66 protein-coding genes and 1 riboswitch (3 of these 67 running past the window's edge) are annotated in these 57,671 nt (G+C 40.9%); of the genes, 4 read left to right on the plus strand and 62 right to left on the minus strand.

Translation table 11 applies throughout. From position 1 onward, the window contains the following. The 5 genes in view from bshA to NSQ52_RS10395 are tightly spaced (at most 17 nt apart) and all read right to left on the minus strand, a layout consistent with a single transcriptional unit that may run on beyond the window. On the minus strand, positions 1-974 hold the 5' portion of the coding sequence (bshA, locus tag NSQ52_RS10375; protein WP_024718520.1) for an N-acetyl-alpha-D-glucosaminyl L-malate synthase BshA. The gene continues 172 nt to the left of window position 1, outside the view; only the first 974 of its 1,146 coding nucleotides appear in the window; it begins with the start codon at positions 972-974; its stop codon lies beyond the left edge, outside the window. 2 nt (positions 975-976) lie between these two features. After that, on the minus strand, positions 977-1,681 hold the full coding sequence (gene bshB1 / locus NSQ52_RS10380; RefSeq protein ID WP_024718519.1) for a bacillithiol biosynthesis deacetylase BshB1: 705 nt from the start codon (positions 1,679-1,681) through the stop codon (positions 977-979). Then, positions 1,668-2,087: a methylglyoxal synthase gene (mgsA, locus tag NSQ52_RS10385; protein ID WP_035702930.1), complete on the minus strand. Its 420-nt coding sequence runs from the start codon at positions 2,085-2,087 to the stop codon at positions 1,668-1,670. Before mgsA ends, bshB1 begins: the two co-directional genes overlap by 14 nt. Positions 2,088-2,104: 17 nt before the next feature. Continuing rightward, the gene (dapB, locus tag NSQ52_RS10390) at positions 2,105-2,908 is read right to left on the minus strand and encodes a 4-hydroxy-tetrahydrodipicolinate reductase (RefSeq protein WP_017359745.1); all 804 of its coding nucleotides are present in this window, start codon (positions 2,906-2,908) and stop codon (positions 2,105-2,107) included. 5 nt (positions 2,909-2,913) lie between these two features. After that, a complete protein-coding gene (locus NSQ52_RS10395; protein ID WP_008344575.1) occupies positions 2,914-3,249 on the minus strand; it encodes a nucleotide pyrophosphohydrolase in 336 nt (111 codons plus the stop codon). Between the two features lie 137 nt (positions 3,250-3,386). Between NSQ52_RS10395 and NSQ52_RS10400 the strand changes: the two genes are divergently transcribed. After that, a complete protein-coding gene (locus tag NSQ52_RS10400) occupies positions 3,387-4,259 on the plus strand; it encodes a YitT family protein (RefSeq protein WP_003215598.1) in 873 nt (290 codons plus the stop codon). Between the two features lie 31 nt (positions 4,260-4,290). Here NSQ52_RS10400 and ypjB read toward each other — a convergent pair whose 3' ends face one another. The 36 genes from ypjB to NSQ52_RS10580 all read right to left on the minus strand — a co-directional run bounded on the left by ypjB (position 4,291) and on the right by NSQ52_RS10580 (position 35,989). Continuing rightward, positions 4,291-5,097 (minus strand): sporulation protein YpjB, encoded by an 807-nt coding sequence (ypjB, locus tag NSQ52_RS10405; protein WP_342473311.1) that lies wholly within the window; start codon positions 5,095-5,097, stop codon positions 4,291-4,293. A gap of 65 nt (positions 5,098-5,162) precedes the next feature. After that, complete coding sequence (locus NSQ52_RS10410) at positions 5,163-5,756, minus strand: DUF1405 domain-containing protein (protein WP_342473312.1); 594 nt, start codon at positions 5,754-5,756, stop codon at positions 5,163-5,165. Positions 5,757-5,858: 102 nt separating this feature from the next. Continuing rightward, positions 5,859-6,626: a menaquinol-cytochrome c reductase cytochrome b/c subunit gene (locus NSQ52_RS10415; RefSeq protein WP_008344567.1), complete on the minus strand. Its 768-nt coding sequence runs from the start codon at positions 6,624-6,626 to the stop codon at positions 5,859-5,861. 41 nt (positions 6,627-6,667) lie between these two features. Next, positions 6,668-7,342, minus strand: a complete 675-nt coding sequence (qcrB, locus tag NSQ52_RS10420; protein WP_003215804.1) for a menaquinol-cytochrome c reductase cytochrome b subunit — start codon at positions 7,340-7,342, stop codon at positions 6,668-6,670. A gap of 2 nt (positions 7,343-7,344) precedes the next feature. Further along, positions 7,345-7,851 (minus strand): ubiquinol-cytochrome c reductase iron-sulfur subunit, encoded by a 507-nt coding sequence (locus NSQ52_RS10425; protein ID WP_007500911.1) that lies wholly within the window; start codon positions 7,849-7,851, stop codon positions 7,345-7,347. A 144-nt stretch (positions 7,852-7,995) separates the two neighbouring features. Beyond that, positions 7,996-8,442, minus strand: a complete 447-nt coding sequence (locus tag NSQ52_RS10430) for a YpiF family protein (RefSeq protein WP_024718515.1) — start codon at positions 8,440-8,442, stop codon at positions 7,996-7,998. Between the two features lie 61 nt (positions 8,443-8,503). Next, positions 8,504-9,043, minus strand: a complete 540-nt coding sequence (locus NSQ52_RS10435; protein ID WP_008344562.1) for a ReoY family proteolytic degradation factor — start codon at positions 9,041-9,043, stop codon at positions 8,504-8,506. 75 nt (positions 9,044-9,118) lie between these two features. Further along, on the minus strand, positions 9,119-10,390 hold the full coding sequence (locus tag NSQ52_RS10440; RefSeq protein WP_268373056.1) for a tetratricopeptide repeat protein: 1,272 nt from the start codon (positions 10,388-10,390) through the stop codon (positions 9,119-9,121). A gap of 289 nt (positions 10,391-10,679) precedes the next feature. Next, entirely contained in the window at positions 10,680-11,966 is a 1,287-nt protein-coding gene (gene aroA / locus NSQ52_RS10445) for a 3-phosphoshikimate 1-carboxyvinyltransferase (protein WP_342473314.1), read from the minus strand. A gap of 10 nt (positions 11,967-11,976) precedes the next feature. Beyond that, entirely contained in the window at positions 11,977-13,092 is a 1,116-nt protein-coding gene (locus tag NSQ52_RS10450; RefSeq protein ID WP_282745211.1) for a prephenate dehydrogenase, read from the minus strand. A 117-nt stretch (positions 13,093-13,209) separates the two neighbouring features. Further along, positions 13,210-14,307 carry a histidinol-phosphate transaminase gene (gene hisC / locus NSQ52_RS10455; RefSeq protein ID WP_342467417.1) on the minus strand — a complete coding sequence of 366 codons (1,098 nt, stop codon included), beginning with the start codon at positions 14,305-14,307 and terminating at the stop codon, positions 13,210-13,212. Positions 14,308-14,318: 11 nt separating this feature from the next. Then, positions 14,319-15,122: a tryptophan synthase subunit alpha gene (gene trpA / locus NSQ52_RS10460; protein ID WP_017359752.1), complete on the minus strand. Its 804-nt coding sequence runs from the start codon at positions 15,120-15,122 to the stop codon at positions 14,319-14,321. Next, entirely contained in the window at positions 15,119-16,318 is a 1,200-nt protein-coding gene (gene trpB / locus NSQ52_RS10465) for a tryptophan synthase subunit beta (protein WP_142155373.1), read from the minus strand. The genes trpA and trpB overlap by 4 nt, the downstream gene beginning before the upstream one ends. Next, positions 16,299-16,967 (minus strand): phosphoribosylanthranilate isomerase, encoded by a 669-nt coding sequence (locus NSQ52_RS10470; protein ID WP_249855681.1) that lies wholly within the window; start codon positions 16,965-16,967, stop codon positions 16,299-16,301. Before NSQ52_RS10470 ends, trpB begins: the two co-directional genes overlap by 20 nt. Continuing rightward, positions 16,964-17,716: an indole-3-glycerol phosphate synthase TrpC gene (trpC, locus tag NSQ52_RS10475; RefSeq protein ID WP_024718509.1), complete on the minus strand. Its 753-nt coding sequence runs from the start codon at positions 17,714-17,716 to the stop codon at positions 16,964-16,966. Before trpC ends, NSQ52_RS10470 begins: the two co-directional genes overlap by 4 nt. Next, the gene (trpD, locus tag NSQ52_RS10480) at positions 17,709-18,731 is read right to left on the minus strand and encodes an anthranilate phosphoribosyltransferase (RefSeq protein WP_061419494.1); all 1,023 of its coding nucleotides are present in this window, start codon (positions 18,729-18,731) and stop codon (positions 17,709-17,711) included. Before trpD ends, trpC begins: the two co-directional genes overlap by 8 nt. Further along, positions 18,703-20,250 carry an anthranilate synthase component I gene (gene trpE, locus NSQ52_RS10485; protein ID WP_138278682.1) on the minus strand — a complete coding sequence of 516 codons (1,548 nt, stop codon included), beginning with the start codon at positions 20,248-20,250 and terminating at the stop codon, positions 18,703-18,705. Before trpE ends, trpD begins: the two co-directional genes overlap by 29 nt. A 232-nt stretch (positions 20,251-20,482) precedes the next feature. Next, on the minus strand, positions 20,483-20,866 hold the full coding sequence (aroH, locus tag NSQ52_RS10490) for a chorismate mutase (RefSeq protein ID WP_008344549.1): 384 nt from the start codon (positions 20,864-20,866) through the stop codon (positions 20,483-20,485). Next, entirely contained in the window at positions 20,863-21,954 is a 1,092-nt protein-coding gene (gene aroB, locus NSQ52_RS10495) for a 3-dehydroquinate synthase (RefSeq protein WP_144665713.1), read from the minus strand. Before aroB ends, aroH begins: the two co-directional genes overlap by 4 nt. Further along, positions 21,954-23,126, minus strand: coding sequence for a chorismate synthase (gene aroC, locus NSQ52_RS10500; protein WP_007500947.1), 1,173 nt, complete (start codon positions 23,124-23,126; stop codon positions 21,954-21,956). Before aroC ends, aroB begins: the two co-directional genes overlap by 1 nt. 76 nt (positions 23,127-23,202) lie before the next feature. Then, a complete protein-coding gene (locus NSQ52_RS10505) occupies positions 23,203-23,979 on the minus strand; it encodes a protein-glutamate O-methyltransferase CheR (RefSeq protein WP_008344547.1) in 777 nt (258 codons plus the stop codon). Positions 23,980-24,123: 144 nt separating this feature from the next. Then, positions 24,124-24,570 (minus strand): nucleoside-diphosphate kinase, encoded by a 447-nt coding sequence (gene ndk, locus NSQ52_RS10510; RefSeq protein WP_057079346.1) that lies wholly within the window; start codon positions 24,568-24,570, stop codon positions 24,124-24,126. Positions 24,571-24,699: 129 nt separating this feature from the next. Beyond that, a complete protein-coding gene (hepT, locus tag NSQ52_RS10515; RefSeq protein ID WP_024718506.1) occupies positions 24,700-25,662 on the minus strand; it encodes a heptaprenyl diphosphate synthase component II in 963 nt (320 codons plus the stop codon). A gap of 24 nt (positions 25,663-25,686) precedes the next feature. Then, a complete protein-coding gene (locus tag NSQ52_RS10520) occupies positions 25,687-26,391 on the minus strand; it encodes a demethylmenaquinone methyltransferase (RefSeq protein ID WP_007500957.1) in 705 nt (234 codons plus the stop codon). 3 nt (positions 26,392-26,394) lie between these two features. Next, positions 26,395-27,162, minus strand: a complete 768-nt coding sequence (locus tag NSQ52_RS10525) for a heptaprenyl diphosphate synthase component 1 (RefSeq protein ID WP_024718505.1) — start codon at positions 27,160-27,162, stop codon at positions 26,395-26,397. A 115-nt stretch (positions 27,163-27,277) separates the two neighbouring features. Beyond that, the gene (gene mtrB / locus NSQ52_RS10530) at positions 27,278-27,508 is read right to left on the minus strand and encodes a trp RNA-binding attenuation protein MtrB (protein WP_008344541.1); all 231 of its coding nucleotides are present in this window, start codon (positions 27,506-27,508) and stop codon (positions 27,278-27,280) included. 23 nt (positions 27,509-27,531) lie between these two features. After that, entirely contained in the window at positions 27,532-28,101 is a 570-nt protein-coding gene (gene folE, locus NSQ52_RS10535) for a GTP cyclohydrolase I FolE (RefSeq protein ID WP_003215789.1), read from the minus strand. A gap of 190 nt (positions 28,102-28,291) precedes the next feature. Beyond that, positions 28,292-28,570, minus strand: a complete 279-nt coding sequence (gene hbs / locus NSQ52_RS10540; protein ID WP_003215863.1) for a non-specific DNA-binding protein Hbs — start codon at positions 28,568-28,570, stop codon at positions 28,292-28,294. 374 nt (positions 28,571-28,944) lie between these two features. Beyond that, positions 28,945-30,423, minus strand: a complete 1,479-nt coding sequence (spoIVA, locus tag NSQ52_RS10545; RefSeq protein ID WP_008344534.1) for a stage IV sporulation protein A — start codon at positions 30,421-30,423, stop codon at positions 28,945-28,947. Between the two features lie 205 nt (positions 30,424-30,628). Next, the gene (locus tag NSQ52_RS10550; RefSeq protein WP_007500961.1) at positions 30,629-31,354 is read right to left on the minus strand and encodes a hypothetical protein; all 726 of its coding nucleotides are present in this window, start codon (positions 31,352-31,354) and stop codon (positions 30,629-30,631) included. Between the two features lie 18 nt (positions 31,355-31,372). Further along, entirely contained in the window at positions 31,373-31,576 is a 204-nt protein-coding gene (locus NSQ52_RS10555; RefSeq protein ID WP_342473316.1) for a DUF2768 domain-containing protein, read from the minus strand. 266 nt (positions 31,577-31,842) lie between these two features. Beyond that, entirely contained in the window at positions 31,843-32,880 is a 1,038-nt protein-coding gene (locus tag NSQ52_RS10560) for an NAD(P)H-dependent glycerol-3-phosphate dehydrogenase (protein WP_039165750.1), read from the minus strand. 14 nt (positions 32,881-32,894) lie between these two features. Continuing rightward, positions 32,895-34,205, minus strand: coding sequence for a ribosome biogenesis GTPase Der (gene der / locus NSQ52_RS10565; protein WP_008344528.1), 1,311 nt, complete (start codon positions 34,203-34,205; stop codon positions 32,895-32,897). A gap of 159 nt (positions 34,206-34,364) precedes the next feature. Continuing rightward, positions 34,365-34,559: a hypothetical protein gene (locus NSQ52_RS10570; protein WP_008344527.1), complete on the minus strand. Its 195-nt coding sequence runs from the start codon at positions 34,557-34,559 to the stop codon at positions 34,365-34,367. Between the two features lie 6 nt (positions 34,560-34,565). After that, positions 34,566-35,450, minus strand: a complete 885-nt coding sequence (locus tag NSQ52_RS10575; RefSeq protein ID WP_007500964.1) for a YIEGIA family protein — start codon at positions 35,448-35,450, stop codon at positions 34,566-34,568. Continuing rightward, the gene (locus tag NSQ52_RS10580; RefSeq protein WP_017359763.1) at positions 35,447-35,989 is read right to left on the minus strand and encodes a hypothetical protein; all 543 of its coding nucleotides are present in this window, start codon (positions 35,987-35,989) and stop codon (positions 35,447-35,449) included. Before NSQ52_RS10580 ends, NSQ52_RS10575 begins: the two co-directional genes overlap by 4 nt. 178 nt (positions 35,990-36,167) lie before the next feature. On the opposite strand from NSQ52_RS10580, the gene NSQ52_RS10585 reads away from it, so the two are divergent. After that, positions 36,168-36,299, plus strand: a complete 132-nt coding sequence (locus NSQ52_RS10585) for a YpzI family protein (protein ID WP_008344525.1) — start codon at positions 36,168-36,170, stop codon at positions 36,297-36,299. 176 nt (positions 36,300-36,475) lie between these two features. Here NSQ52_RS10585 and fni read toward each other — a convergent pair whose 3' ends face one another. From fni to NSQ52_RS10670, 17 genes are all read right to left on the minus strand, one after another. Further along, positions 36,476-37,543, minus strand: coding sequence for a type 2 isopentenyl-diphosphate Delta-isomerase (gene fni / locus NSQ52_RS10590; RefSeq protein ID WP_342473317.1), 1,068 nt, complete (start codon positions 37,541-37,543; stop codon positions 36,476-36,478). A 14-nt stretch (positions 37,544-37,557) separates the two neighbouring features. Then, positions 37,558-38,709: a 30S ribosomal protein S1 gene (gene rpsA, locus NSQ52_RS10595; protein ID WP_008344519.1), complete on the minus strand. Its 1,152-nt coding sequence runs from the start codon at positions 38,707-38,709 to the stop codon at positions 37,558-37,560. Between the two features lie 223 nt (positions 38,710-38,932). After that, positions 38,933-39,610, minus strand: a complete 678-nt coding sequence (gene cmk, locus NSQ52_RS10600) for a (d)CMP kinase (RefSeq protein ID WP_017359766.1) — start codon at positions 39,608-39,610, stop codon at positions 38,933-38,935. Between the two features lie 71 nt (positions 39,611-39,681). Further along, positions 39,682-39,864, minus strand: a complete 183-nt coding sequence (locus tag NSQ52_RS10605) for a YpfB family protein (protein WP_008344514.1) — start codon at positions 39,862-39,864, stop codon at positions 39,682-39,684. Positions 39,865-39,927: 63 nt separating this feature from the next. Further along, positions 39,928-40,575 carry a flagellar brake domain-containing protein gene (locus NSQ52_RS10610; protein WP_007500975.1) on the minus strand — a complete coding sequence of 216 codons (648 nt, stop codon included), beginning with the start codon at positions 40,573-40,575 and terminating at the stop codon, positions 39,928-39,930. Positions 40,576-40,677: 102 nt separating this feature from the next. Next, the gene (ypeB, locus tag NSQ52_RS10615; protein WP_008344510.1) at positions 40,678-42,027 is read right to left on the minus strand and encodes a germination protein YpeB; all 1,350 of its coding nucleotides are present in this window, start codon (positions 42,025-42,027) and stop codon (positions 40,678-40,680) included. Positions 42,028-42,043: 16 nt separating this feature from the next. Beyond that, positions 42,044-42,964 carry a spore cortex-lytic enzyme gene (gene sleB, locus NSQ52_RS10620; RefSeq protein ID WP_138278688.1) on the minus strand — a complete coding sequence of 307 codons (921 nt, stop codon included), beginning with the start codon at positions 42,962-42,964 and terminating at the stop codon, positions 42,044-42,046. A 132-nt stretch (positions 42,965-43,096) separates the two neighbouring features. Then, the gene (gene prsW / locus NSQ52_RS10625; protein ID WP_008344507.1) at positions 43,097-43,753 is read right to left on the minus strand and encodes a glutamic-type intramembrane protease PrsW; all 657 of its coding nucleotides are present in this window, start codon (positions 43,751-43,753) and stop codon (positions 43,097-43,099) included. Positions 43,754-43,908: 155 nt separating this feature from the next. Further along, complete coding sequence (locus tag NSQ52_RS10630; RefSeq protein WP_039165767.1) at positions 43,909-44,880, minus strand: YpdA family putative bacillithiol disulfide reductase; 972 nt, start codon at positions 44,878-44,880, stop codon at positions 43,909-43,911. A gap of 124 nt (positions 44,881-45,004) precedes the next feature. After that, positions 45,005-46,279, minus strand: coding sequence for a Glu/Leu/Phe/Val dehydrogenase (locus NSQ52_RS10635; RefSeq protein ID WP_007500982.1), 1,275 nt, complete (start codon positions 46,277-46,279; stop codon positions 45,005-45,007). Positions 46,280-46,475: 196 nt separating this feature from the next. Continuing rightward, positions 46,476-47,054, minus strand: a complete 579-nt coding sequence (locus NSQ52_RS10640; protein ID WP_007500984.1) for a genetic competence negative regulator — start codon at positions 47,052-47,054, stop codon at positions 46,476-46,478. A 164-nt stretch (positions 47,055-47,218) separates the two neighbouring features. Then, positions 47,219-48,007: a metallophosphoesterase gene (locus tag NSQ52_RS10645; RefSeq protein ID WP_217967025.1), complete on the minus strand. Its 789-nt coding sequence runs from the start codon at positions 48,005-48,007 to the stop codon at positions 47,219-47,221. Between the two features lie 87 nt (positions 48,008-48,094). After that, entirely contained in the window at positions 48,095-48,547 is a 453-nt protein-coding gene (locus tag NSQ52_RS10650) for a DUF2663 family protein (protein WP_007500988.1), read from the minus strand. A gap of 64 nt (positions 48,548-48,611) precedes the next feature. Further along, positions 48,612-49,373, minus strand: coding sequence for a LysM peptidoglycan-binding domain-containing protein (locus tag NSQ52_RS10655; protein ID WP_342473319.1), 762 nt, complete (start codon positions 49,371-49,373; stop codon positions 48,612-48,614). Beyond that, entirely contained in the window at positions 49,318-49,959 is a 642-nt protein-coding gene (locus NSQ52_RS10660; RefSeq protein WP_342473320.1) for a CPBP family intramembrane glutamic endopeptidase, read from the minus strand. The genes NSQ52_RS10655 and NSQ52_RS10660 overlap by 56 nt, the downstream gene beginning before the upstream one ends. After that, the gene (locus NSQ52_RS10665) at positions 49,956-51,464 is read right to left on the minus strand and encodes an ATP-dependent DNA helicase RecQ (RefSeq protein ID WP_268412376.1); all 1,509 of its coding nucleotides are present in this window, start codon (positions 51,462-51,464) and stop codon (positions 49,956-49,958) included. The genes NSQ52_RS10660 and NSQ52_RS10665 overlap by 4 nt, the downstream gene beginning before the upstream one ends. Next, complete coding sequence (locus NSQ52_RS10670; protein ID WP_277518673.1) at positions 51,457-52,509, minus strand: helix-turn-helix domain-containing protein; 1,053 nt, start codon at positions 52,507-52,509, stop codon at positions 51,457-51,459. The genes NSQ52_RS10665 and NSQ52_RS10670 overlap by 8 nt, the downstream gene beginning before the upstream one ends. Before the next feature lie 268 nt (positions 52,510-52,777). On the opposite strand from NSQ52_RS10670, the gene NSQ52_RS10675 reads away from it, so the two are divergent. Beyond that, on the plus strand, positions 52,778-53,026 hold the full coding sequence (locus NSQ52_RS10675; RefSeq protein WP_008344492.1) for a ferredoxin: 249 nt from the start codon (positions 52,778-52,780) through the stop codon (positions 53,024-53,026). Between the two features lie 34 nt (positions 53,027-53,060). Here the strand turns inward: NSQ52_RS10675 and NSQ52_RS10680 are convergent, their stop codons facing one another. Beyond that, positions 53,061-53,642 carry an ECF transporter S component gene (locus NSQ52_RS10680; protein WP_008344490.1) on the minus strand — a complete coding sequence of 194 codons (582 nt, stop codon included), beginning with the start codon at positions 53,640-53,642 and terminating at the stop codon, positions 53,061-53,063. 149 nt (positions 53,643-53,791) lie between these two features. Next, a riboswitch (FMN riboswitch) is annotated at positions 53,792-53,924 on the minus strand. Positions 53,925-54,211: 287 nt separating this feature from the next. Here NSQ52_RS10680 and serA point away from each other — a divergent pair. Beyond that, positions 54,212-55,786 carry a phosphoglycerate dehydrogenase gene (gene serA, locus NSQ52_RS10685; protein WP_017359773.1) on the plus strand — a complete coding sequence of 525 codons (1,575 nt, stop codon included), beginning with the start codon at positions 54,212-54,214 and terminating at the stop codon, positions 55,784-55,786. 32 nt (positions 55,787-55,818) lie between these two features. Here serA and NSQ52_RS10690 read toward each other — a convergent pair whose 3' ends face one another. Beyond that, the gene (locus NSQ52_RS10690; RefSeq protein WP_217967021.1) at positions 55,819-56,466 is read right to left on the minus strand and encodes a M23 family metallopeptidase; all 648 of its coding nucleotides are present in this window, start codon (positions 56,464-56,466) and stop codon (positions 55,819-55,821) included. 100 nt (positions 56,467-56,566) lie between these two features. After that, positions 56,567-57,671 carry the 3' portion of a hypothetical protein gene (locus NSQ52_RS10695; RefSeq protein WP_041507008.1) on the minus strand. 2 nt of this gene lie beyond the right edge of the window, so the window shows 1,105 of its 1,107 coding nt (coding positions 3-1,107); the start codon is cut by the window's right edge — 1 of its three bases falls inside, at position 57,671; the stop codon is at positions 56,567-56,569. Further along, on the minus strand, positions 57,633-57,671 hold the end of the coding sequence (gene sigX, locus NSQ52_RS10700) for an RNA polymerase sigma factor SigX (protein WP_007501006.1). It continues 522 nt past the right edge of the window; 39 of the gene's 561 nt are visible here — the last part of the coding sequence; its start codon lies beyond the right edge, outside the window; its stop codon occupies positions 57,633-57,635. Before sigX ends, NSQ52_RS10695 begins: the two co-directional genes overlap by 41 nt.

Genomic DNA, 57,671 nt, shown 5'->3' on the forward strand with positions numbered 1-57,671 from the left:
ACATCACCAAGCGGAACAAGGAATCCTGTCTCTCCATGTGCAATCACCTCTGGAATTCCTCCAACGTCTGTTCCTATACAAGGTACTCCGCATGCCATTGCTTCAAGTAGTACAAGACCAAAACTCTCTTTCTCAGAAAGCAGCAGCTTCAAATCACTAATCGAATAGAGCTCCTCCACCTTCTCTTGCTTTCCTAAAAATAACACGCGGTCCGTTAATCCAAGCTTTTTCACAAGCTCGCAAACAACCGATTTTTCAGGTCCGTCCCCAATCAGTAGCAGTTTTGCATTCACCTGTTCAGAAATCTGTTTAAACACATGGATTACGTCATGCACCCGCTTCACTTTACGGAAATTTGATACATGGATGACGACCTTCTCATCCTGCAGAAGACCATAATGCGTCTTCAGCACTTCGTGATCTTCACGCAAATATACGCGCTCATCGACGAAATTATGGATCGTATCAATTTTTTTATTCGGTTTAATCAGATCGTATGTCTGCGCAGCCAATGAATGTGATACAGCCGTTACGCGGTCAGATGATTCGATCGCAAACCGGATAACTTCCTTTAAAGATGGATCATAGCCTAAAACCGTAATATCCGTCCCGTGAAGGGTGGTGACGACTTTGACAGACTGTCCAGTCATTTGTTTGGCTAAGAACGCACAGACAGCGTGAGGGACCGCATAATGCGCATGAATAATATCAAGCTTCTCTCGTTTTGCCACTTCTGCGAGTTTACTTGCCAGTGCAAGGTCATAAGGCGGATATTGAAACACAGCATATTGAGTGACATCCACCTCATGAAAATAAATATTCGGATACACTTTATTGAGTCTAAACGGAATACTTGAGGTAATGAAATGAACATCGTGCCCTTTTTCAGCTAAACGTTTTCCAAGCTCTGTGGCAATAATGCCCGAACCGCCAACACTCGGATAACAAGTGATTCCGATCTTCAATTTTTTCATAATTACCCCCCAAGTAAGTCATCGTCCATCAAAAGTGGCTTCTTTGTCAGAAACCCTTCTGCAAAAGGTTTATTGACTTCCCTTCCATACATCGACTCTCTCATTTTGACAAAATCAATATAACCATTTACAAGCGGTGTCTCCACTGAACTCTCTGTTTTGACAAATTGGCTTTTATACGCATGTAAGCTATCAATTTTTTGCTTCATCTCGTCTGAGATATCGATCACAAAATCTGGACGATGGTGGCCATTAATCATGTAATAATACATCTGGCTTATTTTATGCGCTGGCTGCTTGTATGAATCTTCAAATTTATGTATACCTGCAGAAAAAGCGGCCTCTTCTACAAGTGAACCCGCATGACCATGATCAGGATGTCGATCTTGGTGGTGCGGGGCAAAAATAAGTCTCGGTTTGTATGTTCGGATGACACCTGCAATTTCTTTCATCGCTTCGTCATTCAGATAAAGTCCTCTATCTGGCAACGTGAGCTGGATTCGAGTCGTGACGCCTAAAATGGCAGCGGCTGCTCTGGCCTCTTCTTTTCGGCTTTCAACCGTTCCATTTGAAGATAATTCAGCCTGAGTCAAGTCACAAATCCCAACACGTGCCCCTTTTTTTACGTATTTTGCAATCGTTCCACCCATACCGATCTCTACATCATCGCTATGGGCACCGAATGCAAGGATATCAAGTGGTTTCATGCGTTCCTCCGTTTTTTGCTACATCTCGAAAATCAAACGTACCTTTATTTAAATTTCTGACTAAAATTTCGGCAGTCCCCATATTGGTTGCTAATGGGATGGCATACACATCGCAAAGCCGGATGAGTGCAGATACATCCGGTTCATGCGGCTGTGCAGTGAGAGGGTCTCTAAAAAAGAGCACAAGATCCATTGCATTATCAGCAATCATAGCACCGATCTGCTGATCTCCTCCAAGTGGTCCTGATTGGAAACGATGAATGGGCAGCCCAGTCGCTTCTTTCACTCTTAAACCTGTGGTTCCTGTTGCATAAAGTGTATGATCTGCCAAAAGATCTCGATACGCAATGGCGAATTGAATCATGTCACTTTTTTTCTTATCGTGAGCGATTAAAGCAATGTTCATCAGGGATCCACTCCTTATTAGTCGATAATATTTTCTAAGCCATAAACGAGTTGATCAATATGCATCACCTGTTCAACAGAAAGCTTCACACCTGACATAAAGGATGCACGGTTATAAGAATCATGACGGATCGTGAGCGTCTGCCCGTCCATTCCAAACAGCACTTCTTGATGAGCAATCATGCCTGGAAGCCTTACGCTGTGAAGGCGGATGCCATCATAATCTGCTCCTCGAGCACCTTCGATTAGTTCTTTTTCTTCAGGGTGCCCCTGCTTTTTGCTTTCTCTTACTTCAGCAATCATTTCAGCCGTTTTTAGTCCTGTACCGCTCGGAGCGTCCAATTTTTTATCATGATGAAGCTCAATGATTTCAACATCAGGAAAATAATTTGCTGCCATTTTGGCAAACTTCATCATTAAAACAGCACCAACAGCAAAGTTAGGCGCAATAATACAGCCTATCCCTTTTTCTTCTGTTAATTGCTGAAGTTCTTTTAGGTCGTCTTCTGAAAAACCTGTTGTGCCTACGACTGGACGTACGCCATGTTCAAGGGCTTTTTTTGTATGTACTTTCCCGATTTCTGGGGTCGTCAAATCAATTAATACATCCGGAGCTGTTTCTGAAAGACACACGTCAATATCCGTATAAATGGGCGCATCAGATGTTGTATGAAGCACATCTGATAACTTTTTCCCCTCATGTGTGTGATCAAGTGCTGCTACTAGTTCAAAGTGGCTTGTTTCTTCTGCCAGCTTGACAGCCTCTATCCCCATTCTTCCTCTTGCTCCAGCGATTACAACTTTGATGGTTTGATTCGTCATCTTCTCTACTTCCCTTCTTTTTTCGTCCAGCGGTCTTTGTCTCTTGTATTGAATTTATGCATCACACGATCATGGGCTTCTTCAAGTGATATATTGAGTGAATTGGCAAGGCATGTTAACACAAACAGCACATCGCCAATTTCTTCTTCCATGCTTTTTTCTGTTTCTGTTGTTTTTTTCGGCTTTTCTCCATAGTAATGGTTGACCTCTCTTGCCAGCTCACCTAATTCTTCTGTCAGACGGGCCATCATGGCAAGCGGGCTGAAATAGCCTTCTTTAAATTGTCCTATGTAATCATCGACTTCTTGCTGCACGTGACGCAGCGTTTTTTCATTCGTCATGAAGCTCATCCTCCTATCCATCTCTTACATGTTAGCGAAATCATAAATATTTGACAAATGTTTAAAACTCAGTTTGCTTGTTTCTCTTCCATACCATATAATATTATCGCTGTCTAAGCAAAAAAAGGAGTGATCTTTTGCTAAAAGAAATTCGTCTTAAAAATATCGTATTTATTTTAATAGGATCTGCGATTTTTTCTTTCGGCCTTGTTCATTTTAATATGCAGAACAACTTGGCGGAAGGCGGATTTACAGGTATCACACTGCTTTTATATTTTCTATTTCACATTGACCCATCTATTTCAAACCTTGTGTTAAACATTCCGATCTTTTTTATCGGCTGGAAAATGCTTGGCAGAACCATGTTTACATATACAATTGTCGGAACCGTCAGTCTTTCTGTCTTTCTAGCCATCTTTCAGCGCTTTCAAATACATATGCCTCTTCAGCATGATTTAGCCTTAGCCGCACTCTTTGCAGGTGTGTTTATCGGAACAGGCCTCGGAATCATCTTTAAATTCGGCGGGACAACAGGCGGCGTGGACATTATTGCAAGACTGATCAACAAACATTATCAAGTCGCAATGGGAAGAACGATGTTTATCTTCGACGCATGCGTCATTACCATCTCTCTCACCTATTTAAATTACAAAGAAGCCATGTATACACTTGTTGCCGTATTTGTTGCTGCAAAAGTCATCGACTTCATGCAAGAAGGCGCTTACGCTGCCAAAGGAGCGATGATTATTTCTGAAAAGGATGACATCATTCAAAAGAAAATCACAGAGGAAATGGAGCGCGGAGTGACCATTTTAAAGGGTGTCGGCTCCTATACGAAACAGGAACGCAACGTCCTTTACTGCGTCGTTCCAAAAAATGAGCTTGTCCACCTCAAGAGCGTCGTAACTTCCGTCGATCCTCATGCCTTTGTATCAGTGAGTGACGTGCATGACGTACTTGGTGAAGGCTTCACATTAGATGAACATAAAAAGCCGCTCAATCCCCACTAAAAAAAGAAGCCCGATAACGGTGCTTCTTTTTTTATGACTTTGGATAATCGGCTTGTCGCTTTTGCTTTTTTTCTTTTTCAGCACGGTATTTCCTAAACCCAACATACGTTAAAGTGATTAGAATCATACTTCCTGTTGTTAAGATGACCCATAAAAGCGATGGATCCGCTTCATCTTGATCAACGTTCGCAAACACACTTGATAAATCTTCTTCGAGTTTCGTGAGGCGCTCAAGCTTTGTCCCACTCGATGCTTTTAAAAATTCACCTTGTTCAATTACTTCCATGTGCTGCTTAATCGTTTGCAGCTTTTCAGGCGAGATATCAATGGTTAAACTCGGATAAATCATATCATACAATGAAACCAGCTCATTCCAAGTTTCATAGAACGTCGTCGATTCTGGATCTTTTACTTCTTTCTTTAATGTCGGAAAAGACCCCATAATCGGCTTCTCGAGCGAACCCCAAAGAGGTTCCGAATTTGATTGTATCGCATCAAGAAGCATTCTAAACTGAGAGGCATACCGAAGTTTTTCGCGCTCATTTAAGTCTTCCTGCGGGAGTCCTTTAATGATATCTTGATAGCCAAGTGTAATTTGCCGAACCTGCGTATTCGTCAGAGTTCCACGCCAATTCTCAGCTTTAAATGTCTTTTCAGCATACAATGCGACTTGTAATGCCTCATCATATTTAGCTTGTCTCGTTAATTGAAAGATTGAATCTGATAGTTCCGTTAATTCTTGCAGCGCTTTAGCAGCTGTTGTTTCCTCTCCTTTTGCAGCAGCTGGATGCAAGACGAGAAATAATAATAGAATCATCGCGATTGACTTTCGTTTCATGCAAGTCCCTCCTAGCCTTTCTCCATACAGCGTATGAAGAAAAGGACAAGGTTAGACCAACATTGTTAAGGGAGTTCAAGCTTGACCGATTTTTTCGAGATGACAAGATAATACGAAACAAGAAGAACGGCAATACTTAACCAAAACGTCACGTAGCCGATCTCATTTGAATAGGCAGAAAGCATAGAATAACGCGGCATCATTCCAAACACATAATCAATCACATCATTATGTAAAATCCATATGCCTGCTACAACCAAATGACGCATGTGAAAACGATAATACGGCGCAAATAACACAGCCTGTACCGCCATCATAAAGTGCGAACCAATTAGCATATATCCTTCCCACGGAAAATCATCAACAGAAACGAGCACGAAAAGATTCATCCCAACAGCCCATAATCCATATTTGATCAAGGTGACAAGGGCCAGTGCTTCAAAATAAGGAGCATGGCGTTTCATTAGAAAGGCTAGTAATACAAATAAAAAGAAAAAGCTTGCCGTCGGACTGTCCGGTACAAAAGGTAAAAAGACAGCCGGCGTCTCTACGAGCTGCGGAATATACCAGTAATAGCCGTACGCAGTGCCAAGAAAGTTGACAATGAGCACGAGCACAAGCATGTAGCGTGTGGCTAGCAGATATTGAATCCATCTCATATTTCTCTTCACTCACGATCTGTTAAAATCAGAAAAAAGCTGACAGCGCCAGCTTTTTTCTCCTTTTGAGTATATCCTTGTACTTGCATTTAAACAACTGAATTATTTAGATTTGACCTCAGATAAATATTTCGAGAGCTTTTCAAGTTCTTCATCGCTGCCTTTAAAAATGCCCTTGGGCATGTTGCCTTTTCCTTCTACAGCGATTTTCGCAATTTCCTCTGGTGCTAAACCATTGTCAACAAGTGACGGTCCAGCTGCCCCGCCTTGCATATTATCTCCGTGACAGGAGATACATGTCTGCTCTTGATAGATTTTATACTCTTCAGCTGAGGTATCAATCTCTGCTTCTTTCTTGATTTCACCTTGCTTCGCTGCTGCTTCCCAGTCATGAGTAGCAACAGACTCCCATGTTAAATAGGTTGCTGCACCAACTGCAAGAATCATCATTCCAACTGCAATTGGTCTTCGATATGGCCTGCGTTCAGGACCAGAATCAAGAAATGGTGCGAGTAAAAGAGCACCAAACGCAATTCCAGGCATAATCATTGCGCCAACCACTGTATAGCTCCCTGCAGCAAACTCATATTTTAACAACTGGTACAAAAATAGGAAATACCAGTCTGGCAGCGGAATATAGCCCGTATCTGTCGGATCAGCCATCCGCTCAAGCGGAGGTGCATGAACAACAGTTAGGACAAGAAATCCAATTAAAAAAACAGCACCTACAAGCCATTCCTTTAAAAGAAAGTTCGGCCAAAAGGCTTCGGTTTTTCCCGGATATTCGGAATAGTCTTTAGGTATGTTAGGTTTTCTTTCTGCCGGTATTCTGGAATCTCCGACAAACTTCATCCCTTTTCCCCTATGCAAAGTCATCCCCTCCTCATTGAACATTCATCAAACGCAAAATTTTAAAGCGGTCCAGAAATTCCTTGCTTACGAATCATAATAAAGTGGGCAGCCATCAGCCCAAATAATGCCGCTGGCAAGAAAAAGACATGGATAGCGAAAAATCTCGTCAGCGTTTGTGCACCTACAATGTCAGGATGACCTGCAAGCAACGTTTTAATCTCTTTCCCAATGAAAGGTGTCGCCTCTGCAATTTGAAGACCAACCTTCGTCGCAAATAGCGCCTTCATATCCCACGGTAAAAGATATCCTGTAAAACCAAGTCCAAGCATCACAAAGAAAATGAGCACACCGACAATCCAGTTTAGCTCTCTAGGCTTTTTATACGCCCCTTGGAAAAAGACCCTCAGCGTATGTAAAAACATCATAACAATGACTAGACTCGCACCCCAGTGGTGCATCCCTCTTACAATCTGTCCAAATGCCACTTCATTTTGCAAATAATAGACAGATTCCCATGCGTTTTTAATATCCGGTACATAATACATCGTTAAAAACATGCCCGAAAGGACTTGAATGACCGTCACAAAAAACGTTAAACCGCCAAAACAATACACAAAAGCAGAGAAATGATGTGCTGGATTGACGTGCTCAGGCACTTCATGATCCGCAATGTCTCTCCATATCGGTGTGATGTCCAGCCGCTCATCTACCCAATCGTAAATCTTGTTAAGCATCGTTACCCTTCCCCTTTCGGCACAGCTTTTCCAAGATAGAGGTATCCGTCCTTCACTTGCTGCTTATAATGGTCAAGCGGAGCAAGCGGTGGAGTTCCGGGTACGTTTGTACCATCCTTGTCGTACAGCCCATAATGGCATGGGCAGAAAAATTTGTTTGGATTTTTCGGATCACTGTTCCAGTTCACTGTACATCCTAAATGTTTACAGATTGGCGATAAAGCGACAATTTCATCCCCTTCTTTGTACACCCATGCAGACCTAGATTCCTTTGACTCATACCATGCATCTACTTGATCAATTTTAAAGTCAAAGCGCTTCGGTTCTTTTGTCAGTTCATCTACACTGACAACTTGAACCATATCCTGATCCTCTGTTCCTTTTAGCACAGGGTCAAGCGCAAAGCGAACCATAGGCATGAGCATTCCAGCGGCCATAAATCCCCCCACGCCGGTCAACGTGTAATTCAAAAATTGACGCCTGGACACTCCATGTCTCTTCTCGCTCATTTTTTTCTCCCCCCCTCAGGTCGTCAGCTACTTTATAACTGAATTAGAAAAAATTTCATAAAACTAGGACACCCTCATAATATATCAATCTATTCACAAGGTCAACAGCCTAAAAAGCTATGTACAATGCAAATGTAAGGGTTTTTATGACGGGTTCCATTTTTGTAACAAAAAGTTCAAAATTTGTTCTACACTGTCTTGAATGACTTTTTGCTTTAAATTGACCTTTAAATGCTCAAGCGGAACAGACTGCAATATAAATGCCGATTCGCTCACTTCTAGCTGTTCTTTCCATTTGTTATCAGATGTGATAAACACAACATGCTGAAAATGTTCTTGCAATGATTGTTTTAGTGCAAGTATGTCTTCTTGCTTACGATTATTTACTTCTAAATATGTATATGGAGGAAAAAGAAACACTCTGCCTTTCAGTTGCCTTTCAAGATCCTCTGCCACAAGCATTGTAAACTCACCTAAAGACACGGTTTGTTTGATATGGCTTGCATTTATCCCAACTAATGGAATGATAGCGGTATCAATGTAATCTTTAGATTGTAAAAAGAGATCCGCGTCCTCCGCCTGAAACTTCATCTAGTTCCCCTCTTTCATCACATAAGCCCTGCCTGTATAGGGCAAGGCTTATTGGCTTGGTTTATGATAATAGGCTTAATTCTTTTGCTAACTTATTAAATGTTTCTTGATCATGACGGTCAAGCGCTTCATCGATTTCTTTCATCAGCCGTTCTTTTTGGAAAGTAGCGATAGAATGCTCTAGCACTTTCTCAGCAAGATCTTTATCTTTTTCATTTTCATAAAGATCTTTAGGAATATGAGGATTTGTTTCAAGTACAGCGGCATATTCCGGCGAACGATATGCAGATCGGAAATTCAATTGAATAAACAAATCTTGCTGTTTATTCAAACGAATATCATGAAATGATTTTTCTGCATCTGTCGTCATGATATTTTCTTTATAAAATCTAAAGGGAACTTCATCCACACAGTGTGTTGACATAATAATTCCCCTTGGGCAAAATTCTGCTTGCTCTACAAAATGAACCTTTTCCATCAAAGAGTCGTGACTCATTAAATAATTTAATATCCAAACACACTCTCTTCGCTTTAATTGATAATGGTTTAAGAACCACCGGATAAATTCCTTCTTTTCATTGACAGAAACAGGGGTCTGCATGTTATTCCCTCCTCTATCGTAAATTAAATTGCTATACATGAATTATTCAACAAACCAGTTCTTCATTCCTGCAAACTATAAGGAAATTTCGTCTTCAATTCTTAAAATCGTTTCTTCAATTTCTTCATTCGTGCCATCTTTCTGAAGAACTTTTCGTAATAACGGCAAAGCTTCTTTTTGTCTGCCTTCTTCTAAAAGGAACGAAGCATATTCATATAAAAAGTCACGTTCCTCATCAAAATCAGGCAGAGCAAGTTTGAAATACTCAGCGGCTTCATCGTATTCTTCTCGTCCGACAGAAGCAGAAGCAGCATACCAATTCCATTTTGGATCTTCTTCCCCAAAGCTTTTAACCTCTTTAATCACATCCAGAATTTCATCAAACAGCTCTTCATTTAAATAGATCGCAAGCAGCGTTTGAACCGCTTCAATATATCCTGGATCAAGAGCAAGTGCTTCTTGAAGCAATTTTTTCGCATCTTCCGAATGGCCATTTTTCAAATCAATCTTTGCCCCATATAAATATAACTCTTTGTTATACTCATCCACTTTAATTCCTTCTTTTACTATCTCTAAGGCTTCATGATATAGTCCTTCTTCCTCATAGCTTTTGGCTAAAGGCATATAAAGTGACGAATACGAAGGATCAATATCTTTTAGTTCAGAGAGCTGCTGAATAGCCGTTTTCGTTCTGCCAGCCCTCATCGCTGTAAATCCGTAGCCAAAAAGTGTATTTGGATCCACTTGATCCTTTACAGCCTTTTCATACCATTCAAGGGCATCTTCAAATTCTCCAGCTGTGCTTAATGATTCAGCGAGCCGCTGATATACATTGACACCACCAATTTCATTTTGTTGATCGGCCACTTTGTAGAAATAGTCGGATGCTTTCTTTGAAAGACCTTGAGAAAAATACAATTCCCCTAAAGCAAAATCAATGACGGCTTCATGAGGTAGTAACTCTTTCGCTTTTAAAAGCTTTTGTTCACTAACTTCAAATAGTCCTTGCATTTGATACAAATCTGCCATTAACAATAAACTCTCTGGATACGCATCGTCATCTTCAGGAATCGTTTCAAGAACTGCTATTGCCTTCTCTTCTTCATCAGAGTCTATTAACAGCTCTGCATAAAAACAGGTTAATCCTGTTTCTTCTGGATATAAATCATGTAAATCACTAATGAGATTCCGTGCTTTATCAATATCTCCCCAGTCATAATATAACTGAGCTGCCTGCGCTTTTTCTTCATCATGAAGATGCTTCTCTGCTTGAGCAAGTGTTTGGAGTCCCTTTTCAGTCTCACCCGCCTCAACTAATTTTATGGCTTCTTGTAATGAACTATTCAAATCAAACCGTTCCTTTCTGTTTCCAAAAACCTAAACTGTTGTTACTTCATATCATAATCGACAGCTGCATATCCAGCAAATATGTTGCTCTTTTAACATGAAACCATTTTTGTGTATTGAAGACTCTTTTTCAATCAATACTTTACTAAACTGATGATTTGTAAACCGAATACGCTAAAAAATTGTTTTTGAATCAGCAAAATGCTCTTTTTCAAGGTTTCACCTTGAGACAAGCTATGCTATAGTTCTTTCAAATATGCAAAAGGAAAGAAAAAGCCTGAGGAAATCCTCAGACTGTTTGCGTTAAGTATTCAATGTGTTCAAAGAAATTTGGGTAAGATACACGTACTGCATCTGTATCTTCAATCTCGATTGCTTGCTCTGTTATACATGCCGCAATTCCTAACATCATACCAATTCGATGATCTCCGTAGCTTGAGACGACTGCGCCGCCTTTAAGGCTCGTTTTACCATGAATCTTCATTCCATCATCTGTTGCTTCAATATGAGCACCTAGTTTTTTAAGTTCTGAAACGACTGTATCAATACGATTGGTTTCTTTCACTTTTAATTCAGCAGCATCTTTAATGATCGTTGTTCCTTCTGCTTGAGTAGCTAGGAGCGCAATAATAGGAATTTCGTCGATCAGTCTAGAGATCATATCACCTGAAATGTCGATCCCTTTTAATGAAGAGGTAGAGATCGTTAAATCACCGTACGGTTCTCCGCCTTTAGCATCCACTTCTTGAATGTCGAGGTCTGCACCCATTTGTTTTAGCACATCTATAATACCAGTTCTCGTTTTGTTCAAACCGACATTTCTCAATACAATCCGGCTGTTTGGAACGATAGATCCAGCCACTAAGAAAAATGCAGCGGAAGAAATATCTCCAGGGACAAATACATCTGTTGCTTTTAACGTTTGTCCACCTTCAATTGAAACACTTTGTGCATCTTCATGTAGCGAGACACCAAACATTGATAACATTCTTTCGGTATGGTCTCTTGATTTATGCGGTTCAGTTAACGTCGTTGTTCCTTCTGCATGCAGTCCAGCTAGAAGGACAGCCGACTTAATCTGGGCACTGGCAACTGGAGACTCATAAGAGATAGCTTTTAAATTGCCCCCACGTATAGAAAGCGGTGTATACTCGCCATTTGCTCTGCCATCGATCTTGGCTCCCAATTGTCTTAGCGGACCTGTTACCCGTTTCATCGGTCTTTTGGCAATACTTTCGTCTCCAATCAGCGTACTGTGGAACTCACAGCCAGCCAAGATTCCCATCATTAAACGAATGGTCGTGCCAGAGTTACCAACATCGAGAATATCGCTCGGCTCTTTAAGTCCTTTTAGTCCCTTACCATGAATGACAACATCTGTACCTTTTTGTTCGATGTCGACACCCATTTTTCTAAAACAATCAATCGTGCTTAAACAATCAGCGCCAGGAAGAAAATTTTTTACTACTGTAGTCCCGTCAGCAATAGCGCCAAACATCACAGATCTATGAGAAATGGATTTATCTCCTGGAATATGAATTTCTCCATTCATAGGAGCACTTTTATGAATTTTCATGTTCCTCACCTCAATCAGCATAAAATGTATCGTAATTTGCTCTATTTTTTATACAGAGTTCTGCCCGCTTTCGATCGTCATCTGTTTGAAAACTAATGCGTAAAATCCCGTTAATGTCTTCTCGCGTTTCAATAATACGGATATTTGTAATACTGATGTTTTCATTTGCTAGATATCCTGTAATTTCCGAAATAACACCAGGATGATCCGGCACATCGACATAAAGATCATAAAAAGCAGGGATCGCTCCTTTTTTCCTCAGAGGCAGGCCGTCGCGATATTCCTTGGCCTCTTGGAAATAAGAGAATAACCCCTCAGCATCTTCTTGTTGCACAAAGGATTCAATGCGGTCAATCTCTTTTTTCCATTCATGAAATCGGTCTAAAATCTTGTTTTTATTGTGCAAAAGGATATCGCGCCACATTGCAGGATTACTTGATGCAATACGGGTAATATCTCGAAAGCCTCCAGCAGCAAACCGTTTTACAAGAGGAAATTCTTCTTCAAAATGATGCGCTTGATGCACAAGACTGGCAGCGACGATGTGTGGAAAGTGACTAATCACACTTGTCACAGCATCATGTTCTTCGGGTGTCATTTCAATGAAATGAGCATTGGTTCCCTTCAGTAGATCCTTCAAACGGTCAACAGCCTGACGACTTGTTACCTTTGCTGGCGTTAAAATGTAGAATGCATTTTCAAATAAAAAGTCTTTCGCTGCAATAACACCTGACTTATGAGACCCTGCCATCGGATGCCCACCAATAAATTGGTAATGATCAGGCAACGTTTTTTCAGCAAAATGAACGACCTTTTGCTTTGTGCTCCCTACATCTGTAATCGTGAGCTCTCTTTCAATACCAGATGCCGCAATATCACTTAACATTTTGACGGTTTGTTGTACTGGCGTTGCCAAAATAATCGTTGCTGATGCTTTTAAGCCTTCCATCAAGGACTCGGCAGTCACGTCGATGATTCCTAGTTTTGTTGCAGCAATCATTTGTTCTTTAGAGACATCATAGCCTACAATTTTTTTATGTGGAAATTCTTTTTTAATCGACAGTGCAATAGAACCACCAATTAAACCGAGCCCAGCGATTAATATGGTTTCGTTTGCTTCATTCATGTTCATCACCTGATTTTTCGCGTAAATTAAACAAGCTGTTTCAATAGCTTATATGTATATTGGATGAGTTACAACGAAAGCCATATCCCATAAACAGGATATGACTTCATTGTTATGCTACGCACGAATGCCTTGTAATAAATCGGCAAGTGTAGTTAGGATTTCTTCATTTTGCTCCTTTGTTCCAACAGTAATACGTAAAGAAGTTGGGAATCCGAGAGCTTGACCAGATCGAACGATATAGCCCTTTTTCAAAAGTGCATTGAACAGCTCATCTGCGTCTCTTTTAAAATCAATCAGCACAAAGTTTGTTTGAGATGGATAGATAAACAATCCAAAACGGTCTGCAAATTCTTGATATTGTTTAAGACCTGCTTCATTTTTTTGTCTGCACGATTGAATGAAGTCTTGATCTTTAATGGCTGCACGTGCAGCTGCCTGAGCGATACGACTTGTATTAAAGGGCTCTCTCGCAGGTTCAATGGCGGTAATCAACTCCTCTGAGGCAACCCCATAACCTACTCGAAGTGCCGCAAGTCCATATGCTTTAGAGAACGTGCGCAGTACAATGACATTTTGATAGGCTTTTAATAGAGATAAACTGTTCGGAAAGTCTTCCGCGCGAACATATTCAAAATATGCTTCATCTAGAACGACAAGCACGTGAGCAGGCACTTGATCTAAAAACGATACGAGCTCAGATTCTGACAAATGATTTCCTGTCGGATTGTTCGGGTTACACACCCAAACGACTTTTGTGTTGTCATCCATCGCATCCAGCATTCCCTTTAGATCATGAGCTCCACCATTTAGAAGTGGTACTTCTCTAATCTCTGCATGCTCAATCACTGCATTGTGACGGTATTGAGGGAATGACGGAGATGGGATCACCGTATTTGTATGTTGATCAAGGAATGCCCTAGCAATAATTTGCACAAGTTCATCTGAGCCATTCCCGAATATTAATTGTTTTTCATTTACTTGAAGAAAATCAGCCAGTTCCGTTCTTAAACTTGCGCTGTATCCGTCTGGATAAATCGCTAAATGTTCAAGTTCAGCTTGTATGGCCTCTCTTGCATGTGTAGAACATCCAAAAGGGTTTTCATTTGAAGCCAATTTCACAATTTTGTCTAATTGATATTCTTTTTTGACCTCTTCAATTGGTTTCCCAGGTTGATACGGTTTTAGCTGTTTTAATTGATCTTTGATTTGCAAAATGTTTCACCTCATTTGAATGAATAGAGGGGACTAAATGTTTTTGCATATGTTTCAAATTCTCTTAAAGCCTCTTGGCGTGTATCACTTGCTACTAATTGTTCTTGAAGCTCTTCAATTTTTTTGACAAGCGCACTGCCGACAACGACACCATCACTCATTTTATTCATTGAGTCTACTTGTTCTCTTGTTGAAATACCAAAACCTACAGCAACTGGTATTTGACTCAACTGTTTCACTTGTTGAATAAAATCTGTAATCGATGCGTCGAAAGATTGTCTAACACCTGTGACGCCGAGAGATGAAACACAATACACAAAACCTTCTGCCTGCTCTACAATTTTTTCTAATCGTTCCTTGCTTGTTGGTGCAACGAGTGATATATATGAAATGTCGTGTGCTTGACAGTTCTTCTGCAGCTCGCTGCTCTCTTCAAAAGGCAAGTCGGGTGTTAAGAGTCCCGAAATATGATTTTTGCGCAGTAAAGCGAAAAAGTATTCTGTGTCTAATTGTAACACAGGATTATAATACGTAAATAGAATTACAGGAATTTTTACGCCGTTTTTTTTCATCTTTCCTGCTAATTCTATCGCTTTTACGATATTCATACCATGATGAAGTGCTCTTTTAGAAGCTCTTTGAATGACGGGGCCGTCCGCTAACGGATCGGAATACGGAACACCTAGTTCAATCGCATGTGCCCCTGCTGCTTGAAGCGCGAGGGCTAAATCAATGGTGATCTCTTCTGATGGATCACCCGCTGTAATAAATGGAATAAATAATTTCTGACCTTGCTCTAATTGAAATGTGATCATTTTGTTTCACCCTCACTTTCAAGCACATTCATTAATGTATGCACGTCCTTATCTCCTCTGCCTGACAAGCAGACAAGAACAATGTCGTCTTCCCTCATGTTCTGGCTCATTTCAAACGCTTTAGCTAAAGCATGTGCAGATTCGATCGCTGGCAGGATTCCTTCTTTTTCTGTGAGCAGCTTTAACGCATCTAGTGCTTCTTGATCTGTCGCACTCACATATTGAACCCGGCCGCTCGCATGCAAATACGCATGCTCTGGTCCGATCCCCGGATAGTCTAATCCAGCTGAAATCGAATAAGGCTCAATAATTTGACCAAATTCGTCTTGAATCAAGTATGTCAAAGATCCATGTATGACACCTTTTGTCCCTTTCGTGATGGTCGCTGCATGAAGCGGAGTGTCGATTCCTTTCCCAGCAGCTTCTACACCAATGATATCGACCTCTTCATCTAAGAACGCCCGGTACATTCCTATCGCATTGCTCCCTCCGCCAACACAGGCAACGACTTTATGAGGAAGCTGCCCTTCCTTTTCAAGTATCTGCGCTTTTGCCTCATCTCCGATCATCCGCTGAAATTCACTGACGATTTGAGGATACGGATGAGGTCCAACGACTGAGCCGATCATATAAAAGTGGTCACTGCAATGCTGGACCCAATAGCGGATGGCTTCATTGGTTGCATCCTTTAATGTTCCGTTCCCGCTTGTGACAGGTATGACTTCAGCGCCGAGCAGTTTCATTCGGAACACATTGAGTGATTGTCTTTCCACATCTTCTTTTCCCATAAATACAGTGCAGGATAAACCGAATTTTGCGGCCACTGTTGCAGCAGCTACACCGTGCTGACCTGCTCCTGTTTCGGCGATGATATTTGATTTCCCCATTTTTTTCGCTAGCAGTGCCTGCCCAAGCGCATTGTTGATTTTATGAGCGCCTGTATGGTTTAAATCTTCTCTTTTTAAATAGATTTTAGCACCACCGAGATATGCCGATAATTGATCAGCGTATGTGAGTGCAGTTGGTCTGCCTGAATAGTTTTTCAAAAGCGATATATATTCCTTTTGAAAAGCAGGGTCTTCTTTTAATTCACGAAAAGCTTGTTCGATCTCTTCTAGTGGCTGCATGAGCGTTTCAGGAACGAATTTCCCTCCAAATTCTCCATATCTGCCAATCTCATTTGGATATGCGTACATGGTTCAACATCCTTTCTTCGAGCACTTTCATCTTTGTACTGCTTTTCTTTCCGTTTTCTTCTATACCGCTTGAAAGGTCTATGGCGTCTGGACCAAAAGCAAGCAGATCTATTATTGTGTCTGGCGTGATCCCGCCAGCAATGGCGCAAGTTTTTCCCAGTTGTTTTGCATGCTGAACATATGAAGGCACCGCCTCCCATGCAAAAGCTGTTCCAGAACCGCCTCTCATGCCTTTTACTTTCGCATCAATGAGAAAGCCGTCGACACTTGGAGCAAATGCCGTCATATGTTCAAGTGTGTCGTTTACATCGGGCTCGTGATGGAACACTTTCCAAACGAGCGCCTTCGTTTGTTGTTTGATGTCGCTTGCATCTTCTGGCGTCTCATCGCCATGAAGCTGCACAATATCTAAGGGGAGGTTGTTTGTGATCTCGCACACTTTTGGTGTTTTTTCATTCACAAATACCCCCACTATCTCTTTTTTGCATTTTACTTTTGACAGCCAGTGTTTCACTTGATCTGGATCAACTCGTCTTTTACTCGGCGCAAAAATAAAACCGATGGCATCCGCTTGAGATTGCGAGATGCATGCGACATCCTCTTGTGAGACAGCCCCGCAATATTTTAAGTAAGGCTTACTTTCCTTCATTCTCCGAACAATGCCTGAACGGCTTTCTCCTGTGATTGTTCCCTCATTAAAGATTCACCAACAAGAACGGCATTTGCTCCGTGCTGTTTCACAAAGGTCAGATCATCAAATGTCTTTATCCCGCTTTCACTTACTAGTAATACGTCTTTTGGAACAAGTGGCGCGATCTCTTTTGTTTGTTCAACAGTTGTTGTAAACGTATTGAGATTCCGGTTGTTCACACCGATAATCTCAGGAGTGAATAGGTGTAAAATCTTTTCTAGTGTATGTGCTGCATGTACTTCAACGAGGACATCCAGTCCTTTTTCTTTCGCTTCTGTATAGAGCTCATACAGCTTTTGCGGCTCAAGCACCTCTCCAATTAATAAAATGGCATCTGCCCCTATCCGTTTCGATTCTTCTACTTGTATAGAGTCAATAATGAAATCTTTTCTTAAAATAGGACGTGTGATGTGTTCTTTAATAAGAGACAAATATTCGTTTTTCCCTTGGAAAAACGGTTCATCCGTTAAGACAGATAAACAATCTGCATTTGATGCTTCGTATGCTTTTGCTGTCTGTAAAGGATCAAAATGAGGCTGAATGATGCCTTTGGAAGGAGACGCTTTTTTCACCTCAGCAATCAGTCCGATCGAGCGGTGAGGATTCATAAGGGCTTCTTTAAATGATTGTCTTTCATAATGTCCTTCCTCAGGTAATTGCAAGGTTTGCACATGTTCTTTTTTACGGGCGATAATTTGATTAAGCATAGATCTCTTCCTCTTTCGTTTTTTGTTTTAGACGGGCTAATTGTTCTTTAGCTGATCCGTTTTTGATCGTTTCTAATGCTTTCATTGTGCCTGCCATCAGACTCTCTGCTTTTCCTGCCACATATAATGCGGCCCCAGCATTAAGAGCTGTAATATGAAGCGGTGCTCCACCCGCTTGATAATTCAATATATTCTGAATCAATTTGGCGCTTTCTTCTGGTGATTGGACCTGAATGTCTGATAAATTCCCTTTTTCAAGTCCGAAGTCTTCTGGGTTTAACGTATATTCTGTCATGACACCTTTTTTGAGTTCAATGATGTATGAATTTGCTGTAATGGTTAATTCATCCAGCCCATCATCTCCGCAAACAAACAGGACATGTTCTGGCTCTAAAGGAGCAAGAGCTTTCGCCATGAGCTTTGCCTTTTCCTTTGCATACACACCGATGATTTGCTTTTTGGCCTGCATCGGGTGGCAAAGCGGTCCTAATAAGTTAAATACCGTCCGAAATCCGAGCTGCTTGCGTACGGTGGCTACTTGTTTCATAGAAGAATGATAGAGCGGTGCAAATAAAAAGCCCATGTTTTTCTGCTGTATTTGCCGCCTTGTTTCTTCAGGTGTGGATTGAATTTGAATACCAAGACATTCTAGCACGTCAGCACTCCCGCTTTTAGAGGAGACAGAACGATTTCCGTGCTTGGCGATTTTCGCCCCAGCAGCCGAAGCAACGATGGCAGCGGCTGTTGATATATTAAATGTTGATAAACCGTCGCCTCCTGTCCCGCACGTATCAACAACATCAAGTGACCTTTCTACTGGTGCTGCATGCTGCCTCATGGCTTTCACAAAGCCGGTCATTTCTTCAGCGGTTTCTCCTCGATGCGCTAAAATAGATAGACTAGCAGCGACTTCAGCATCTGTTAACGAGCCGCTCATCATATCATGCATCAGGCCATTCGCTTCTTTTTCTGATAGTTTTCCTCCATTAACAAGAGCTGATAGTCGTTGATTCATTTGGCACACTCTCCTTTTCTGAGAAAATATGTTCAGCAAGCTGAATGGCTTTTAGAAGTGCTCCTGCCTTATTACATGTCTCTTCCCATTCGTTTTCTGGAACGGAATCAGCGACAATGCCGGCACCTGCTTGTATAGAAGCAGTCTGATGTTTGACGCTCATTGTGCGAATAGTAATACAGGAATCGATATTGCCGTCGAAACCAATATAGGCAATACAGCCGCCATACGTCTCTCTTGGCTCAGGCTCCATTTCGTTTAATAATTGCATCGCCCTAATTTTTGGGGCGCCTGTCAATGTGCCTGCTGGAAAAGCGGACATAAGTGCGTCTACTGGATGTGTATCCTGCTTCAGCTTCCCTGTCACAATAGAAATAATGTGCATGACGTGCGAAAAATTCACGACTTTTGTAAAAGTTGGGACAGACACACTGCCGTATTCTGCCACACGTCCCACATCATTTCGAGCCAGATCCACCAGCATGTAATGTTCTGCTTTTTCTTTTTCATCATCGAGTAACTCTCTTGCTAGTGCATCATCTTCTTCTTTTGTCATTCCTCGTTTTCTTGTACCAGCAATTGGATGGATTTCTAAGTGTCCGTTTTTCGCATGGATTAATCGTTCTGGCGAGCTTCCGACTAAGTCTCGATCTTTTAATTTCATAAAATACATATACGGTGATGGATTGACGATCCGAAGCACACGATATAATTCAAATGAGCTCACTGTCACTGGAATGTCAAAACGCTGAGAAAGTACACCCTGGAAGATATCACCCGCTCGAATATACTCCTTGATTTTTTCGACATCCTTTAAAAATTTTGCTTTTTCATAGGTAGACGTCACCTGTTCAAACGAAGGGGGTTCATTCAAATTCCCTGAGATAATCAGTTCTTTCATATCAATTTTTGTATGAAGCTGCTGTATCATCAGTTCAAGCTGCTTTTGATTTTCTCGATAAACCAGAATTTTTTCTTCCTCTGTTTCATGACCGTTCAGCTGCGTGTACTGAATAAAATGAACTTGGTTTGTTTCGTGATCAAATGCGATCATTGTTTGGCAAACAAATAATGTGCAATTATCTGTTGTTGATGCATTCGGATGCGGCTTGACAGACGGCTCAATGTTGGGAATGAGGTCGTAACTTAAGTACCCTACTGCTCCGCCAGTAAATGGGATATCAATTTCAGGTGTCTTGATTTGATATTGCTCTTTCATCCAGTCAAGCAACTCTTTCAGCTCCGCTTTTTGCATCACTGACTTTCCCGCAGCGTCACGAGCAATATAATGGTCTTGCTCGTCGTGTAATGTTAAAAAAGGATGTAATCCGATAAAGGAATATCTCGACCAGCTAGAAGATTCGTCTTTGCTTTCTAGCAAATACACAATATCCTGTTTCAGTTTCTCAACAATTTGAATAGGTGAGAGCGTATCAACTGTAATGGTTTCAACAATCGGGATGGTTTTGTAAAACTGACTGTCTCTTAAAAATTGGGTAAGATTTGATTGGGATTTCATAAGCACACTCCTTAAATGGATTTAAGGAGAATGAGGGGACATCTTGAGGATTTGTTTGAGTATACGAAATAAGCCTAAAAGAGGCTTCGCTCTTTTAGGCAGTATGATTAAATAGAAGTATCGTATCTCTGCTCAACTCTACTCATCTCAACTACCCTAGTCTCATTCTCATCTTCTCTAAGCTTGCAATGCCGTTCACACCTGTGTGTAAACTTCGGCTGTTCATATCGTATTATAATTCCTTGTTTTTTGTCAACTGTAAATCAGGCCGAAGCGTGACAGCCTCTTCCAAGTATACGTGCTGGATGTCTTCCTGCTTGACATCTGTCTGAACGGTCATTAAAACGCGAATACACTTCTTTAGACCTCCATCAATGTCAAGCTCTTGCATACAAGTGACAGGCACATAGGTCCATCCTTCAAACTGCCTGAGTGCTTTTGCTGGAAAAACAGAGTGAATATCTTGTGTAGCTGAAATCAAGATCTGCACGACACGCTCTGGATCTACTTGATTTTTTGAAATAATCGCTTCTAGCAGCTGCTTCGTTTTGGTTAACACTTCTGTTTCTGTATCTTCTGTCACAGTTGTAGCCCCGCGTATCCCGCGAAACATCATAGACAGCCCTCCTCCCGTTTCCATTCTTCGAGCCAGTGATACAGCTCATCTTTTGTGAAAGATTGCAGGGTGACGTCTCCAACTTGTTTTAGCAAAACAAACTGAACACTCCCGCCTCTTGCCTTCTTATCACCAATCATGCGATCGACAAATGTTTTGGTTGAAATCGTTTGTGTGACTTGTACTGGGAACCCTAGTTCTTTCATCCACACTTTAAGTTTCTCACGATCTAGGCTGAGTCCTTGCTCTTTTTCACTGACATATAAAGCAAACTGCATGCCAATTGCAATGGCATCTCCATGCGTGATCGCACCGTATCCATACTCCGCTTCAATGGCATGCCCTAGTGTATGACCTAAATTCAAGTATGCCCGCACACCTTGTTCTTTTTCATCTTCTTCAACAATGGATGCTTTCACTTGAATCCCTTGATAAAGCATATGTGCCAGTTCATCCTTTGATAATTCTGTCAACGAACGAATGGACATCAGTTCTGATAAAAAGACTTCACTTGAAATCAGTGCATGTTTTATCACTTCTGCAAAGCCTGATCTCAGCTCTATTGGTGAGAGTGTCTCTAGCATACTTGTATCATAAATGACAGCAGCCGGTTGATGAAACGCACCAATTAAATTTTTGCCGAGCGGATGATTGATTCCGGTTTTTCCGCCGACTGCACTATCATGTGCAAGCAGCGTGGTCGGCACTTGAATAAAATCAATGCCTCTCATATAAGTGGCAGCAGCAAAGCCAGCCAAGTCTCCAATCACCCCGCCGCCTAATGCAATGATGCATGAGGAGCGGTCGAGTTGAAATTGGATGGCTTTCGTATGAATCTGCTCAAACTGCGCAAAAGATTTTGATTGCTCTCCGTTTGGCACCACTACTTTGTGTACAGACCATTTCTGTTTAAGTAATTGAACCATTTCATCTCCATAAAGGGCATCGACGGCTGAATCTGTCACGATAAAGAGCTTCGTGTAGGATCGCCCAGTGGAAGTAATCAAGTCTACGATATTTTGTCTAATCCCATCACCGATATATACAGGATAAGTGGCTGAAGACGTCTTCACTTCCAGTGTTTTCATTAAAACTCCCTCTGAAGCTGGCGCATTTTGTCCACATTTTCTTTAATGCGGTCAATTTGATCAAGACCAAACTGCTCAACCACTGCATTGGCGATTTCCCATGCAACGACTGCTTCTGCTACAACACTTGCGGCTGGAACAGCACAGCTGTCAGAACGCTCAATACTTGCAGAGAAAGGTTCTTTTGTTTCAATATCCACGCTTTGCAATGGTTTGTATAAGGTTGGGATTGGTTTCATAACCCCTCTTACGACGATTGGCATGCCAGTTGACATTCCGCCTTCAAGACCACCTAAACGGTTTGTTTTTCTCGTATAGCCTTTTTCTTCATCCCAGATGATTTCATCATGAACTTCACTGCCATTTTTAGAAGCCGCCTCAAAGCCAATACCGAATTCAACCCCTTTAAAAGCGTTGATACTCAGTACTGCGCCTGCAAGCTTGCTATCCAGTTTGCGGTCATAGTGCACATAGCTGCCGACCCCAACTGGCATCCCTTCAACGATGACTTCGACAATACCACCAATTGAATCGCCGTTTTTCTTCGCTTCGTCAATGGCATCCATCATTTTTTGACCAGCTTCACTGTCATAGCAGCGAACAGGTGATTCTTCTGTTACTTTTTGCAAATCTTCAATAGATTCATAAGCGGTATGGGAAGCTTTTACTCCACCAATTTCAAGGACGTGACCAGCCACTTTGATTCCAAGGTGAGCCAAAATTTGTTTCGCTACTGCGCCTGCTGCTACACGAACCGTTGTCTCGCGTGCTGATGAGCGCTCTAATACGTTTCTCATATCACGGTGACCATATTTAATCGCACCATTTAAATCCGCATGCCCTGGTCTTGGACGAGAGATTTGACGCTTCATTTCACTCTCTTCTTCTTCAGTAATCGGCTCTGCACCCATGACCTTTGTCCAGTGCTTCCAATCATTATTTTCAACAACAAGTGCAATAGGAGAACCTAATGTTTTCCCGTGGCGGACACCACTTAACACTTTCGCTTGGTCTTTTTCAATTTGCATTCTTCTTCCGCGGCCATGACCTTTTTGTCTTCTAGCCAGTTCATAATTGATGTCATCCTGCTCTATGTAAAGTCCCGCTGGAACTCCTTCAATAATTGTGGTCAGTTGTGGACCATGTGATTCACCTGCTGTTAAGTACCTCATGACTTATTCTCCCTTCATCGCATTAACGCTTTTAAGTAAAACTATGATAACACACTTCCTACTAAAAAGTCAGCTACTACCCCTTCTTTTGATAAAAGAAAGTATCAGCAGAGGTTAATCCAAACTTTTCTGGGTGAAAAATTTGTTCTGTAGAACCAACAAATAATACGCCGTTTTGCTTTAAACTGCTGCTCATTTTTAAGTAAATTTCTTCTTTCGCCTCTTCTGTAAAGTAGATGAGGACATTTCTGCACACGATGAGATCCAGCTGTTTTTCATATGGATCTGCTAAAAGGTTGTGTTTCTTAAATTGAATGTGCTTTCGAATCTCATCCTTCACCGTGTAAAATGAAGAATCTTCTTTGGTGAAATATTTTTGCTTGATTTGATCTGGCACCTCTTGCAAAGATCGTTCATGATATCTTCCTTTTTGCGCAGATTGCAGGACTTTATCATCTATATCTGTTGCAATAATTTGGAAGTCCTTCACAAGCGGATGGCTTGATAGCAACATTGAGAGTGTATACGGCTCTTCTCCAGTTGAGCAAGCTGCACTCCATATTTTTAGGGTGCCGCTGTTTTTTGAAAGCAGCGGCAGGATTTTTTGATCAAGTACTTCCCAGCGCTGATAGTTTCGGTAAAATTCTGACACATTGATCGTCATTCGATCCATCGTTTCATCTAATAGCGCTTTGTCCTTTTCAAGAGCAGACGCAAATGCCTCAAAATCTTTATATCCTTTTTTATCATAAAGAGATGTTAATCTTCGTTTCATTTGTGCTTCTTTATATAAATTCAGATCTACCCCAGTTAGTTTTTTCCATTTTCCAACAAATACTTGATACTGATCCATCAATGTCCTCTCCTGTCTCATCTATCTTTGTCCTAGTATAGCTGTTTTTATCATAAATTTGTATCATCTCATGCGAAAATTCGTATAGAAATCTCAATATAAAAAAGCCAAAGTGATCATTTGATGAACACTTTGGCTTGAACATTAATAAATCCAGCTTGAGATCGTTTGATCCCAGTTTGTCAGTTCTTCTTGTTTAAAGAAAAGGTTGATTTCTCTTTCGGCACTTTCTGGTGAGTCTGAGCCATGGATAATGTTTTTGCCAACAGTTAATCCATAGTCGCCTCTTATTGTTCCTGGAAGCGCTTCCTTCGGATTTGTCTTTCCAATTATCTGCCTTGTTACGTCTACGACTTGTTCACCTTGCCATACCATCGCAAATACAGGTCCTGACGTAATAAAGTCAACCAATTCACCGAAAAATGGTTTTTCTTTATGCTCTCCGTAATGTGTTTCTGCTACTTCTTTTGGAACGCTCATGAGCTTTGCTCCAACAAGCTGAAGCCCCTTTTTTTCGAATCTTGACACAATTTCACCGATTAATTGTCTTTCCACACCATCAGGTTTGACCATAAGAAATGTTTTGTCCATATACGTTTTCCACCCCGTCGTTATGTATGTATAGGCTTACATTGTTACAAAGTGATCGTATCATTTTTTTTTATAATAATCAATTTTTGACAAAAAATTTCACAAAAAAACCAATCAACGAAACGTTGATCAGAATTTTCGTTTACCTATATATTTTGCAATCGACGCTAATGAAGATTTAGCCCGCCCGCGCGGAAGTTGATCGAGCTGTTCAAATGCTTTTTTCAAATACATTTCACTCACTCGAATGGAACGGTCGATCGCATCTGTTTGTTTGAGATGTTCAATCACAGGTTTCAGCTGCTTTTCCGTCGTTTCACTATTGATCAGCTTCAACTGACCTTCTAACGTCGGGTTCTGAAGCGCATATAAAACGGGAAGAGTGACATTTCCTTGTAAAAGGTCCCCACCAACAGGTTTACCTAATTCTTCTTCAGTTGCTGTAAAATCAAGGACATCATCAATGATCTGGTACGACATACCAACATAGTACCCAAACCAGTAAAGGGCTTTATGTGTTTTTTCATCTGTTCCAGCTGCAATCGCACCTAATTGGCAGCTACCTGCAATAAGCAAGGCTGTTTTTCGTTTAATTCTTCTTAAATATGTACGAAGGTTTTGGTCCATGTTGTATTTATCTTTGACTTGTTCTATTTCCCCAAGACAGAGCTCGACGACCATTTTTGACAAAATTTCATGTGCCATTGGGTGATTGATTTTCGTCATGTACTCGAGTGACCTTGCAAATAAGTAATCCCCCGTGTACATCGCAATTCTGTTGTCCCATTTTGCTTTAATCGTCGGTTTTCCTCTTCTCAGTTCTGCATCATCAATGACATCGTCATGGACAAGTGATGCCATGTGGATTAATTCAAGCGCTACGGCTACATATTTAATTTTATTAATATCATAGTCACCAAACATGCCTGAAAGGAGAACAAAAACGGGGCGGATTCGTTTTCCGCCCGCTTGCAGCAAATGAAGACCGGCTTCACTTAATAATGCATAATCAGAGCGAACGGTTTGTTCAAGCTCTTTTTCAATTATATCGATATCATGATTTAGAAAAGAAATCATTGCTTTTAGTTTCATTATTTTCACCCAAATATCGTTTATTCAAAGCTTCTTTCCGATATGTGTTGCTGCTACACCGCCTGTAAATGGATGATACGAGACATCAGACAGACCGGCCTCTTCAAAAAGAGACGCCAGTTCTTTCATGCCAGGGAACGTTTTGGCTGATTCTTGAAGCCATGAATACTCCTGATAGCTTTTGGCAAACAGCTTGCCAAAGAGCGGCATGATGTATTTGAAATAGACATAATACCCTTGTTTAAACCCAATCATCTCAGGCTGTGATGTTTCAAGGCAGACAACCATTCCACCGGGTTTTACCACTCGTGTCATTTCCTTTAGCACTGTTAAGTAATCAGGGACATTTCGAAGGCCAAAACCGATTGTGACATAATCAAATGAGTTGTCCTCAAAAGGAAGCTCCATTGCATTGCCGTGGAGCAGCTCAATTTGATTGTAGCCGCCTGTTTTCACCTTCGTTTCGCCAACACTCAGCATATTTTTACTGAAGTCAAGGCCTTTGACCTCGCCTGTTTCTCCAACAGCGTCTGCAAGCGCAATCGTCCAATCGGCAGTTCCGCAGCATACATCTAGTGCTTTGGCTCCTTTTTGAACATTCATGAGCTTCATTGTTTTATCGCGCCATTTTTTATGCTGTTTAAAGCTAATGACAGAGTTCATTTGGTCATAGTTTTTATAAATTTTTTCAAATACACCGTGTACTCGCTGTTCTTTTGATTGCTGCATGACTTACCCTTCTTCCACTTTCTGATGGTACGCAGGTTCATTTTTCATATGATCCAAGCGATTTAATAGCTCTTTTTGAACGATCGGAGATGAAACTAGATGCTCCTTGATTGATCGTTTGGCCTTTTCATAGCCTTCACTCTCAAAGTTGTCAAAACATGTATAGGCGTCCGTATAGCTATCGTTCAAAAAAAGTTTTAAATGTTTGTCGTCTTCTGCTTGTTTCATAAAACGTTTATAAACAAGGAAGCGACTTGCAATTTCATTCCAATGCGTCAATTGAAAGTGCTCAGAAATTCTTTGGAATAGCGCAGATTCTACTGTAGCAACACTTTTATAAAAGTGGGCTGCATCTTGAATGGATCGATCATATAGTCTAATTTTATGTTCATTAATCTCTTTGATCGCCGTGGCGAGAGTACGGATCATGTAAATATCTTTCATGTCAGAGAGAAGAGAGTAATAGAGACCGCTGAAATAGTCTCCTGCTAGGATGGTCAACTGACGATTTTTGAACTCGTCTTGTTTGATGGCTGCAGCAGTTGTGACTTCGTCATGGGTATCAAGGGCAATTTGCACAAGCATCGCCGTTAAAATATAATTTTCTTTTTTCTCAGCATCGATTTGAGCTTCATCAAACATTGCATGAAAAAGAAGGAGCTTATCTTCATCGATGAGCGGCGCACGCAAATGCTTCGCCAAATAAGGATGAGAAAGCTTTTTGTTTAATTTTATATTCAGATTAGATAAAATTCCGTAGATGTCTTGCAAAGATATCACCCTTGTCCCAAAAATTACAGTTTCATATGTAGCTCTCTACATTGTATAGAGATTTATTATACCATATCAGGCCTGACTTTCATGCTATCAAGTGCATAGTCGTGCGTTATTTCTTTGCTTCGCTTTGAATTTCACCGAAGCTTGTTTGAATGACAGCATCGCCCCGCACTTTGATGGCTGATGTGTGCTCAGTAAATTGTGCGATAATGACTTCACCTTTATCGAGCTTTTCGGAATGGTGAAATCTTGTATCGGAACCTCTAGTTAAGCCGATCACATTGACACCATTATCAATGGCTTTAATCACCACAAAATCAGATGCTTTATTTTCACTCAATCTGTTCACCTTCCATCTATGGATTAGTCGTTTTTAATAAATGAAAGCACTTCTGCTCTTGCTGCCGCATCATTTGCAAATGTACCGCGTACGGCTGAAGTGACTGTTTTAGCGCCGGGCTTCTTCACTCCGCGCATCGTCATACACATATGCTCTGCTTCAACGACAATCATCACACCATGTGGATTTAAAGTTTCCACCATACTATCTGCAATCGTTGATGTAATGCGCTCCTGAAGCTGCGGGCGCTTTGCCACGGCTTCTACTGCTCTCGCCAGCTTGCTGAGTCCCGTTACTTTTCCGCCGCGCGGAATATAAGCGACATGGGCTTTGCCATAGAATGGCACAAGATGGTGTTCACACATTGAATGAAAAGCAATATCTTTCACAAGAACAAGTTCTTCATGATCTTCACCAAAAATGGTTTTAAAATGTTCTTTTGGATCTTCATTTAATCCCGAGAACACTTCTTCATACATTTTTGCTACTCGTTTTGGGGTATCAAGAAGTCCTTCACGATCTGGATCTTCTCCGATTGCTTTTAATATATCGCGTACCGCGTGTTCGATTAATTCTTTATTTATTTCACTCATATATTATATCCTCCAAAGGCGATTACATTTCATTCAGATTCTAGCACACTTCAGATCCTAAAAGCAAAGGAGAGCGTTCTAAACAAACCATTTGATTCAAAAGGAAAAGCCCCTTATCAAAGGGGCTTTTCTAGACCAGTGTGAAACTGGATATGTATAACTCCTTCAATAGGATCGTTACACATAACGATTATTTACCTGCCACCGCGTCTTTAAGTGCTTTACCTGGTTTGAAAGCAGGTACTTTGCTTGCAGGGATTTCGATCTCTGCACCAGTTTGTGGGTTACGTCCTTTACGAGCTGAACGCTCACGTACTTCAAAGTTACCAAAACCAATAAGTTGGATTTTGTCACCATTTTTAAGTGCATCTAAAATTGTATCAAAAACAGAATCAACTGCTTTTGTCGCGTCTTTTTTAGATAACTCGCTTGCTTCAGCAACCGCGTTAATAAGTTCTGTCTTGTTCATGCCTTTCACCTCCTCCCAAAAATATGCATTCAATAGATTGTTATCATTTCTTCACAATTCATCTTCTTTCTATACACTTTTTTTGAAAAAAAGAGCGTCTAGAAAGCGTCATACATGGCTTTTCATTAGAAAACTTCTCTTTGAAGGAATGTTTGTCCAACAAAGTGAAGATTTTCTGTAAGTAGATTAACACATATGAAATACCATATCAAGCATTTTAAAGGGAAGAATCCTTATTCGTCAAGGATTAAGGGCACTTTTGCGAACGAATATTCCTAATTTCAGCCTGAATCTGACTAATCTTTATACAATTGTCTTTTTATGACTTCACCCGCACACAAAAAAAGACCCCCATCAATGAGAGGTCTCACATCCTATAGAATAATCGCGATCAGACCGCCTGATCCTTCGTTAATAATTCGTTCAAGCGTTTCCTTTAGTTTATACCTTGCATTTTCCGGCATTAGCGAGAGTTTTGCTTGAATGCCTTCTCTGACAAGCGAGCTGAGTGAGCGTCCAAATATATCGGAATTCCAGATAGAAAGCGGATCATCTTCAAAGTCTTGCATTAAGTATCGGACGAGCTCTTCACTTTGTTTTTCTGTTCCGATAATCGGTGCAAACTCACTTTCTACATCTACCTTAATCATATGAATAGATGGCGCGACTGCTTTTAATCTGACGCCGAATCTTGATCCTTGCCTAATGATTTCCGGCTCATCTAAACTCATATCCGACAAAGCTGGTGCCGCAATTCCATAACCAGTCTGCTTCACCATTTTTAAAGCGTCAGACACTTGATCATACTCCGTTTTCGCATGTGCAAAATCTTGCATGAGCTCAAGAAGGTGATCTTTGCCCCTAATTTCCACACCAACCACTTCTTTTAGGATATGATCATATAGATCATCCGGCGCATACAGATCAATTTCTGCGATCCCTTGACCCATTTCAATGCCTGCTAAGCCCGCTCTTTCGATAAAATCGAATTCACTGAACTGACCTACCACTCGGTCAACATCTCTTAATCTCTTAATATCCTTGACGGTTTCTTTCACTGAATCCTGATAACTCTCTCTTAGCCAATGATCTTCTTTTAGTACCATGACCCAGCTTGGCAGGTTCACATTCACCTCAAGCACTGGGAATTCATATAATGCTTCACGAAGTACACTGAGGACGTCTTGTTCTCTCATACTTTCGACACTCATCGCGAGTACAGGAATATCATATTTTTGACTAAGTTCCTGCCGCAGTGCTTCTGTTTCAGGGTGATAAGGTCTCACAGAGTTGATCACCATAATAAACGGCTTTCCAACTTCTTTGAGTTCGTCAATGACACGTTCTTCTGATTCAATATAGTCATGTCTTGGGATTTCCCCAATTGATCCATCTGTTGTAATCACAACACCAATGGTTGAATGCTCTTGAATGACCTTGCGTGTACCAATTTCCGCTGCTTCATGAAACGGGATTGGCTCTTCATACCACGGCGTATTAATCATTCTCGGACCATTTTCATCTTCATACCCGCGTGCACCAGGCACGGTGTAGCCTACACAATCGACAAGCCTAATGTTGACATCCAGGCCATCACTCACGTGAATGGATGCCGCTTGATTTGGCACAAATTTTGGCTCTGTGGTCATAATGGTTTTTCCTGCTGCGCTTTGCGGCAATTCATCCTGTGCTCTTGCACGGTCTGCCTCATTATTGATATTCGGGAGCACCACGAGCTCCATAAACTTTTTAATAAACGTAGATTTCCCTGTACGAACAGCTCCAACGACTCCTAAATATATATCGCCTCCTGTTCGTTCAGCGATATCCTTGAAAATATCGACTTTTTCCAAGTGATCCCCTCCCGGACTTGCTATCCTCGTTTTCAAATAAAATACTCTATACTTCAATCAAACGGTGCTTGAAAGGTGTCAGGACAATATATGTGTATGACGTTGTCCTATTTGAATATGACACCTTTTTTGTTTTGAGAGTATGTTTAGCCATAAAAAAACCTTTCTCCTCATTTATATGCAGAGGAGAAAGGTTCATTCTTGTTTATGACGTCTTTTTTTCTAAAAAAGCCGGCTCACCTTTTTTGTTGATCGTATATGGAACAGAAAACGCTGGTACAAACGGGGTTTCCTGCCAATAGACATCTTGAATATTTTCACCTGGTTTCAGCTTTTGTTTCGTATTTTTCAAAATCTGGGCAAAATCACTGCGATAGTCAACATAGATTTCGCCATTTGAGGAAATCAGTAATGGAAGTGATTCACCCGTGACAGGGCTCGTCACTGTAGGCGGTGCTTTTAACCCTAGTTTTTTTTCATTTAACGTATATAAATCTTTGGATACTACTTTGCCATATGGCGGATATGTATGTTCATCTTGATATATTTTGATCCTTAGACGTAATTCACTGATCGTTTGTGTCATTTTGACATCAAGCAGTTTCACCGTTGGATTTTGTTCGACGTCTGTGAGGACATAGATATATTCGCCCCCGCCTTCAAAAGATGTCGACGGTACATCATGTAAATATCTTGGTGACAGACGCTTAAAGTCAATGACATACTTCTGATAAATCGGTGTGTCGCCTTCTTTTGTTTCAATCGGTAAAAGGCCATTTGTCGCTTTTTGAAAGTCTTCAATCGCTGTCTGCACACTTTGCAGCTGCTCTTTATATGGCACGCGGTTTTCAGCTTTGCGATTCTCTGGATAGAGGCACCCCGTAAGTAAAATAAGTGTTAACAGCATGACACTGATTTTTGCTTTGATCATCACATTCTTCCTTTTTCTTTATTCATTGACCGGCCCGCTAACTACAACTAAAAACACAATGATACCTGATATGAGCATTAAGCTGTACGCGACAGTTGAGACTGTTATTTTCAGAAATCGGCTCTTCAGCTTAAACCTGCTCAAATAAATGGTTACAACGGCTAAAAACATGAGCCCCATTGAACCAAGCGCAAACCACATCTTGATTAAAGCAAAACTCATCGTGCCTGTCCCCCTTTAATATAAACGAATTGTAAGCGTTTATATTTCATTCTAAACCAAAATTAAGTAAAATATCAATCATTTTTCCAATCATTCAGAAAAAAGTGAATAAAAAAACTGAAGCAAAGAGGGGGACTCTGCTTCAGTCATTAGGTCGACTATTTTTCCTCATTCTGTAGAGGCAAAGCTCTATTCAAACTTCATTGTTATGTTATGCAAGTCTTCCCCTTCTTGCATCCTCTACACGCCTAAGTTCAGTCTTCCAATTACTTTGTTTGGTTTTCGAACATGTTCACAAGGTCTTCCATCTCATGTGTTTTCACACGTGCCATCAAGGATTCTACAGCATCGTCTACCTTTTTCCCTTCAAATAGGACGCCGTAAAGAGCCTCTGTAATCGGCATGCTGACCTTGTATTCTTTGGAGAGCTGATAAGCGCCTTTTGTTGTGCGGACGCCTTCGACAACCATCCCCATTTTTTCAAGCACTTCTTCGAGCTTATATCCTTTACCGAGTAAATTCCCGCAGCGCCAGTTACGCGAATGAACACTTGTACATGTGACAATCAAATCTCCAACACCTGTTAATCCGGCGAACGTAAGAGGGTTTCCTCCCATTTTTGTGCCGAGGCGGGCGATTTCAGCAAGCCCCCTTGTGATGAGCGCTGCTTTCGCATTATCGCCATATCCGAGTCCATCTGTGATCCCTGCCGCAAGAGCGATGATGTTTTTCAGCGCCCCGCCAATTTCCACCCCAATCACATCAGGGTTGGTGTACACTCTAAAATTATTGTTCATGAACAAATCTTGAACAAATTGAGCTGCTTCAATATTTTCTGACGAGACAGTCACAGTTGTCGGATGACGCAAGCCAACTTCTTCAGCGTGACTTGGTCCTGACAGGACAACCACTGCTTCCCTTTTCGCTTCTGGGACTTCTTGTTCAATCATTTGAGAAATTCTAAGAAGCGTATCTGGTTCAATTCCTTTACTGACATGAACAAATGGCACCTTTGACGTAATGAACTCATTTGCCTGTTTCAATACTTCTCGAATAGCCTTTGTTGGCACAGCGACAATAATCGCATCTGTCCCTTCTAGTGCCTGTTTCATATCTGTTGTCGCTTGAATAGACGCTGGCAATGCAACATTAGGCAAGTAATCATGATTTTCATGTTTCTCGTTGATTTGATCAATTAATTCTTGTCTATGTCCCCACATGTGTACATCATGATGATTATCAGCTAATACAAGCGCAAGAGCTGTTCCCCAGCTCCCTGCTCCAAGTACTGAAATTTTCTTCATCCTGCTCACCCTTTTTATTTTCTCGCTCTCGCAAATATTTTAATTGGTGTTCCTTCAAAACCAAATGCATCTCGAATTCGGTTTTCTAGGAAACGCTCATAAGAAAAGTGCATAAGTTCTGGATCATTTACAAACACAACAAAGGACGGCGGTTTGATCGCCACTTGTGTTGCATAGTAAATTTTCAGACGCTGTCCGTTATGGGTCGGCGTTGGGTTCATTGCTACGGCATCCATGATAATATCGTTTAGAATGTTAGTTTGAACGCGCATCGCATGATTTTCACTAGCGGTAATAATTGTTGGCATTAACGTGTGAATTCTCTTTTTCGTAAGAGCAGACATGAATAAGACAGGTGCATAATCAAGGAATTGAAAATGCTCGCGAATGTTTTGCTCAAATTCCTTCATTGTACGCTCGTCTTTTTCAACAGCATCCCACTTGTTCACAATGATCACAACGGCTTTACCCGCTTCGTGTGCGTAGCCGGCAATACGTTTATCCTGTTCAATAATGCCTTCTTCACCATCAAGAACAACAGCGACAACATCCGATCGATCAATGGCTTTCAACGCACGGAGTACACTGTATTTCTCTGTTGTTTCATATACTTTCCCTTTTTTTCTCATACCGGCTGTGTCGACAATGACAAAGTCACGTTGGTTGTACGTAAACATTGTATCTACAGCGTCTCTTGTTGTACCAGCAATGTTGCTGACAATGACACGTTCTTCACCGAGCATCGCATTCACCAAAGAGGATTTCCCTACATTTGGGCGGCCGATTAAGCAGAACTGGACCACTTCTTCATCATACTGTGTATCTGGTAAGTTTTTGAAATGCTCTGCGACAGCATCAAGCAGATCACCTAGACCGAGTCCGTGTGTTCCAGAAATCGGATACGGTTCGCCAAATCCAAGTGCATAAAAGTCATACACGTCGCTTCTCATTTCAGGGTTGTCCAATTTATTGACAGCAAGTACGACAGGTTTTTTCGTGCGATATAAAATTTTTGCGACTTCTTCATCCGCAGATGTGACGCCATCTCTTCCATTGACCATAAAGATAATAACATCCGCTTCATCCATTGCGATTTCAGCCTGATGGCGAATTTGCGCCAAAAACGGCTCATCTCCAATATCAATTCCACCAGTATCTATTAAATTAAAGTCATAATTTAACCATTCAGCAGAGCTATAGATTCGATCTCTTGTTACACCAGGTGTGTCTTCTACAATCGATATTCTTTCGCCTGCGATTCGATTAAAAATTGTAGATTTTCCAACGTTGGGCCTTCCAACAATGGCTACGACAGGTTTACCCATAGTACCCTTCCTTTCAATCCAGCCGCGATTCAATATGTTCATCATCATGTTTCAACCGGGATTTATAATTTTCATTCAGTTTTATGAAATAAACCCTTCAAACATGAAGGGTTCAACTTATATATTATATCAATTTTTAATCAGACCACAATGAATAACTTAAAAATGTTTGACGATCAAGTAAAGATCTTCTCCAATGCCGTGTGCAATTCCATCTAAAATGGCCTCTAAATTCATGGCATACATGTCGAGCTCTTCTTTATTTTCACAGAAAAAAACGGCTGTTCCGCCAATGACCCGCTCTTTATTTGTTGTCGCCACAGCCAATATAAATTGTTCAATGGTGTTCGCCATGCCCTATTACCTCACTTTCTTTTTAATGAAATCTGTCGGCATTCTAATGGCATTTTCTAAAATAGGCACCTCTTCTAATACACGGACAGCCAAATCTTCACGCTGCCATTGCGGTAAAATGAATACGCCAAGTGTGCCATTATTCAGATCACGTTTTGCGAGCGGACAAAGCGATGGTTCACCAGAATCTCGGTATACACCAAGCACGTTGGATAAATCAAATAAGATAGCTTGCCGCTGCCCAAGGTTTGCGATGGTTGTGGCCGAGTTAAAATTCTTCGGAGTCAAGATGAACCCCATTCCATGCTCTAAAATCAATTTTTGCTTTTCAGGCAGCCCGATATTCATAATGTAAATATCATTTACGTAAAGTCCTGCGCCGTCAAAACGAAGTTCCCCTTTTTGAATATTCACGATATCCTTTAATTGGCTCCCTGACATTAATAGTTTTGCCATGAAAAAACAAAGAATACCGACCACGGTCCCAACGACGAGCGAAAAGAAAATACAGGCGGTCGTTGTAATAAGGGCAGTAAGAATGGCAATATAATTTCTACTTTCAAAGGCGATCGCAATGCCTTCGATATATGTACTGCCTCGTGAGACAAGCTCATACGAATCCATTTGGGTCAATGTATTTCTTTCCATATTACGCACATCACGAAATTGCGTGGCTGCAAGCGTCAGAAAGGTAATTGCAGTGAATTCTTCCTGGATCAGTGCAGGCATAATAATAGCACCAAGGCCTGATGCGATAAAACCTAGCGCAATGTGAATCACTTGTCCATGAATATATGTGGGATATTGCCGATAATCAGTTCTTAGCATATAAAGCCTAGCCGCCATCCCAAAGATGACACCAATAATCACAGGAAACGTGTAATCCGTCATGTTGATTTTGCAGCCCCTTTTACTGGTTTTCTAGATGAACGGGTGTTCAAGAGTTTTTCAAGCTGACCTACACCTAATAGAAAGACAGCTCCTTGAACAGCCATGGAAAGAAACGAGAGATCTCCTATGACAATGGAAGATGTGAGGCGATGAATCGTAAGCGCATAAAGGGCTTCCCCCAGACATATAGCCATCATCCATAAAGTGATCCGTTCCGTTAACTGATGCCCATATGTTAAACACATCAAGATTAGCAAGGCAAATACAACCCAGTCCACCTTTATTATCGTGAACCAAACTGGATCATATAATGCAAAAATCATAAAAAAGGCATACGCACTGACCATGGAACCTAATTGCATGATTCGCATGATTCGATGAGCAGGCCGAAAGATCACGAATGACATGCAAGCATATAAAAAGGTCATCAAAAATCCTGCATTGATCCTAATGTCTAAAATAGAAACCATGACATGACTGCATATAATATGAATGAGAACACATACGCCCAGCACATTGCGCCACGTGCTTTTCTCCATGATAAATGTCACCATAATCCAAACGAACCATATTGACCAATAATAGTACAATGCCTCCAACCCTCATCACCTCAATTACATTATGGGAAAATCTCCAGTTTTTAAACGTATGAGAAGGTGCGGGATTTGCATGAAATAAACAAGAGGTGACACCCTAATAGTTGAGGAGGGATGTATGATGGGTAAGGATAGACAGGAAAAACGCCTAAAGGCGTCAAGAAGAGTTGAATCTGATCGCGATCAATCCATTCATCACAAAGGGGCAACAACTTTAGAAGGCCCGGAAGACGCTCGTAAAAGAAATCAATAAAAAAAAGACATGTGATTACCACATGTCTCAGCGTGCAGACAAACCCTCGCATTCAGTGTCAGTCCTGCGCATTGGTGCTCACGAATGTCAAATTCGCTCCGCAAAAAGCAGCTGTCTTTCATAGACAAAAAAAGTTTTCTTTCACGCTGAAAAGAAGACAAAGGGCTACATTTCATTTAGTCCTTTGTCTTCTTATTTCTTAAACTATAGTACGTAGTATCCACGCCTCTTTCTTTTAGCCAATGACTTGTTTCCCCTGTAAGCACAATCGGAGCTTGCCTTAGCTCCTCAATTGTTTTCATGCCAAGTACTGTCATCAACATCTTCACATCATCTTGTAGATCAATGATATCAGAGATGAGGCCCTTTTCTCCTCCACTCGTCAGGGATTTTAAGAAAAAGCCGGCTAATCCAACGGCAGACGCACCAAGAGCAATTGATTTTGTCACATCAAGAGCATCTTGAATGCCTCCAGAAGCTAGGACGGTTTGATCTGGAAAGGCTGTATGTACTTCAGCCAGACTCGCTGCAGTTGGAATTCCCCACTGGTCAAAATAGCGAAGTGCTTTTTGACGGCGCAGGTTCTCGATTTTAGAAAAATTCGTTCCCCCAAATCCACCTACATCAACACCAGCAACTCCAGCATCAAATAATTTCTTTGCTGTTTCCTTACTCATCCCAAATCCAACTTCTTTGACGACAACAGGCACCTCAATTGATTCAGTAATGGCTGAGATCCGCTCAACAGCACCTCTGAAATCACGATCTCCTTCAGGCATGACGATCTCTTGAATCACGTTTAAGTGAATTTGGAGCATGTTTGCCCCCAGCATGTCAACGGCATCCCGTGCTTGCTGAATTGTCGCCTCACTGCCCAAATTGGCAAAAACGAGTCCATCTGGATTCACCTTTCGAACCACTTCATACGTACGACGTTCGTCTGCATCTTTCAGTGCAGCCATTTGTGATCCGACTGCTACTGGAATATTGGTTTCCTTCGCTGCGATAGATAAAGAGCGATTAATCTCATAGGTCGATTCTCCGCCTCCACCAGTCATTGCATTGATAAAAATTGGCGAACCGAAAGTCAGTCCGCCAATTGTCGTATGTGTATCAATTTGTGATGTCGCAAGATCTGGTAAACTGGCGTGAACGAAGGAAACATCTTGTAAACCTGTTGCTGCATGCTGGCCAGTCGACAAAGCATGCTCAATATGCTGTTTCTTTCTTTCTGCTCGCGTCAATTTTGATCACCAAATTATTTTAGTTTATTGAGTTTATCACCAATCAGGTCACCAAGCTGGAATCCGCTTGTATTTTCTTCTTTCGCCTGATATTGACGGTAATCCTCTTCGATTTGTTTTTCAGGATTCTCTTCTAATTCACGAATGCTAAGTGAAATGCGCTCTTCATCTTCATTGACATCAAGCACTTTCACTTTCACAGTCTGCCCTTCTTCAAGGACTTCTTGAGGAGTACCGATATGTTTGTGTGAAATTTGGGAAATATGCACAAGCCCTTCTACACCTGGCAGAATTTCAACAAATGCTCCAAAGCTCACAAGGCGTTGAACGGTTCCTTCAAGAACATCACCTTGTTTTACCTTTTCGCCAATTTGGCTCCAAGGTCCTGGTAATGTTTCTTTAATAGATAGTGAGATACGTTCGTTATCGCGGTCAACAGCAAGAACTTTGACTTTCACTTCCTGTCCTTCTTCAACAACGTCAGATGGCTTTTCGACATGCGCATGGGATAGTTGAGAAATGTGAACTAATCCATCAATGCCGCCAATGTCAACAAATGCACCAAAGTCAGTCAGGCGCTGCACTTTTCCATCAATCACACTGCCTACTGCAAGCTTTTGCAGGAAGTCTTGCTTCTTGTCTAATTGTTCTTGCTCAACGACTGCACGATGCGATAGAATCACGCGGTTTTTTTCGCGGTCAAGCTCTACCACAACAAGCGAGAGTGTTTTTCCTTTGTAGTCAGTGAAGTCTTCTACATAGTGTGCCTCAACAAGAGACGCAGGAATAAATCCGCGAACACCAATGTCGACCACTAGGCCACCTTTGACAACGTCTTTTACTTCTGCTTCAAATACTTCTTTTGTTTCAAACTTTTTCTCTAGGTCTTCCCAAGCGCGGTCTGCATCAACAGCACGTTTCGATAAAATCAAAGCATCGTCTTCGACCTTTGTTACTTTAAGCTCTAACTCGTCGCCATCTTTCACGACATCTGATGCTTTTTCAACGTGAAGACTTGATAATTCACTGATTGGGATGATCCCAGGTTGTTTCACATTGACGATATCCACATTGACATGCTTGTCCTCAACTTTAGAAACAATCCCTTTCACTACATCTCCAACCTCTGGTACCTGAACATCGATTTGATTCATTTCCTCTGTCATTTCGATAACCTCCTTGGTCCAAACCTACACAGCTTAGTTAAAACGACTGGGTGAATATGTGTCCTTAGCATGATGATTGCCAGCCGAATATGTATTATAGAAACATTCAAATCAACAGAATTGCTTGAATGATCAATAAAAATAGTATTAGTATAAACTTCTAATAAAAGACCTTGTTTGTCAAGAGATAAACCTCTAACTTATAAAAGTTTTCTAAAATTTCTTACTGTTTTTCTACACGCTCTGCTGCATCTAAAATTTTACCTGCAACCTCTTGAATAGAAAGGGAAGTCGTGTCAATTTCAATGGCATCATCTGCTTTCTTCAGCGGTGATACCTCCCGCTCAGAATCAAGCTTGTCACGTCTTGCAATCTCTTCGATCAGCTGATCGTAATTGACATCATAGCCTTTTTTCTGATTTTCTTCAAAACGACGTTTTGCTCTTTCCTCTACTGACGCAAGCAAGAAAATTTTCACTTCTGCATCTGGAAGAACATGCGTGCCAATGTCTCTTCCATCCATGACGACACCGCCTCGGTTCCCCAGCTCTTGCTGCCTGCGGACCATTTCTTCCCGGACAGCTCTATGCTTTGCAACAACAGAGACTTGATTGCTTACGCGGTCTGTTCTGATGTCTTCTGTGACATCGATCGTGTCTAAATGTACTTTTTGACCTTCGTCAGTTGACACAAGTTCAATGACTGTGTTTTTCAATAACGCATCAAGTGCCTGTTCGTCTTCAAGGTCTACGCCTTGATTGAGTGCTGCAAGTGTAATTGCGCGGTACATCGCACCTGTATCGATATAAATATATGATTTTTTCGCTGCGACAATTTTTGCCACAGTGCTTTTTCCTGCTGCAGCAGGACCGTCAATTGCGATAGATAATTTCTTTTTCATAATACCTCTCCTTGATTGAATCTCCCTTATGAATTGTAACACGATCACCGCTCAAACGGGGGAATTTTCTATCAATCCTTTTGCTTAAATGTCTCAATCCAATCTTCAATGCTCATGTTATTCACACCCTCGTATTGTACGACTTTTGACAAAAATAGTTCTCCTTTCGTCAAGTGAAGGGTGACCTGAACCGCCAAAAGCAGAATGAGCTGAATGAGCACTGCTTTGAATAGCCATCTTTCCATTGTTTTCATACAAAAAGCCTCCAACGCTAGATTCTTTCTCTCTAGTATGGAAGCTTTTGACAACCTTTATTCTTATACTTTTTTCACACGTGTTAGAAGCTGCTGCTGGAAGCAATACTTCATGATGTGTTGCTGGTGGTCGTTTGTGATTTCAGTAAATTCCATGATCGCTCTTGTTTTCCCCGTCTGTTCATCTTGATAAACACGATTCATTTCTGCAATCGCTTTAATTTTCACTGGTTCTTTAAGTGAAAGTTCAAACTCTGTGACGACCTCGCCATATTCTTTTAGTGAGACACCTTCTGGAACAGCAATTGCTACACCGCCAGCACTCATATTGACAATAAATGTGTCGAAGGTTTCTTCACCATTTTGCGTAATGGACGCTTTCACCATCGTATCCACTCGAAGATATTCTCTTCGCTGAAGCCGAATCATTTCTTCTTTTGGCGGAATCGAAACGACAATCATCGGGATATCTTCTTTTCTTTTCCCAATGACTTTGCTTGTACATTTGTATGGAATTTGATTTTCATCGAAAAAGAAGACGGTGATTTCTGTTTCTTGATTTAAATAGATCGTGCGCCCCGTTTCTTTATCAGCTGGATAATTAATGCAAATATCATCGTTATTATTTTCCAAAACTTTCGATTTTGCGGTTTTCACTTCTTTGTTCTCATTGACATACTCAATTGTGATTGCATCCCCTATTTGTAACATTCCTCATCACTCTTTTCATCTGTGAAATCGTATCCTCTCTTATATTAAACCATGTATAAAACAAAAGGAAAAGGCTTATTCGCCTTTTCCTCGCTCCCTTTTCTATAGGTCTTTATATATAGGTTCTGCATTTTTTAGTTTATCTACTCTTTCTTCTTTTCCAGTATCTGCATTAATGAACATTCGGTACGTGTCGTTTTTAATGGTTCCTAAAAACTCATAGCAGAGAACTTCCTCTGACATATCATTTTGAACAAGAGCTACATGTGTATCCTCGATCTTCACATGTTTATTTAAGGTCTTTTCAGCTTCTTTTCGAGAAATCTTTGGTGCTTTTATGTCACGTTTTCTGTGATTCATTAAATAGTCTTTCGCTGAGAATCCCACAACCTCACCATCATCTAAAGCGACTTTCATTCGAATACTATCTGGATAAAGCAATACGTTATTCTGTAAAGGTACATAGGTAAATACGCCGATATTATCGAATTGCGCACTCTCATCTAAATGAAATGATTCGGTATCGAATCCATGCTTCTTTAAGAAACTTAGTGCTTTTTCTGAGGCATCATTTAAACTGATTTTTTGTTTTTTCACTTCACGGTTCTGAAGAAGATAGACAGGATGGCCGCCTTTTTCAGTCAAGTCTAAATAAAAGTTTGCCCGGTTGTCTGGGTCAGACATTGACAGGCTGTAGACATCACGGTTCGTTTTACTCCCACTTTTTCTCACCTTGAAATCTTTGTTATGGTCAGGCGCAAATTGCTGGGCGATACGAATCGCTTCTTTTTTTGAAATCTTTTGCCCTTTTAAGTGATTGTAGCCTTGCGTTTCTGATTCAGTTGACACATTTGTAGGGCCAAGATCAACATCTGCAAACGCATCAGCATTTCTTTCAACGGTTTTTAATCCGTCAATGATGGTGTTGTCGTTTTTTCGATCTCCATCAGCAAGTGCCATTTCAACATCCATCCATTTTAAATTTTTGTTGAGTACGAGATGCTGCACTTGTCTAAGTTCGTTTTGAATATCTGCCGCTTGATCATATAAAGTGGTAATGGTTTTGTGTGTATCTTTGTTTAATGGTTCATCTGATAAAGATTTAAGTGACGATTTGTAGCTAAAGTCACCGACATTCGCTAGAAACTCTTCTGTTTTGTTAAAAGGCATCAATGTGAGCGGAAGCTGACTGACATTGTTATGCGCTTCTGATGACATTCTCCATACATCTGCCAGTGCTGGAGATATAGATGTTTGGCTATTCATCGCAAGTGTTGCGCCAAGTTTATCGTGCAGCTGATCGACTTGATACGTTAAATCATGGAAGGCTCTTTGATAGTTGTTCTCTGCATGAAGCAGTACTGCATCTTTTTCTTGATGCTCTTTATAGCCCCAGTATCCTGTTGAGATGACAGCAATTCCTAAAATAGCAATCAATATTCCTCTGATCATTTATTTACACCTCTTTTTATTCACAGAAAATATGTTTCCCGATTCGTTTAATTTGTGGTCTTCCCCAAATCCATGGGCTTGTTGCTGTATCAGGATTAAAGTAATAAACGGCGCTTTCAGATGGGTCCCAGCCATTAATGGCATCAAATACTGCCTTTTTAGCGGTTTCATTTGGCGCCATATAAAATTGTCCATCTGCTACAGCAGTAAACGCAAGCGGTTCAAAAATGACACCAGCAATCGTGTTTGGAAAGGTCGGGTTGTTTAAACGGTTTAAGATGACGGCTGCGATCGCTACCTGTCCTTCATAAGGTTCACCTCTCGCTTCACTATAAACAGCTTGTGAAAGAAGCTGAATGTCATTGCTTGAAAAACCACCTGGCATGTTGGCTGCTGTTTGTTTCGGCGTTTGATTTGCTTGACCATTTCCTGACTGCTTTCCAGACTTCCCAGTCGAGCTGTTTCCTCCGCTTTGACTTTTTTGATTCTCTTTTGCACCTTGTGCTGTCTTTTTTTGCGTGTTTCTTTGCGCAGGAGCCTTTGTTTGCTGATCAAGAGGTTTCCCGCCATAATGCGTAAACTGATTTCCTTTTTGAAGCTGCTGCTGCACAAACTCTTTATAGTATTTCGTCTTTTGAACTAATAGGCTTTTTGTTTTTTCCCCTACGAGTCCATCGACTTTCTTTACACCAAACTGGCTTTGAAAATTGCGCACGGCCCAGTAAGTTCCCCAGCCATACACCCCGTCTATTTTTCCATTGTAAAAACCATTGTATTGGAGCCTTGCCTGGAGCTCGACGACATCTTCTCCTGTAGCTCCCCGCTGAATCACTTGATTCGTGAAAGCTTCACTTTTTTCAGCTGTCATCAATGAAGACGCGAGCAGAACAATTGAGAAGATAAGGACGATTTGTTTCATGAAACGAGCTTTGTCCATATTTGATCCTCCTGTACTTTTGATGTTTGAATATATGTTTCTTCCGATCCCTATTTTTATACATTCATCACAGGAGGGAATTGGATGGAAAAGACAAAAAACGCCCTAAAGACGTATAGGACGTTTTCCAATTTAAATTTGTACCATCTTCACCGCACGGGCTTTTTTGGCTTTCCGCAGACCAAACCACCATAAAAAAATCATGAACGGCAACATAATATATCCCCAATTTTTCATGCCAAGAAGAATGAAATCATATAAGCCATGAAAAAGGATAGGAAGTATTAAAGAGAGAATCAGCCATTTTCGCTGCTCTTTTTTATCAGAAAAGCGAGCTTTACCTATATAAAATCCCATCACCACACCAAATAAAGCGTGGCTTGATACAGGCAGCAAGGCACGTGTAAACGCGTACTCTACCCCATGACCCACTAAGTACAAAATATTTTCAAGTGTCGCAAATCCAAGTGAGACACTTGTTCCATAGACAATCCCGTCATAGTGTTCATCAAACTGTACGTGCGCATAGACACTAACCATTAAAATAAACCACTTTAATGATTCTTCTAAAAAACCCGATGTCACAAATGAAATCACGATAGGATTCGTGGCGATATTTTCCTCTTGGAGGACATACTGAATAAACATGGTTGGAAACACAAGTATGACACCTAGCATAAAAGATCTGATGACCATATGAACCGGCTCATTGTCGTATTGATCTTTCAAATAAAAATAACTTAAAAGTGCGATGCCGGGAGCTAAACCTGCTGAAATGATTGCGATCATAATCAGACCTCTTTCCCTACATTATCCTTTATTATCGTACCACGAATCACCCCTTTTTTATATGACTCGAGCCCATTTTCCCAAAAATAATCTTCTATATAATCCCAATTTACATAAAAAAGAACTGAATCCCTTAGAAGGACCCAGTTCTTTTTTTACCCGTTGATTCTTTTGTTGATTTCTTCTGCAATTAACCCGCCATGAAATCTTCCATTTTCAATGAAAATTTCGTTGGCGTTGTTACCAGCTGCAATGACCCCTGCAATGAAAATACCTTCTACATTTGTTTCCATTGTTTGTTCATCAAATGCTGGGCGGCCTGATTCTGGATCGATTGTTACACCCATTTTTTCTAAAAATGAATGATCAGGATGATAACCTGTCATCGCAAACACATAATCACTTTTCACTCGATCCGTTTGGCCCTGCTGGTTTGTAAAGACAATATCCTGTTCTGTGATTTCCTTCACCTCTGCACCGAACTCCATTCGAATGGTGCCATTTCGAACAAGCGCTTCAAACTCTGGTAAAATCCAAGGTTTGATGCTGGATGAATATTCAGTTCCTCTATATAAAACCGTCACCCTGCTTCCGCATTTCACAAGTTCCAGGGCAGCATCAACACTAGAGTTCTTCCCGCCGATCACCGTCACATCTTTATCAAAGTAGGGGTGTCCTTCTTTAAAATAATGATACACATGAGGAAGGTCTTCCCCTTTTACATTCATATAGTTAGGATGATCATAGTAGCCAGTCGCAATCACAACATATTCACATGTATAGTCGTCTTTTGATGTATTTACCGTAAAACGGCCATCTTTTTTCGTCACAGCGTTTACCTTTTCAAAAGCATTCACACGAAGGCTTTTTCGTCTGACCACCTCTCGGTAATAGGAAAGCGCCTGAATACGAACGGGTTTCCGATTTTCAGTGATAAAAGCGACGTCACCGATCTCAAGCTTTTCACTTGTACTGAAGAAGGTTTGGTGTGTAGGGTAATGATAAATACTGTTGACCACATTGCCCTTTTCAATCACAAGTGCATCAATCCCAATTTGCTTGAATGCAATGGCAGCTGATAGACCGCACGGGCCGCCTCCTATTATGATCGCTTTTTCTTGTTTCATTTGTTCCACTCCTGTCGTTTCACTGCAATAACAATTGCTGGGCTGTTTGATTCTTTGCATGATTCCATAAAAAAATCTCCTATTTAAGGATAGGAGATTTTAAGGCGCGATGCAAATAAGTCGCTTAAATCCAGCCTCTGAATCGAGAAGCTTCAGCCATTTTACGTACACCGACCATATATGCTGCTAGTCGCATATCAATACGGCGGTTTTGCGCCATTTCATAAATATTATTAAATGATTTCACCATCATATCTTCTAAACGAGTTTCTACTTCTTCTTCTGTCCAGTAGAACCCTTGGTTATTCTGAACCCATTCAAAGTAAGAAACAGTCACTCCACCCGCACTTGCAAGTACGTCTGGAACAAGCAGTACACCACGATCTGAAAGAATTTTTGTCCCTTCCAATGTCGTTGGTCCATTTGCTGCTTCTACGACAATTTTGGCTTTAATGTTCGCCGCATTATCTTCTGTAATTTGATTTTCAATGGCTGCAGGTACTAAGATATCACAATCTAGCTCAAGCAGCTCTTGGTTTGTAATTGTATCATTAAATAATTTAGTGACGGTTCCAAAGCTGTCACGTCGGTCAAGCAAGTAGTCAATATCGAGACCATCTTCATCATACAAACCGCCGTAAGCATCTGAAATTCCTACGATTTTCGCTCCGGCATCATACATAAATTTAGCCAAGTAACTTCCTGCATTTCCGAATCCCTGAACGACAACACGAGCCCCATTGATGTCAATTCCTTTTTTCTTCGCCGCTTCTTTGATACAGATCGTTACACCTTTTGCCGTTGCAGTATCACGTCCATGTGAGCCTCCAAGAACAATTGGTTTTCCTGTAATAAATCCTGGCGAGTTAAATTCATCAATTCTAGAATACTCATCCATCATCCATGCCATGATTTGAGAGTTTGTAAACACATCTGGTGCTGGAACATCTTTTGTTGGTCCAACGATTTGACTAATTGCGCGTACATAGCCGCGGCTTAGTTTTTCAAGCTCCCTAAATGACATTTCTCTTGGATCACAGATAATACCGCCTTTTCCTCCGCCATAAGGAAGATCCACAATACCACATTTTAAACTCATCCAAATTGAAAGCGCTTTTACTTCTTTTTCAGTAACGTTCGGGTGGAATCGAATTCCGCCTTTTGTTGGACCGACAGCATCATTATGCTGCGCACGATAACCAGTGAAAATTTTCACCGATCCATCATCCATACGTACTGGAATTTTGACCGTTAATAGGCGAATTGGCTCCTTCAGCAATTCATACACTTCTTGCGGATAGCCCAATTTATCAAGCGCTTTATGTATGACGGTTTGAGTTGACTTTAAAACATCTAGCTTATCTTCTGCGTTATGAGCGGCGTTTTGATCGGCTGCCATTAAAATAAACCCCCTAGAAATCTTTCATGATCTACTGCTCCCTTTCAAGCAATAGTATACACCTTCGTACTGGTAAAGCAAAGGTAAAAAGCGTTTTTTATCAAAATAAAATATCAGCGTTTATAAATATAAAAATGGATATAAAAAAATACTGTTGTTTCATCACAACAGTATTAAATATAATAGAAAAAAGTGATTAAAAATACAGTTGAATCGTTTTCACTGCATCTTCCTGCATGATCACTTTTCCGTATTCTTTTAACCGGTGAATGGTTAATGTCGTCGGTGAACCGAACTCCGCTAAAATAGAAATGACCGTATCTGCAGACAGTTCTTCGAAATCATCTAGACTGAGAAAATATTGACCTTCATAATGGTAAACTGTACCCCCTAAAAGTCCAATACGACTTAAACTATGGGACAGTTGAATCACATCTTCAAACGAGGCAAATTGATAGAGCACATGCTTGCTCTCGTCGAGCTTGACTTGCATCTCAATGTAATCTTCATCAAACTCATCATCAGCATCTTCCTGCTGACTCTTTGTCACAATGACGACCATCCCCTGCGCCTGAAGAGAAAATACTTCAACAGCAATCGGTCCATTCGCTTCAAAACCGAGCTCCTGATTCGCTTCGTTCATCATGTCTTTAAACAGCTGATGAACTTTGAACGAATCTTTCCAAAGGTCTTCTTTCGTAAGACCTCGGTCTGTCAGATCATCTAGTGTGAGAAAAATTTTGATTTTATTATAATTCAGACGCTCTAGCCGCATAACGTTCCCTCCTGCCTCTTCTAACACACATCATACTGTAGTATATGAGATGATGAGTCATAGGTTCTTAATTTTGTATTCAGTTTACACTGTGTCAAGACGGAAGACAAGCATGAAGCTATGCTTACGGTGACTTTTATGGAAAATATTGATGGGGCATCAACTTAGCGCGTTTTTAGCGGCATTAAATAGATCAGATGGGTTTCTGGTTCTGCTCCAAGACGCATCGGAATCTTTGTTGTTCCGTAACCATTACTAATCAGAAAGAAAGCACCTTTGACTTGGCCTGTTCTTCCTTTTTCATACGGACCAAATTTCCCAATGCGAATTTGACCCCCATGGGTATGACCGCTCAAAACGAGATCAATTCCCTCTTCTTCACTCATCAAGTGATGCACATCTGGGTTGTGTGATAAAAGGATATTCACGTCTTCTTTGACAAACTCCGGCCGTATCGCTTCATAATCTGCTTTTTCAAGCCGGATATCATCAATTCCGCCTATTTTAATGGGCTGTCCTTCAAAATTCCACACAGCCGTCTCATTTTGCAATGTCGTCACCTGATAGGTATGGAGGATGTCTTTGAGTTTTTGCTGATGCAGCTCATGGTCGTTATTCCCCCACACAAAATACACCGGGGCAATCCTTGCTAAACGTTTCACATTTTCTTCGACTCTAGCATATGGGACTCCCTTTTCAGCTAAGTCCCCGCCGATCATAATGACATCAGGCTGCTGCTCTTCCACTTCCGCTAATAAAGTATCACTAATTAGACGGCGATGGGTATCAGAAATAAAGAAAATGACTGCAGGTCGATCTGACTGAAGTCCTTCTATTGTAAAGTAATGCTTTTTGATGTTGTTTTGTTTTGCCGTTTTCACCATTTTCGCTGTTACACACACACCTGTTGTCACAGCCGCTATGGCAGCAGTAAATCCGATGGCATATTTCATTATGAATGACTCCCTTGTATCAGCTTTCTTTTATAGGACGCTTGAATGAAAAAAGACGTTTCAACTGTTTAAACGTCTTTTGCTCATTTATTTACTTTCATAATAGAGGTTGATGTCATATTGCGTCTGCATGAAGTGAAAAACGGCCTCGCGCTCTTTCCACTGATTTGATTGAGGCCATAAATCTGTGCTTTTCTGTATAATTTCACATCTGAGCTTATGATATTCATCCTCAGCCTTTTCTTCTTTTTTCTTATAATAATACGATGCGTAAAAAGCAAACACTTCAGCCATGATCCAAAACAGAAACACCTCATGGCCAAGCAATGTGGCAATCATCGCTTCCGGCTGCAGGGAGCCCCCGCTATTAGCTGTTATCACAAAATAAAACAGAAGAATCGCAAGTGATAAAAGGGCTGTCCATTGCCACCTTTTGCATTGTTTTGCAAATCCCTCGTATTTGCGTTTCCTTTTGATCAATGTTTCAATCATTTTCTGTGTCGGCTGATCCATATAGCGGCTGATTGCGTGCAAAGTCATCACATACACCCTTGTCCCTTTTTTCTACATATGTATGTGCTTTTCGATTCATTCATGTCAAATATTAATTTTCTAATGGGATATTCAATACTTGTCCGCTGTACACGCTATTTCCTTTTAAATGATTGTAAGCTCGAATTTTCTCTTCCCCTGATCGGTTTTGATAATACTTCATGGAAATTCGATACAAGTTTTCCTCTGGTCCAACAGTATGCTGCACGACACGAACAGGCTTTTCTTCCTTCTTCTTCTTCTCTTCTGCTTCTTTTCGCTTTTTCTCTTCCTGCTGTTTTTGAAGAGCGAGCTGTTGCTGCTCACGCTTTTTTGCAGCTTCGGCCTTTTCACGCTCAGCCTTCTCTTTAGCAGCTTGTTCTTTTTTCTTTTGCTCTGCTTTTTCTTTTGAACGCTGCTTTTCTTTATCAGCATCTTTCTTTTTCTTCTCATCATCAGACGCATCCGCTTTGTCAGCGCTTGAATCATTTTTTGTGTCAACAAGTGCTGACGGGACTGGATCTGTGTCAGCACTCGATGTTTTATCAATATAAACACCTTGATTGTTGTTATCGTTAATTTCCTTTGATGTGTAATAAATCAACAGGAAGAAAACCGTGACGACAATAATAGGAAAGATAATAGCCAGTGTCGTAAACAATGGATTACGCACCTTTTTGGTTCGCTGCTTTTTATATTCATGAAAATCTTCTCGTGTAGGAAAGTGAGAGTCATCTGAAGGATGCACTTTTTCTTCTTCAAGATTTTCCTCTACATCATCATGGATGTTTGTCAGCTGCTGCTTTTTTCTCTTCATTCTCGACATTTCTTCCATGTTCATCCCTCCCCCAATATTTAAAACGAATTTGACATGCAAAGACTAGGTCAATGACAAAGTGTGTCATGACAGGAACGAATAAATTTCCTGTCCACTCGTATAAAAGTCCTAAAAAAATACTAATAGAAACCACAAGGATAAACAAGAGTATTTTTGACAAGTAGCGAAAGTGAAGAAGTGCAAACACAACGCTTGCAATCTCCAGTCCAAATTGCTGCTGAACGATCCCGCGAAATAAAATTTCTTCTGAAAAGGCAATGAGCAGCGTTAACCAAACAATATGCAGGATGCTGCGGTTTTTGAACATTTTTTCATTTAATCCGCCATCATCATACATATGAGCCGGAAACACCTTCATGACAATAGCGTCGACAATAATCACAAGCAAAGCGCCGCCAATTCCGTAAGTCAGGATACGCATATCTCGGATCTGCCATAAGGCTGTAAAATCAGTCCAATGATCAAACATAAACATCCCTAGTAAAAAAGAGACAATCAGCATGAGCAGCTGTGTGAAATACAACTGTTCTACTACTTGTCGATCGGTTAATTTTTCAATAATACGGCGATGTTGTTCAATCAATGCTGCGCCTCTTTTGTCAGGTGAAACAGACGATCCAGCTCGGTCTTCCAGTGTTTCATTTCATTCAGCTCCAATGGTTGATCTTTTTTTTCGTAATCAGACAGGTCAAGTCCGCATGAAGAGCAGCAGTTCCCAAAGGAAGCGTCCTCCGTTAGATCAAGCTGCTCATCAAAGTATGATAACAGAGATTGCCTAAAGCAGCGATGGCCAGTGATATGCTCTTTAAACTGCCACACTTTTTTTAGCTTTTCTGTTTGTCTATCCTGCAGCTTTTCTTTCAGCTTCTTCATGAGCAAACGGGGCTGTTCAGTTTGGTACATCTTGTAATAATGCGAGAGCATTCGCGCACGCGTCTCCTGAAGCCCTGCTTCCATCAATTGTTCACGTAATTTCTTTTCATCATTTATCGGCATATGTGATACTCGAGCTAAGAAAAAATCAATTTCTGGATCATCAAAACCTTCTGCTTGAATCAAATGACTTTGAATATCCGCATCCTCTTCTGTATATAAAAGAACGCTCACACTATTTTTCCCGTCCCGTCCAGCTCTTCCAATTTCCTGCATAAATGCTTCAATTGACTGAGGCGGACTCATATGAATCACAAAGCGTATATTTGCTTTATCAATTCCCATTCCAAAAGCACTTGTACAGCAAATGAGATCAATTTGACCACTGATAAATTGCTGCTGGATCAGCATGCGGTCTCCTGACTCCATTCCACCATGATAAAACTCTACACGTTGATGCGTTTTTTGTTTCACCAAACGTGAAATATCTTCTGTCATTTGCCGGGTCGGACAATAAATCAGCCCAGGCCCTTGAAGGGTTTCCACAAGCTCCAGTGCTCGTTTCTCTTTTGCTTCTTTCGTTTCATGTGCCTCTTTTAATAGTGCAATATTCGGCCGGTTGACTGAATGAATATGAACATCTGGATGCTCTAGCCGCAACGTTTGCACAGTATCTTTTAAGGTTTGTTTCGTCGCAGTTGCCGTTAGTGCTAAGGCGACAGGATTGCCGAGCGCTTCCCTCCATTCCCCAAGCTTGGAGTATTCAGGGCGGAAATCATGTCCCCATTCCGATATACAGTGGGCTTCATCTACAACGAATAGCCCCACATGCATCGCTTTGAGCTGCTCTAACAATACCTCTGACATAAGCGCCTCAGGTGCGACAAATAAAAATTTATATGATGGCAAATGCCGAATAATATGTCTTCTTTCTTGAAAAGACAGTGTACTGTTAAGCGCAGCCACTCGCTTTTCACCGCGCATTTTCATGCGTTCCACTTGATCTTCCATGAGTGATAAAAGAGGTGAAATGATCAGCACTAACCCGTCTGTCAAATAGCCCGGAATTTGATAACAAAGTGACTTCCCGCCACCAGTAGGAAGCATGGCAACCGTATCTTTTTGTTGAAGTACACTTCGAATAATGTCCTCCTGACCTGTTTTGAAGGCATCATAACCAAAGTATCGCATCAGCGTCTGATGAAGCTTATCCACTTGCTTTCACCATCCTTGTCAATGCCAATCGTATTTGAAAATAAGTAAATGAATGCTCGAGACTTTCTTTGATCAGCTTCATCTTGTTGGTTTGGAGCTGACCGGCTACCTCATGTATCGCCTTTTGAGCTTCACTGCTGACATATGGTTCGATCGAGAAGCTCGGCTCATGTATCGAGAGCTCCACAATATGATCTTCAATTGTCGCTTTTTTTAATGAACGAATATGAGCAATTTGATCAATACTGAACCCTTTTTGTACAAGCTCAAGCGTTTTATGGGTAGAGGTGGTCAGCACACGTTTGAATTGAAGATCATCTATCATTCGCTGGATGATCGGTGCCTCACCTTTTTGCGCACATTGAATAAAATAATGGAGCACATTCCAAAAAAGCAAGTAAACATACCATACATCTTCTTTCATCCATTCCGCCATTTGCTGGTACGTCCGTCCGATTCTTTCATTTGAAGTCAATGAATAAACAAAAAGCAGTGCCTCTTGATCAGTTAAATGAGCAAGAAGTGTTTCAAGCTCATGATGGATATCTTCAGAAAGCTTTTTCTTCTGGTGATATTGCGAGAAGAAGGATTTCGTCCAGTTTTGAACCGATATATCTCTTTGAATCGGCACATAGTGTTGTGACCGCGCTGCATGATGTGAAAGGACCTGCACAAGTAAAGACAGCCTCATCCATAACACCTTTGCTTTATCATGATACTTGGCACCATCAAAATAAACTGGCATCGGTTTTTCAGTGAAACACTGCCTGAGCATACTTATTCCTTCATCTGTGGCAATGAATGTATCCTCTGTCTTTCTGATAAAGTGTTGCTCTAGCAGCCTTTTTACAGAGCGATTCAGCTGATCCCTCGTAAAAGCTGGATAGCAGCCGAAGTAGCTAGAAAGCTGAAACAAACTTGCATCCTGTATCGTTTGTGATGATTTTTTTCCTTTAAAAAGATGGTAGACAGCACTAATGGAGCGTTCGCCGTTCAATTTATGTACGCTGTCCATCAACATGACATCCAAGTAATGAATCGTCATTGACCAAAGCACCTGTCTTCCTGACAAAATTCGAATATTTTCTCCCTTTATTTTAACAGATTTCATTGAAGAAGAAATGTTTAAACTCAATTAATGGGGGAAAGTTATGAACAAACCCTTATGTGATAAGCATTCTCAATCACTTTACAGTTGAAATGTGAATTTAAAATCATTACAATAAGGTTTGAGGAAATTGGTTTTTTATCGGTGAAACTAAAAAGGTTAAACCATTTGTTCCATCGAACAATCTGGGAGGTATTTTTTTAACATGGCAAAATATACAATTGTAGACAAAGACACATGTATTGCTTGCGGCGCATGCGGTGCAGCTGCTCCAGACATTTATGATTATGATGATGAAGGCATTGCATTTGTCACGCTTGATGACAATCAGGGGACTGTAGAAGTTCCAGAAGTACTTGAAGAAGATATGCTTGATGCATTTGAAGGTTGCCCAACTGACTCAATTAAAGTTGCGGACGAAACTTTCGATGGTGATCCACTTAAGCATGAATAGGATAAAAGCCCCTTTAAAAGGGGCTTTTTTTATATTAACTATTTTGAAGTCGGCGTTTATTTTCAAACCATGGACGCATTTTGACAAAAATGAAACTAAAAACGATGGTGATGATGATTCCTTTAATCAGGTTAAAAGGCAAGATCCCTGCTGTAATGGTTGCCTTTAGCACATGATCTGACAGGACGGGTGCATTCAAAAACCATGTATAAGCAGGTAGGAACAAGAAATAGTTTAAGATGCTCATCATGACTGTCATGAGTAATGTTCCGAGAATCATGGACCACGCTAACCCTCTTGCTGATTTAATCTTTTTAAAAATAAAAGCCACCGGTAAGATGAATAGTACACCTGCTGTAAAATTCGCTACTTGATCCACAGGAACACCGGACATGCTACCATGAATGAGGTAGTGCAGTAGATTCTTTAAAGCTTCAACAGCAATCCCAGCACCTGGCCCATAAATTAAAATCGCAATAATCGCAGGAATGTCACTAAAATCAATTTTTAAATACCCAGGAAGCCCAGGGAAAGGGAAATTCAATAACATTAATACAAATGCGATACTGCTAAGCATGCTGATGACAACTAAACGTTTTACTTTACTTTGATTCAATATTCTCTCTCCTTTTCGATCAAATCTTTCGAAAAGAGGATTGTTCAATTTTAGCCACAAAAAAACCGCTCTGAATACATACACAGGAGCGGGAAATTTAGGCTACACAAATAAACGTATAAACAGACATGTTTTCAACGTTTACGAACCTCCATCTTCTCCCATCCAGACTATACTGTCGGCTTCGGAATCACACCGAATCCTGCCAAAAAAGGCTCGCGGGCTTAGAGACTATGCCTCATCACCGCCGGTAGGGAATTACACCCTGCCCCGAAGATTGATCATTATTCAATTCGACATCATTATATATGATATATGAGCATTTGTACAGATAAAAATCCTGAGCAAATTCATCAGTTTTAAGAAATCGTAAAAAACCTAAAATTTATAATGACAAATGCGTAAAAATTGGTTATCTTTTGTTTAAAGGTGTCCATTCTCGATCAAGACACTAAAAAATGTTCGTGTTTTCTTTTTCGCTTTACTGCTTTAATTTGATTGACACAGTGAAAAGGAATATGGTAAATTATCAGATATTTATGACGTTTATTTTAGGAGGAAATCTTACGATGTTTCGAGTATTAGTCTCAGATAAGATGAGCAATGATGGTCTTTTACCACTATTAGAATCAGATTTTGTTGAAATTGTTCAAAAAAATGTAACAGAAGCAGAAGATGAATTACACACGTTTGATGCCTTACTTGTCAGAAGTGCCACAAAAGTGACAAAAGAACTTTATGAAAAAATGACTTCATTAAAAATTGTTGGCCGTGCCGGTGTGGGAGTCGACAACATTGACATTGATGAAGCGACAAAACACGGTGTGATTGTCATCAATGCGCCAAATGGGAATACGATTTCAACGGCAGAGCATACGTTTGCGATGATCTCATCTCTCATGCGTCATATTCCTCAAGCCAATATTTCTGTGAAATCAAAAGAATGGAACAGAGGCGCATATGTCGGTGCTGAGCTTTACGGAAAATCTCTTGGGATTGTTGGCTTAGGCAGAATTGGAAGTGAAATCGCCCAGCGTGCAAGAGCATTTGGCATGACGGTCAACGTATTTGACCCTTTCCTCACAAAAGAACGTGCCGAAAAAATTGGTGTCAATGCAAAATCACTTGATGAAGTGCTTGAAGTATCAGATATTATTACGGTACATACACCTTTAACAAAAGAAACTAGAGGACTTCTCAATAAAGAAACAATCGCAAAAACGAAAAAAGGTGTTCGTCTAGTGAACTGTGCACGCGGCGGCATCATTGACGAACGAGACCTTCTTGAAGCACTTGAAAATGGTCATGTCGCAGGGGCTGCACTCGATGTATTTGAAGTAGAACCACCTACTGAGAATCCACTTGTGGATCATCCAAACGTCATTGCCACTCCGCATCTTGGTGCATCTACAAAAGAAGCACAATTAAATGTGGCGGCACAAGTCTCTGAAGAAGTTCTTCAATTTGCAAAAGGACTCCCGGTCATGTCATCTATTAATCTACCAGCGATGACAAAAGACGAGTTCAAAAAAATCCAGCCTTATCATCAATTTGCGGGAAAACTTGGACGTCTTGTTTCTCAATCGATGAGAGAACCTGTAAAAGAAGTCAGCATTTCATATGAAGGATCTATCGCAAAACTCGAAACATCATTTATTACAAAAAGTCTGCTTTCTGGCTTTTTGAAAGAGCGTGTCGATTCGACTGTAAATGAAGTCAATGCAGGTATGGTGGCAAAAGAACGCGGCATTAGCTTTAGCGAGAAAATTTCTTCAAGCGAATCTGGCTATGAGAACAGCATTTCCATTGAAGTCAAAGGTGACCTTTCCACCTTTACATTAAAAGCAACGTATATCCCGCATCTAGGTGAACGTGTCGTTTCTATTAATGGTTTCAATATTGACTTTTACCCAGATGGGCACCTTGTCTATATTCAGCATACTGACGCACCTGGTGTGATCGGTCAAGTTGGAAAGATTTTAGGCGACCACGATGTGAACATTGCGACAATGCAAGTAGGCCGTAAAGAAAAAGGCGGCGAAGCCATCATGATGCTTTCTTTTGACAAGCACCTTGAAGATGAAATTGTCCAAACGTTAACTGAAGTAAGCGATATTCTTTCTGTGCGTCTGATTGACCTATAAAAAATGGTAAACCTCATGCAAAAGCATGAGGTTTATTTTGTTGAAACGATTAAACGTTCACCTGTACGTATGAGATGCGTTGTCAGTGCATTGATTTTCTTCAATTGATCAACGGTCATTTGATGTGCTTTAGCAATGGACCAGAGCGTGTCCCCTTGTTGTATGACATATGTATGTTTCTCATATCCATCTACATGAAGGGCTGGCTCTTGGAAACGATCTCTTGCAATGATTGTGAGCGGATCTACTGCATCTTCTTTACTAACTGACCAATTACCCCTGTGCACCTCAAAATGCAAATGAGTGCCCCTAGAAGCGCCTGTGTTGCCTATGATGCCGATCGGCTGTCCTGTTTGTACATGGTCACCATTCTTCACAAAACGCGCATTTAAATGCGCATAGACGGTTTCATATCCATTTGGATGCCGAATAAATACAACTTCACCATATGTAGCAGATACATAGGAACGAGTGACCACACCTTCGCTAGCAGCCAAAATGGATTCTCCTTCCGGTGCAGCAATGTCTAACCCCTTATGCGAACCACCTCTTGTCCCAAACAAATCAGTGACTTCACCTTTTATTGGTTCCACCCACTCGGTTGTTTTCTCTGCACGGGCAAACGGTGATAAGGTCACGAACAAGAAACAGCTAGCACATATGTAGCAATACCTTTTCATCAGTGACTTCCCTTCTTTGAAGTTCTTTTCATGACAGCTTAGTATACCTCAAGGAAGCTCTTTTCTATACATGAAAAAAGAACGCAATAAGTTGCGTCCTTTAGCGTTCTTTGATAACAACTGGGTTTGGCAGTGCCGGTACCTCTAGCGGTTCTTTTAATTCATATGGGCCTACTTGATCTGTTCCTGCATTTTGTATCGTGACATCTGTAAAACCGAAATCTTTCGCTGTGAGCAGCAGTCCTTCAATAAGTAAAATATGATCAATTGAGTCCGTTAATTGTGCTGATGCTCCAAACGTGATGGTTGCATGTTTTCCTTTTGATGTCACCTTTTGAATAGGCTCTTCTTTAATGAGTGGATCGAGTCCTGCATCATTCGTCCGCTTCATCGCCTCTACCGCATCTTTATAAGAAGGATAATCATCTTTTGATGGCACCAAAAATGTCCCGCTCTTATTTTCTAAAACGTAGTAAGCGTGCTTTGTTTGTTTATTAATTGAAATGGTACCAAGACGGCCATTCGTCCCTAATTGAAGGTGCGAGCCATTGACAGACTTGACCTGTACTTGTTTATATTGGCTCCATTTTAACGTTTCTTTGACCATGTCTTTAAAACGATTGGCTTCTTTTAATGTATCAAGAGACAAATCATTTTTCAGCTGAAAAATCAGCGTGTCCCCTTTTTCACTCACATCCACCATATCCATATAGGCTTGAAGAGGTTTTGTCATTTCAGGCAGCTCCAGTTTTTCATATGTATCAAGAAGCGCCTGCACATCATCATGCTTATTTTCTTTTTGAATACTGATTGGGACAACTTGAGAAGTCGATTCATCTATGTATGAAATCGTCATATACTTTTCTTTGTCAGATGCGTAAGCAACATGTGAAGGATCATTTGTGTTTTTTACTGCCTCTAATGTAGCATTCACCTGTCCTTTTTCAGCACTCGAGTCCATTTTCACTTTCTTTATATCTTGAGCAGCCGGCTGAAATAAATGAGGAGAAATCAAAAACGCCATAAATAAGACCACAACGGTTGCGACCGCTGGACCGATCCATCTGGCACTTTTCTTTTTCTTCCCGCTTGCCATCAGCATTTGCTGGTAAATCTGCTTAGATGAACGGTTGTCCTCCACCTTTGGAAGCTGACTGAGTAATACTTTAATTCGTTCTTCGCTCCAATTGGACCTGTTCGTTTTC

The organism is Bacillus sp. FSL W8-1141, assembly GCF_038593205.1.
In the GTDB taxonomy this organism is placed as follows: Bacteria; Bacillota; Bacilli; order Bacillales; family Bacillaceae; genus Bacillus; species Bacillus altitudinis.

Coding starts and splice junctions, on each gene's coding strand:
- bshB1 (WP_024718519.1), bottom strand. CDS start 1,681: ATGAAACCACTTGATATCCTTGCATTCGGTGCCCATAGCGATGATGTA.
- mgsA (WP_035702930.1), bottom strand. CDS start 2,087: ATGAACATTGCTTTAATCGCTCACGATAAGAAAAAAAGTGACATGATT.
- dapB (WP_017359745.1), bottom strand. CDS start 2,908: ATGACGAATCAAACCATCAAAGTTGTAATCGCTGGAGCAAGAGGAAGA.
- NSQ52_RS10395 (WP_008344575.1), bottom strand. CDS start 3,249: ATGACGAATGAAAAAACGCTGCGTCACGTGCAGCAAGAAGTCGATGAT.
- ypjB (WP_342473311.1), bottom strand. CDS start 5,097: ATGAAACGAAAGTCAATCGCGATGATTCTATTATTATTTCTCGTCTTG.
- NSQ52_RS10410 (WP_342473312.1), bottom strand. CDS start 5,756: ATGAGATGGATTCAATATCTGCTAGCCACACGCTACATGCTTGTGCTC.
- qcrB (WP_003215804.1), bottom strand. CDS start 7,342: ATGCTTAACAAGATTTACGATTGGGTAGATGAGCGGCTGGACATCACA.
- NSQ52_RS10425 (WP_007500911.1), bottom strand. CDS start 7,851: ATGAGCGAGAAGAGACATGGAGTGTCCAGGCGTCAATTTTTGAATTAC.
- NSQ52_RS10430 (WP_024718515.1), bottom strand. CDS start 8,442: ATGAAGTTTCAGGCGGAGGACGCGGATCTCTTTTTACAATCTAAAGAT.
- NSQ52_RS10435 (WP_008344562.1), bottom strand. CDS start 9,043: ATGCAGACCCCTGTTTCTGTCAATGAAAAGAAGGAATTTATCCGGTGG.
- aroA (WP_342473314.1), bottom strand. CDS start 11,966: ATGAAAATTCATAAAAGTGCTCCTATGAATGGAGAAATTCATATTCCA.
- NSQ52_RS10450 (WP_282745211.1), bottom strand. CDS start 13,092: ATGAATGAAGCAAACGAAACCATATTAATCGCTGGGCTCGGTTTAATT.
- trpA (WP_017359752.1), bottom strand. CDS start 15,122: ATGATCACATTTCAATTAGAGCAAGGTCAGAAATTATTTATTCCATTT.
- trpB (WP_142155373.1), bottom strand. CDS start 16,318: ATGTACGCATATCCAAATGAGATTGGCAGATATGGAGAATTTGGAGGG.
- NSQ52_RS10470 (WP_249855681.1), bottom strand. CDS start 16,967: ATGAAGGAAAGTAAGCCTTACTTAAAATATTGCGGGGCTGTCTCACAA.
- trpC (WP_024718509.1), bottom strand. CDS start 17,716: ATGCTTAATCAAATTATCGCCCGTAAAAAAGAACATGTGCAAACCTTG.
- trpD (WP_061419494.1), bottom strand. CDS start 18,731: ATGAATCAACGACTATCAGCTCTTGTTAATGGAGGAAAACTATCAGAA.
- trpE (WP_138278682.1), bottom strand. CDS start 20,250: ATGAAATCCCAATCAAATCTTACCCAATTTTTAAGAGACAGTCAGTTT.
- aroH (WP_008344549.1), bottom strand. CDS start 20,866: ATGATGTTTCGCGGGATACGCGGGGCTACAACTGTGACAGAAGATACA.
- aroB (WP_144665713.1), bottom strand. CDS start 21,954: ATGAAAACACTGGAAGTGAAGACGTCTTCAGCCACTTATCCTGTATAT.
- aroC (WP_007500947.1), bottom strand. CDS start 23,126: ATGAGGTACTTAACAGCAGGTGAATCACATGGTCCACAACTGACCACA.
- NSQ52_RS10505 (WP_008344547.1), bottom strand. CDS start 23,979: ATGGATCAGTATCAAGTATTTGTTGGAAAATGGAAAAAACTAACTGGG.
- ndk (WP_057079346.1), bottom strand. CDS start 24,570: ATGGACAAAACATTTCTTATGGTCAAACCTGATGGTGTGGAAAGACAA.
- hepT (WP_024718506.1), bottom strand. CDS start 25,662: ATGAAACTAAAAGCAATGATTTCTTTTCTAAATCATGATATCGATATA.
- NSQ52_RS10520 (WP_007500957.1), bottom strand. CDS start 26,391: ATGCAGCAATCAAAAGAACAGCGAGTACACGGTGTATTTGAAAAAATT.
- folE (WP_003215789.1), bottom strand. CDS start 28,101: ATGAGTGAAATAAATAAAGAATTAATCGAACACGCGGTACGCGATATA.
- hbs (WP_003215863.1), bottom strand. CDS start 28,570: ATGAACAAGACAGAACTTATTAACGCGGTTGCTGAAGCAAGCGAGTTA.
- NSQ52_RS10550 (WP_007500961.1), bottom strand. CDS start 31,354: ATGATCAAAGCAAAAATCAGTGTCATGCTGTTAACACTTATTTTACTT.
- NSQ52_RS10555 (WP_342473316.1), bottom strand. CDS start 31,576: ATGAGTTTTGCTTTAATCAAGATGTGGTTTGCGCTTGGTTCAATGGGG.
- NSQ52_RS10560 (WP_039165750.1), bottom strand. CDS start 32,880: ATGAAGAAAATTTCAGTACTTGGAGCAGGGAGCTGGGGAACAGCTCTT.
- der (WP_008344528.1), bottom strand. CDS start 34,205: ATGGGTAAACCTGTCGTAGCCATTGTTGGAAGGCCCAACGTTGGAAAA.
- NSQ52_RS10570 (WP_008344527.1), bottom strand. CDS start 34,559: ATGGCGAACACCATTGAACAATTTATATTGGCTGTGGCGACAACAAAT.
- NSQ52_RS10575 (WP_007500964.1), bottom strand. CDS start 35,450: ATGACGGATTACACGTTTCCTGTGATTATTGGTGTCATCTTTGGGATG.
- NSQ52_RS10580 (WP_017359763.1), bottom strand. CDS start 35,989: ATGGAGAAAAGCACGTGGCGCAATGTGCTGGGCGTATGTGTTCTCATT.
- NSQ52_RS10585 (WP_008344525.1), top strand. CDS start 36,168: ATGGGTAAGGATAGACAGGAAAAACGCCTAAAGGCGTCAAGAAGAGTT.
- rpsA (WP_008344519.1), bottom strand. CDS start 38,709: ATGACAGAGGAAATGAATCAAATCGATGTTCAGGTACCAGAGGTTGGA.
- cmk (WP_017359766.1), bottom strand. CDS start 39,610: ATGAAAAAGAAATTATCTATCGCAATTGACGGTCCTGCTGCAGCAGGA.
- NSQ52_RS10605 (WP_008344514.1), bottom strand. CDS start 39,864: ATGAAAACAATGGAAAGATGGCTATTCAAAGCAGTGCTCATTCAGCTC.
- NSQ52_RS10610 (WP_007500975.1), bottom strand. CDS start 40,575: ATGTTACAAATAGGGGATGCAATCACAATTGAGTATGTCAATGAGAAC.
- ypeB (WP_008344510.1), bottom strand. CDS start 42,027: ATGATCAGAGGAATATTGATTGCTATTTTAGGAATTGCTGTCATCTCA.
- sleB (WP_138278688.1), bottom strand. CDS start 42,964: ATGGACAAAGCTCGTTTCATGAAACAAATCGTCCTTATCTTCTCAATT.
- prsW (WP_008344507.1), bottom strand. CDS start 43,753: ATGATCGCAATCATTTCAGCAGGTTTAGCTCCCGGCATCGCACTTTTA.
- NSQ52_RS10630 (WP_039165767.1), bottom strand. CDS start 44,880: ATGAAACAAGAAAAAGCGATCATAATAGGAGGCGGCCCGTGCGGTCTA.
- NSQ52_RS10635 (WP_007500982.1), bottom strand. CDS start 46,279: ATGGCAGCCGATCAAAACGCCGCTCATAACGCAGAAGATAAGCTAGAT.
- NSQ52_RS10640 (WP_007500984.1), bottom strand. CDS start 47,054: ATGCGGCTAGAGCGTCTGAATTATAATAAAATCAAAATTTTTCTCACA.
- NSQ52_RS10645 (WP_217967025.1), bottom strand. CDS start 48,007: ATGAAATATGCCATCGGATTTACTGCTGCCATAGCGGCTGTGACAACA.
- NSQ52_RS10650 (WP_007500988.1), bottom strand. CDS start 48,547: ATGACTTTGCACGCAATCAGCCGCTATATGGATCAGCCGACACAGAAA.
- NSQ52_RS10655 (WP_342473319.1), bottom strand. CDS start 49,373: ATGGAAGAAATGTCGAGAATGAAGAGAAAAAAGCAGCAGCTGACAAAC.
- NSQ52_RS10670 (WP_277518673.1), bottom strand. CDS start 52,509: ATGACGATTCATTACTTGGATGTCATGTTGATGGACAGCGTACATAAA.
- NSQ52_RS10675 (WP_008344492.1), top strand. CDS start 52,778: ATGGCAAAATATACAATTGTAGACAAAGACACATGTATTGCTTGCGGC.
- serA (WP_017359773.1), top strand. CDS start 54,212: ATGTTTCGAGTATTAGTCTCAGATAAGATGAGCAATGATGGTCTTTTA.
- NSQ52_RS10690 (WP_217967021.1), bottom strand. CDS start 56,466: ATGAAAAGGTATTGCTACATATGTGCTAGCTGTTTCTTGTTCGTGACC.